This is a genomic window from Nocardia sp. NPDC056952, from assembly GCF_042674185.1.
In the GTDB taxonomy this organism is placed as follows: domain Bacteria; phylum Actinomycetota; class Actinomycetes; order Mycobacteriales; family Mycobacteriaceae; genus Nocardia.
This window is the reverse complement of sequence record NZ_JBHURA010000003.1, coordinates 458,738-513,689: the sequence shown is the minus strand read 5'-3', so window position 1 is coordinate 513,689 and position 54,952 is coordinate 458,738. Positions and strand designations below refer to the sequence as shown.

At 67.6% G+C, this 54,952-nt stretch carries 62 protein-coding genes (2 of these 62 cut by a window edge); 32 read left to right on the top strand and 30 right to left on the bottom strand.

What is annotated here, in order from left to right; all coding sequences use genetic code 11:
* Both ACFTS5_RS14055 and ACFTS5_RS14050 read left to right on the top strand, forming a co-directional pair.
* A protein-coding gene (locus ACFTS5_RS14055; RefSeq protein ID WP_378630851.1) for a GTP pyrophosphokinase family protein crosses the window boundary here: on the top strand, window positions 1–447 show its 3' portion. It extends 399 nt beyond the left edge of the window; 447 of the gene's 846 nt are visible here — the last part of the coding sequence; the start codon falls outside the window, past its left edge; its stop codon occupies window positions 445–447.
* 124 nt (window positions 448–571) lie between these two features.
* Complete coding sequence (locus ACFTS5_RS14050) at window positions 572–2,128, top strand: FAD-binding oxidoreductase (protein WP_378630850.1); 1,557 nt, start codon at window positions 572–574, stop codon at window positions 2,126–2,128.
* Window positions 2,129–2,134: 6 nt separating this feature from the next.
* On the opposite strand, the gene ACFTS5_RS14045 is transcribed toward ACFTS5_RS14050, so the two are convergent.
* The 3 genes from ACFTS5_RS14045 to ACFTS5_RS14035 all read right to left on the bottom strand — a co-directional run bounded on the left by ACFTS5_RS14045 (window position 2,135) and on the right by ACFTS5_RS14035 (window position 4,894).
* A complete protein-coding gene (locus tag ACFTS5_RS14045) occupies window positions 2,135–2,956 on the bottom strand; it encodes a cyclase family protein (protein ID WP_378630848.1) in 822 nt (273 codons plus the stop codon).
* A gap of 87 nt (window positions 2,957–3,043) precedes the next feature.
* On the bottom strand, window positions 3,044–4,321 hold the full coding sequence (locus ACFTS5_RS14040; RefSeq protein WP_378630847.1) for an MFS transporter: 1,278 nt from the start codon (window positions 4,319–4,321) through the stop codon (window positions 3,044–3,046).
* A gap of 60 nt (window positions 4,322–4,381) precedes the next feature.
* The gene (locus tag ACFTS5_RS14035; RefSeq protein ID WP_378630845.1) at window positions 4,382–4,894 is read right to left on the bottom strand and encodes an Lrp/AsnC family transcriptional regulator; all 513 of its coding nucleotides are present in this window, start codon (window positions 4,892–4,894) and stop codon (window positions 4,382–4,384) included.
* Window positions 4,895–5,014: 120 nt separating this feature from the next.
* On the opposite strand from ACFTS5_RS14035, the gene ald reads away from it, so the two are divergent.
* Together ald and ACFTS5_RS14025 are read left to right on the top strand one after the other, a co-directional pair.
* Window positions 5,015–6,118 (top strand): alanine dehydrogenase, encoded by a 1,104-nt coding sequence (gene ald, locus ACFTS5_RS14030; protein ID WP_378630844.1) that lies wholly within the window; start codon window positions 5,015–5,017, stop codon window positions 6,116–6,118.
* A gap of 52 nt (window positions 6,119–6,170) precedes the next feature.
* On the top strand, window positions 6,171–7,631 hold the full coding sequence (locus ACFTS5_RS14025) for a phospholipase D-like domain-containing protein (protein ID WP_378630842.1): 1,461 nt from the start codon (window positions 6,171–6,173) through the stop codon (window positions 7,629–7,631).
* A gap of 39 nt (window positions 7,632–7,670) precedes the next feature.
* On the opposite strand, the gene ACFTS5_RS14020 is transcribed toward ACFTS5_RS14025, so the two are convergent.
* Complete coding sequence (locus tag ACFTS5_RS14020) at window positions 7,671–8,387, bottom strand: HD domain-containing protein (RefSeq protein WP_378630840.1); 717 nt, start codon at window positions 8,385–8,387, stop codon at window positions 7,671–7,673.
* Window positions 8,377–8,994 carry a TetR/AcrR family transcriptional regulator gene (locus tag ACFTS5_RS14015; protein ID WP_378630839.1) on the bottom strand — a complete coding sequence of 206 codons (618 nt, stop codon included), beginning with the start codon at window positions 8,992–8,994 and terminating at the stop codon, window positions 8,377–8,379. The genes ACFTS5_RS14020 and ACFTS5_RS14015 overlap by 11 nt, the downstream gene beginning before the upstream one ends.
* Before the next feature lie 55 nt (window positions 8,995–9,049).
* On the opposite strand from ACFTS5_RS14015, the gene ACFTS5_RS14010 reads away from it, so the two are divergent.
* Both ACFTS5_RS14010 and ACFTS5_RS14005 read left to right on the top strand, forming a co-directional pair.
* Window positions 9,050–9,472, top strand: coding sequence for a PaaI family thioesterase (locus ACFTS5_RS14010; protein WP_378630837.1), 423 nt, complete (start codon window positions 9,050–9,052; stop codon window positions 9,470–9,472).
* Between the two features lie 39 nt (window positions 9,473–9,511).
* The gene (locus tag ACFTS5_RS14005) at window positions 9,512–10,576 is read left to right on the top strand and encodes a PQQ-dependent sugar dehydrogenase (RefSeq protein ID WP_378630835.1); all 1,065 of its coding nucleotides are present in this window, start codon (window positions 9,512–9,514) and stop codon (window positions 10,574–10,576) included.
* 30 nt (window positions 10,577–10,606) lie between these two features.
* Here the strand turns inward: ACFTS5_RS14005 and ACFTS5_RS14000 are convergent, their stop codons facing one another.
* Both ACFTS5_RS14000 and ACFTS5_RS13995 read right to left on the bottom strand, forming a co-directional pair.
* Entirely contained in the window at window positions 10,607–11,710 is a 1,104-nt protein-coding gene (locus tag ACFTS5_RS14000; RefSeq protein WP_378630834.1) for a metallophosphoesterase, read from the bottom strand.
* A gap of 98 nt (window positions 11,711–11,808) precedes the next feature.
* Complete coding sequence (locus ACFTS5_RS13995; protein WP_378630832.1) at window positions 11,809–12,645, bottom strand: alpha/beta fold hydrolase; 837 nt, start codon at window positions 12,643–12,645, stop codon at window positions 11,809–11,811.
* A gap of 119 nt (window positions 12,646–12,764) precedes the next feature.
* Between ACFTS5_RS13995 and ACFTS5_RS13990 the strand changes: the two genes are divergently transcribed.
* Complete coding sequence (locus tag ACFTS5_RS13990) at window positions 12,765–13,460, top strand: DUF2993 domain-containing protein (RefSeq protein ID WP_378630831.1); 696 nt, start codon at window positions 12,765–12,767, stop codon at window positions 13,458–13,460.
* 73 nt (window positions 13,461–13,533) lie between these two features.
* Window positions 13,534–14,877: a PE-PPE domain-containing protein gene (locus tag ACFTS5_RS13985; protein WP_378630829.1), complete on the top strand. Its 1,344-nt coding sequence runs from the start codon at window positions 13,534–13,536 to the stop codon at window positions 14,875–14,877.
* 48 nt (window positions 14,878–14,925) lie between these two features.
* Here the strand turns inward: ACFTS5_RS13985 and ACFTS5_RS13980 are convergent, their stop codons facing one another.
* Window positions 14,926–15,492 (bottom strand): TetR/AcrR family transcriptional regulator, encoded by a 567-nt coding sequence (locus ACFTS5_RS13980; RefSeq protein WP_378630828.1) that lies wholly within the window; start codon window positions 15,490–15,492, stop codon window positions 14,926–14,928.
* Window positions 15,493–15,581: 89 nt separating this feature from the next.
* Between ACFTS5_RS13980 and ACFTS5_RS13975 the strand changes: the two genes are divergently transcribed.
* Window positions 15,582–16,043, top strand: a complete 462-nt coding sequence (locus ACFTS5_RS13975; protein ID WP_378630826.1) for a PaaI family thioesterase — start codon at window positions 15,582–15,584, stop codon at window positions 16,041–16,043.
* Between the two features lie 46 nt (window positions 16,044–16,089).
* Here the strand turns inward: ACFTS5_RS13975 and ACFTS5_RS13970 are convergent, their stop codons facing one another.
* The gene (locus ACFTS5_RS13970; protein WP_378630825.1) at window positions 16,090–17,172 is read right to left on the bottom strand and encodes a fatty acid desaturase family protein; all 1,083 of its coding nucleotides are present in this window, start codon (window positions 17,170–17,172) and stop codon (window positions 16,090–16,092) included.
* Window positions 17,173–17,431: 259 nt separating this feature from the next.
* On the opposite strand from ACFTS5_RS13970, the gene ACFTS5_RS13965 reads away from it, so the two are divergent.
* A complete protein-coding gene (locus ACFTS5_RS13965; protein WP_378630823.1) occupies window positions 17,432–17,692 on the top strand; it encodes a hypothetical protein in 261 nt (86 codons plus the stop codon).
* Window positions 17,693–17,696: 4 nt separating this feature from the next.
* Here the strand turns inward: ACFTS5_RS13965 and ACFTS5_RS13960 are convergent, their stop codons facing one another.
* The 5 genes from ACFTS5_RS13960 to ACFTS5_RS13940 form a co-directional block, all read right to left on the bottom strand.
* The gene (locus ACFTS5_RS13960) at window positions 17,697–18,314 is read right to left on the bottom strand and encodes a hypothetical protein (protein WP_378630822.1); all 618 of its coding nucleotides are present in this window, start codon (window positions 18,312–18,314) and stop codon (window positions 17,697–17,699) included.
* A 75-nt stretch (window positions 18,315–18,389) separates the two neighbouring features.
* Window positions 18,390–18,803, bottom strand: a complete 414-nt coding sequence (locus ACFTS5_RS13955; protein ID WP_378630820.1) for an arsenate reductase ArsC — start codon at window positions 18,801–18,803, stop codon at window positions 18,390–18,392.
* Between the two features lie 12 nt (window positions 18,804–18,815).
* Window positions 18,816–19,904, bottom strand: coding sequence for an ACR3 family arsenite efflux transporter (arsB, locus tag ACFTS5_RS13950; RefSeq protein ID WP_378630818.1), 1,089 nt, complete (start codon window positions 19,902–19,904; stop codon window positions 18,816–18,818).
* A complete protein-coding gene (locus tag ACFTS5_RS13945) occupies window positions 19,901–20,272 on the bottom strand; it encodes an ArsR/SmtB family transcription factor (RefSeq protein WP_378630817.1) in 372 nt (123 codons plus the stop codon). Before ACFTS5_RS13945 ends, arsB begins: the two co-directional genes overlap by 4 nt.
* A gap of 68 nt (window positions 20,273–20,340) precedes the next feature.
* Entirely contained in the window at window positions 20,341–20,859 is a 519-nt protein-coding gene (locus ACFTS5_RS13940; RefSeq protein WP_378630815.1) for an ArsI/CadI family heavy metal resistance metalloenzyme, read from the bottom strand.
* Window positions 20,860–20,958: 99 nt separating this feature from the next.
* Here ACFTS5_RS13940 and ACFTS5_RS13935 point away from each other — a divergent pair, with 99 nt between their 5' ends.
* Complete coding sequence (locus ACFTS5_RS13935) at window positions 20,959–21,318, top strand: Rv2640c family ArsR-like transcriptional regulator (protein WP_378630814.1); 360 nt, start codon at window positions 20,959–20,961, stop codon at window positions 21,316–21,318.
* A gap of 28 nt (window positions 21,319–21,346) precedes the next feature.
* On the opposite strand, the gene ACFTS5_RS13930 is transcribed toward ACFTS5_RS13935, so the two are convergent.
* Window positions 21,347–21,739, bottom strand: a complete 393-nt coding sequence (locus ACFTS5_RS13930; protein ID WP_378630812.1) for a PPOX class F420-dependent oxidoreductase — start codon at window positions 21,737–21,739, stop codon at window positions 21,347–21,349.
* Window positions 21,740–21,822: 83 nt separating this feature from the next.
* Here ACFTS5_RS13930 and ACFTS5_RS13925 point away from each other — a divergent pair, with 83 nt between their 5' ends.
* The 7 genes from ACFTS5_RS13925 to ACFTS5_RS13895 all read left to right on the top strand — a co-directional run bounded on the left by ACFTS5_RS13925 (window position 21,823) and on the right by ACFTS5_RS13895 (window position 26,461).
* On the top strand, window positions 21,823–22,341 hold the full coding sequence (locus tag ACFTS5_RS13925) for a hypothetical protein (RefSeq protein WP_378630811.1): 519 nt from the start codon (window positions 21,823–21,825) through the stop codon (window positions 22,339–22,341).
* A gap of 4 nt (window positions 22,342–22,345) precedes the next feature.
* Window positions 22,346–22,906, top strand: coding sequence for a TetR family transcriptional regulator (locus tag ACFTS5_RS13920; RefSeq protein WP_378630809.1), 561 nt, complete (start codon window positions 22,346–22,348; stop codon window positions 22,904–22,906).
* Window positions 22,907–23,039: 133 nt separating this feature from the next.
* On the top strand, window positions 23,040–23,189 hold the full coding sequence (locus ACFTS5_RS13915) for a hypothetical protein (RefSeq protein WP_378630808.1): 150 nt from the start codon (window positions 23,040–23,042) through the stop codon (window positions 23,187–23,189).
* A complete protein-coding gene (locus tag ACFTS5_RS13910) occupies window positions 23,179–23,679 on the top strand; it encodes a CinA family protein (RefSeq protein ID WP_378630806.1) in 501 nt (166 codons plus the stop codon). The genes ACFTS5_RS13915 and ACFTS5_RS13910 overlap by 11 nt, the downstream gene beginning before the upstream one ends.
* A 132-nt stretch (window positions 23,680–23,811) precedes the next feature.
* Window positions 23,812–24,279 (top strand): SRPBCC family protein, encoded by a 468-nt coding sequence (locus ACFTS5_RS13905; protein ID WP_378630805.1) that lies wholly within the window; start codon window positions 23,812–23,814, stop codon window positions 24,277–24,279.
* A 46-nt stretch (window positions 24,280–24,325) separates the two neighbouring features.
* Window positions 24,326–24,880: a type 1 glutamine amidotransferase domain-containing protein gene (locus tag ACFTS5_RS13900; protein ID WP_378630804.1), complete on the top strand. Its 555-nt coding sequence runs from the start codon at window positions 24,326–24,328 to the stop codon at window positions 24,878–24,880.
* Window positions 24,881–24,982: 102 nt separating this feature from the next.
* Entirely contained in the window at window positions 24,983–26,461 is a 1,479-nt protein-coding gene (locus ACFTS5_RS13895; RefSeq protein WP_378630802.1) for an FAD-dependent oxidoreductase, read from the top strand.
* Between the two features lie 37 nt (window positions 26,462–26,498).
* Here ACFTS5_RS13895 and ACFTS5_RS13890 read toward each other — a convergent pair whose 3' ends face one another.
* The 3 genes from ACFTS5_RS13890 to ACFTS5_RS13880 form a co-directional block, all read right to left on the bottom strand.
* On the bottom strand, window positions 26,499–26,699 hold the full coding sequence (locus ACFTS5_RS13890; protein ID WP_378630801.1) for a hypothetical protein: 201 nt from the start codon (window positions 26,697–26,699) through the stop codon (window positions 26,499–26,501).
* A gap of 122 nt (window positions 26,700–26,821) precedes the next feature.
* On the bottom strand, window positions 26,822–27,205 hold the full coding sequence (locus tag ACFTS5_RS13885) for a DUF1304 domain-containing protein (RefSeq protein WP_378630799.1): 384 nt from the start codon (window positions 27,203–27,205) through the stop codon (window positions 26,822–26,824).
* Window positions 27,202–27,498, bottom strand: a complete 297-nt coding sequence (locus ACFTS5_RS13880) for a hypothetical protein (RefSeq protein ID WP_378630798.1) — start codon at window positions 27,496–27,498, stop codon at window positions 27,202–27,204. The genes ACFTS5_RS13885 and ACFTS5_RS13880 overlap by 4 nt, the downstream gene beginning before the upstream one ends.
* Window positions 27,499–27,629: 131 nt before the next feature.
* On the opposite strand from ACFTS5_RS13880, the gene ACFTS5_RS13875 reads away from it, so the two are divergent.
* Window positions 27,630–28,211 (top strand): hypothetical protein, encoded by a 582-nt coding sequence (locus ACFTS5_RS13875; RefSeq protein WP_378630796.1) that lies wholly within the window; start codon window positions 27,630–27,632, stop codon window positions 28,209–28,211.
* Window positions 28,212–28,305: 94 nt separating this feature from the next.
* Window positions 28,306–28,872, top strand: coding sequence for a hemerythrin domain-containing protein (locus ACFTS5_RS13870; RefSeq protein ID WP_378630795.1), 567 nt, complete (start codon window positions 28,306–28,308; stop codon window positions 28,870–28,872).
* Window positions 28,873–29,080: 208 nt separating this feature from the next.
* Here ACFTS5_RS13870 and ACFTS5_RS13865 read toward each other — a convergent pair whose 3' ends face one another.
* The 3 genes from ACFTS5_RS13865 to ACFTS5_RS13855 form a co-directional block, all read right to left on the bottom strand.
* On the bottom strand, window positions 29,081–29,620 hold the full coding sequence (locus tag ACFTS5_RS13865) for a DUF6328 family protein (RefSeq protein WP_378630793.1): 540 nt from the start codon (window positions 29,618–29,620) through the stop codon (window positions 29,081–29,083).
* A 581-nt stretch (window positions 29,621–30,201) separates the two neighbouring features.
* Window positions 30,202–30,558, bottom strand: a complete 357-nt coding sequence (locus tag ACFTS5_RS13860; protein WP_378630792.1) for a hypothetical protein — start codon at window positions 30,556–30,558, stop codon at window positions 30,202–30,204.
* A 224-nt stretch (window positions 30,559–30,782) separates the two neighbouring features.
* Entirely contained in the window at window positions 30,783–31,874 is a 1,092-nt protein-coding gene (locus tag ACFTS5_RS13855; RefSeq protein WP_378630790.1) for an alpha/beta fold hydrolase, read from the bottom strand.
* 168 nt (window positions 31,875–32,042) lie between these two features.
* Between ACFTS5_RS13855 and ACFTS5_RS13850 the strand changes: the two genes are divergently transcribed.
* Window positions 32,043–33,440: a sensor histidine kinase gene (locus tag ACFTS5_RS13850; RefSeq protein ID WP_378630789.1), complete on the top strand. Its 1,398-nt coding sequence runs from the start codon at window positions 32,043–32,045 to the stop codon at window positions 33,438–33,440.
* 23 nt (window positions 33,441–33,463) lie between these two features.
* The gene (locus tag ACFTS5_RS13845) at window positions 33,464–34,105 is read left to right on the top strand and encodes a LuxR C-terminal-related transcriptional regulator (protein ID WP_378631445.1); all 642 of its coding nucleotides are present in this window, start codon (window positions 33,464–33,466) and stop codon (window positions 34,103–34,105) included.
* Between the two features lie 18 nt (window positions 34,106–34,123).
* Here ACFTS5_RS13845 and ACFTS5_RS13840 read toward each other — a convergent pair whose 3' ends face one another.
* The 7 genes from ACFTS5_RS13840 to ACFTS5_RS13810 all read right to left on the bottom strand — a co-directional run bounded on the left by ACFTS5_RS13840 (window position 34,124) and on the right by ACFTS5_RS13810 (window position 40,734).
* The gene (locus ACFTS5_RS13840) at window positions 34,124–34,621 is read right to left on the bottom strand and encodes an SRPBCC family protein (protein WP_378630787.1); all 498 of its coding nucleotides are present in this window, start codon (window positions 34,619–34,621) and stop codon (window positions 34,124–34,126) included.
* Window positions 34,618–35,271 (bottom strand): TetR/AcrR family transcriptional regulator, encoded by a 654-nt coding sequence (locus ACFTS5_RS13835; protein ID WP_378630786.1) that lies wholly within the window; start codon window positions 35,269–35,271, stop codon window positions 34,618–34,620. The genes ACFTS5_RS13840 and ACFTS5_RS13835 overlap by 4 nt, the downstream gene beginning before the upstream one ends.
* Window positions 35,272–35,288: 17 nt before the next feature.
* Entirely contained in the window at window positions 35,289–36,185 is an 897-nt protein-coding gene (gene mmsB, locus ACFTS5_RS13830; RefSeq protein ID WP_378630784.1) for a 3-hydroxyisobutyrate dehydrogenase, read from the bottom strand.
* On the bottom strand, window positions 36,182–37,252 hold the full coding sequence (locus ACFTS5_RS13825; RefSeq protein WP_378630782.1) for an enoyl-CoA hydratase/isomerase family protein: 1,071 nt from the start codon (window positions 37,250–37,252) through the stop codon (window positions 36,182–36,184). Before ACFTS5_RS13825 ends, mmsB begins: the two co-directional genes overlap by 4 nt.
* Window positions 37,249–38,388: an acyl-CoA dehydrogenase family protein gene (locus ACFTS5_RS13820; RefSeq protein WP_378630781.1), complete on the bottom strand. Its 1,140-nt coding sequence runs from the start codon at window positions 38,386–38,388 to the stop codon at window positions 37,249–37,251. The genes ACFTS5_RS13825 and ACFTS5_RS13820 overlap by 4 nt, the downstream gene beginning before the upstream one ends.
* Window positions 38,389–38,395: 7 nt before the next feature.
* Window positions 38,396–39,895 carry a CoA-acylating methylmalonate-semialdehyde dehydrogenase gene (locus tag ACFTS5_RS13815; protein WP_378630779.1) on the bottom strand — a complete coding sequence of 500 codons (1,500 nt, stop codon included), beginning with the start codon at window positions 39,893–39,895 and terminating at the stop codon, window positions 38,396–38,398.
* 221 nt (window positions 39,896–40,116) lie between these two features.
* Entirely contained in the window at window positions 40,117–40,734 is a 618-nt protein-coding gene (locus ACFTS5_RS13810) for a TetR/AcrR family transcriptional regulator (protein ID WP_378630777.1), read from the bottom strand.
* Window positions 40,735–40,832: 98 nt separating this feature from the next.
* Here ACFTS5_RS13810 and ACFTS5_RS13805 point away from each other — a divergent pair, with 98 nt between their 5' ends.
* Genes ACFTS5_RS13805 through fadD11 form a run of 7 tightly spaced genes read left to right on the top strand, consistent with a single transcriptional unit; the run spans window position 40,833 to window position 49,308 of the window.
* Entirely contained in the window at window positions 40,833–41,714 is an 882-nt protein-coding gene (locus ACFTS5_RS13805) for a metal-dependent hydrolase (RefSeq protein WP_378630776.1), read from the top strand.
* Window positions 41,711–42,742, top strand: coding sequence for a PDR/VanB family oxidoreductase (locus ACFTS5_RS13800; RefSeq protein ID WP_378630774.1), 1,032 nt, complete (start codon window positions 41,711–41,713; stop codon window positions 42,740–42,742). Before ACFTS5_RS13805 ends, ACFTS5_RS13800 begins: the two co-directional genes overlap by 4 nt.
* A complete protein-coding gene (locus tag ACFTS5_RS13795) occupies window positions 42,739–44,232 on the top strand; it encodes an aldehyde dehydrogenase family protein (RefSeq protein ID WP_378631444.1) in 1,494 nt (497 codons plus the stop codon). The genes ACFTS5_RS13800 and ACFTS5_RS13795 overlap by 4 nt, the downstream gene beginning before the upstream one ends.
* Before the next feature lie 3 nt (window positions 44,233–44,235).
* Window positions 44,236–45,693 carry a flavin-containing monooxygenase gene (locus ACFTS5_RS13790; protein WP_378630772.1) on the top strand — a complete coding sequence of 486 codons (1,458 nt, stop codon included), beginning with the start codon at window positions 44,236–44,238 and terminating at the stop codon, window positions 45,691–45,693.
* Window positions 45,693–46,565: a short-chain dehydrogenase/reductase gene (locus ACFTS5_RS13785; RefSeq protein WP_378631443.1), complete on the top strand. Its 873-nt coding sequence runs from the start codon at window positions 45,693–45,695 to the stop codon at window positions 46,563–46,565. The genes ACFTS5_RS13790 and ACFTS5_RS13785 overlap by 1 nt, the downstream gene beginning before the upstream one ends.
* Complete coding sequence (locus tag ACFTS5_RS13780; RefSeq protein WP_378630771.1) at window positions 46,562–47,512, top strand: alpha/beta hydrolase; 951 nt, start codon at window positions 46,562–46,564, stop codon at window positions 47,510–47,512. The genes ACFTS5_RS13785 and ACFTS5_RS13780 overlap by 4 nt, the downstream gene beginning before the upstream one ends.
* On the top strand, window positions 47,509–49,308 hold the full coding sequence (fadD11, locus tag ACFTS5_RS13775; RefSeq protein WP_378630770.1) for a fatty acid--CoA ligase FadD11: 1,800 nt from the start codon (window positions 47,509–47,511) through the stop codon (window positions 49,306–49,308). Before ACFTS5_RS13780 ends, fadD11 begins: the two co-directional genes overlap by 4 nt.
* On the opposite strand, the gene ACFTS5_RS13770 is transcribed toward fadD11, so the two are convergent.
* Window positions 49,295–50,524 (bottom strand): PucR family transcriptional regulator, encoded by a 1,230-nt coding sequence (locus ACFTS5_RS13770; protein WP_378630769.1) that lies wholly within the window; start codon window positions 50,522–50,524, stop codon window positions 49,295–49,297. The genes fadD11 and ACFTS5_RS13770 overlap by 14 nt on opposite strands.
* 165 nt (window positions 50,525–50,689) lie before the next feature.
* Between ACFTS5_RS13770 and ACFTS5_RS13765 the strand changes: the two genes are divergently transcribed.
* Window positions 50,690–52,261 carry a GMC family oxidoreductase gene (locus ACFTS5_RS13765; RefSeq protein WP_378630768.1) on the top strand — a complete coding sequence of 524 codons (1,572 nt, stop codon included), beginning with the start codon at window positions 50,690–50,692 and terminating at the stop codon, window positions 52,259–52,261.
* Window positions 52,258–53,961, top strand: coding sequence for an aldehyde dehydrogenase family protein (locus tag ACFTS5_RS13760; protein WP_378630767.1), 1,704 nt, complete (start codon window positions 52,258–52,260; stop codon window positions 53,959–53,961). Before ACFTS5_RS13765 ends, ACFTS5_RS13760 begins: the two co-directional genes overlap by 4 nt.
* A gap of 78 nt (window positions 53,962–54,039) precedes the next feature.
* Here the strand turns inward: ACFTS5_RS13760 and ACFTS5_RS13755 are convergent, their stop codons facing one another.
* Window positions 54,040–54,513, bottom strand: a complete 474-nt coding sequence (locus tag ACFTS5_RS13755; RefSeq protein WP_378630766.1) for a MarR family winged helix-turn-helix transcriptional regulator — start codon at window positions 54,511–54,513, stop codon at window positions 54,040–54,042.
* 136 nt (window positions 54,514–54,649) lie between these two features.
* Here ACFTS5_RS13755 and ACFTS5_RS13750 point away from each other — a divergent pair, with 136 nt between their 5' ends.
* Window positions 54,650–54,952, top strand: the start of a protein-coding gene (locus tag ACFTS5_RS13750) for an SDR family oxidoreductase (RefSeq protein ID WP_378630765.1). 534 nt of this gene lie beyond the right edge of the window; 303 of the gene's 837 nt are visible here — the first part of the coding sequence; it begins with the start codon at window positions 54,650–54,652; the stop codon falls past the right edge of the window.

Below are 54,952 nucleotides of genomic sequence, written 5' to 3'. Positions count from 1 at the left end.
ATCGGCACGATCCGGGACATGCTGGCCGGTCAGGAGGACATCACGGTCCTCGAAGAGCGCGACTACATCACCCACCGTAAGCCGAACGGCTACCAGAGCATGCACCTGATCGTCTCGATCCCGGTGTTCCGCTCCGACCGCACCGAGCGGATCCCGGTCGAGATCCAGATCCGCACCATCGCGATGGACTTCTGGGCCAGCCTCGAACACAAGATCTACTACAAGTACCGCGGCGAGGTCCCGCCGAACCTGCGCACCGACCTGGCCCAGGCCGCCGAGGTCGCCACCCAGCTCGACGAGAAGATGGAAGCGCTCCACCGCCAGGTCGACCGCAGCGCACCCCCGAAGACCAAGCCGACCAAGGACTCGCTGGACCTGAGCGTGCTGTACCACAGCCTCACCGGTGGCCATCCCGTCTACCTGCGTCCCACCGATCCGCCGACCTGACCCCACCGGCTTCGATATCGACCTCACAACCACTGCGACCGCACCGCATTTCCGGCGTCCGCACCCCGGCGATTCCGCTACTGTCCGAGCAGATCCTCGAACAACACGGCGCGAAAGGAACCCGGTGGCGCTCTCCCGTCGACAGTTGATCGCCGCGGCCGCGGCCGGCGGCACGGCGGCCGCGCTGGGCATGCCTGCCAGCCGCGCCGAGGAGCGGGTGCTCGGCGCAAGCGAGTTCCAGGCGCTGGCCGCGCGCGGCTACAACCGGCGCTTCGTGGCTCGACCCGCGAAGATCTTCGTGCCTTCCAGCGCCGAGGAGGTTCGTCGCGCGGTGGCCGGGGCGGTGGCCGAGGGCTCGCCGATCGCGGCGCGCTCGGGCGGGCATTGCTTCGATGATTTCGTCGACAACGACCGGACCCGTTCGATCATCGACCTCGGCCGGATGAACGCGGTGTTCTGGGACGAGCGACACCGCGCGTTCTCCGTCGACGCCGGCGCCGACATCGGCACCGTCTACAACGCCCTGCACCGCTGGGGCGTCACCGTGCCGGGTGGGATCTGTCTCGGCGTCGGGATGGGCGGTCATGTCTGCGGTGGCGGCTATGGTCCGTTGTCCCGGCGCTTCGGGCTCGTGGCCGATCACCTGGCTGGGGTGGAAGTGGTCACCGTCGATGCCGACGGCACGGCGAACATCACGGTCGCGACCGGCGACGGTCCCGACCGCGATCTGTGGTGGGCGCACACCGGAGGTGGCGGCGGCAATTTCGGTGTGGTGACCCGGTATCTGCTCCGGTCGCCCGAATCCGACGGCGCGGACCCGGCACACGCGCTGCCGAAGCCGCCGGGCAGCATGCTGAACGCGCGACTGATCCTGCCGGTCACGACCGAGGATTCGTTCGTCCGGTTACTCACCAACTATCTCGGGTTCTTCGAACGCCACAGCGCCCCCGGTAACGACTTCGCCGGTCTCTACGCGCCGCTGATGATCCACACGACCGGCACCGGCGCGGCCGAGATGCTGATCCTGTTCGATGCCGGAACACCGCACGCGCGAACCCGTTTCGACGAATTCGTCGCCACGGTGAGCGACGGCGTGTTCCCGCCGCCCATTCTCACCCCGCTCACCCAGCTGTCCTACGCCGACACGGTGAACCAGGTGTATTACGCGAAGGGCGCGAACACCACGCGCGTCAAGGTCAAAGCCGCCTATCTGCGCACGGCGTACTCCCCCGACCAACTCCGAATCTTCTACCGCTACATCACCGATCTCCGTTTCCTCGGTGAGTCCCAGCTCGAATTCCTGCCGTTCGGCGGCGCGATCAATGCCGTCGCCGGCGACGCGACGGCGATGCCCGCCCGGGATTCGTTCATGAAGATGCTGATCCACGCATCGTGGCGGCTGCCGTCGGATGACGACCGGTATGTGCGCTGGGCGCGCGAGATGTATCGCGACGTCCACGCCGAGACCGGTGGTGTTCCGGTGCCGAACGAGTCCTACGGCGGCAGCTACATCAACTACCCGGACCCGGATCTGGCCGATGCCGCATGGAACACCTCCGGCCTGCCGTGGCACGCCTTCTACTACGGCGACAACTATCGCCGACTGCTCCGGGTCAAGGCGGCCGCGGATCCGGGAAACATCTTCCAGCACCGACTGTCGATCGGCCAGCCGGACTGGTGACGGCGGTCAGGTGAGGGCGAGCACCCGGCACGGTCCGCCGGTGCCGCCCGCGTGTTTCGGTGCGCCGACGACAATCGTCGCGCCCGCCGCCGGAACCGTGGCGAGATTGGCGAGCATCTCCACCCCGTAGCGCCCCGCGCCGAGAAAGGCTGTGTGCGCCCCGTATTCGGGATCGGCACCGCAATCCAGGCTGAGCGTATCGACTCCGGCACCGACGATTCCGCAGTGCGCGACGAGGTATCGCGCGGCCTCGGCGGAAAATCCCGGCGCGTGCGGTGTTCCGCGCTCGTCGAGATTGAGGAAGGTCGACGGTCGGTCGAGGCGACGTTCCCAGCCGGAATACATCGCGACAAAGGCCCGCTCGGGGATGTCACCGTGCCGTGATCGCCAGCTGTCGATATCGGCGACGGTCACCACCGCGTCGGCGTCGACGGCGGCTTTGGCGCTGATATCGAGGACGACGAGCGGCGCGACGAGGTCGTCGACAGCGAGGGCCTCGGTGGTCGTGGCGCCGGGGATGCGATGGGCGGGCGCGTCGAGATGGGTTCCGGTGTGCTCCCAGTACCCGAGCGCGAACTGCCCGAACCCACCCGACTCGTGCCAGGCCACCGGGACAATGACCATCGCCGGATTACCCGGCCACACCGGCAGTTGCGGCGTGAGGGTGTGGGTGAGGTCGACGACGCCGCGGCGCGGCGCGGCGACGGCAGGGGCGGGAGCAGGAGCCAGCGCGGCCAGCGCGGTGAGGCCCGCGAGACCGAACACCGCCCGCCGGCTCGGCGGCGGCGCACTCTCGTGGGCGAGACGAACGATCTCCGGCGAGCACATCGGACTCAAGATAGCCGAGCGAGCCCGGTATGGCCTCGGATCGGCGCCGATGGGGAGGCCGTTCCGATCGACCAGGTGGACCGCGTACTACCGGACGGCGCTGCGGTCGCCGTCGTGTCGCGGACTGTCCGTCGGCGCGAAGGCTCGGTGCAGACCGGTGGGACCGAGCCCCCGCGCCAGGCCGAGAACCATCGCGGCGCAACCGAGTCCGGAGAGGATGAGACCGGTGGCGAAGAGTGTGGGATATCCGGCCAGGTCGCCGATGAGACCCGCGGCCATCCCGGCCACGCCTTGGACGACGACGATCGCGCAGGCGAGCAGGGTGTAGTCACTGCCCGCGTGCTCGGGTTCGGACGCGTCCATCATGAGTGCGAAGACGGCGACGGTGGCGGCACCGCCGAAGATGTGTTCGGCGAGGCTTGCCGCGACCAGAAGTTCGAAGCCACCGAGGCCCAGGGAAGCGAACAGGTACAGCGCGATGCTCGCGGTCTGGGTGACACCGCCGATCAGCAGCGCCTGCCGACGGCCGTAGCGGTAGGCCAGCCAGCCGCCCATGGCCGCGCCCGCCAGCGCGCCGGCCGAGGACAGGACGCCTTTGATCAGCGCGATCTCACCGAGGTCGAGTCCGGCGTCGGACAGGAAGGGACCGGTGAGCGCCGCGGCCATCGAGTCACCGAATTTGAAGGCGCCGATCAACGCGATGAAGGCGAGGACGCCGGGGCGGCGCAATCGGGTCCACCAGGCGCCGAGCAACCGCGCGGGCTTCGGTGGCGGCAGCCGGTCCGCGACCCGCTCGCGCATCAGCCATACCGGGACGGTGGTGAGCACGATCAACGCCGCCATGGCCAGGAACAGTGCCCGCCACCCGGCCAGCGCGAACAACCACAGCAGGGCGCCGCCGCCGACGATCATCCCGATGCGATAGGCACCGACCTGGATCCCGTTGCCCAGCCCACGCTCACGCGGCCCGAGTAACCGCACAGCCACACCGTCGGTCGCCACGTCCTGGGTCGCCGACAGCAGGTTCACCACCACGATGCCCGCGAACAACCATCGCAGCGAGGACGACAGATCCAGGCAGGCCAGCACCAGCGCGACCGCGGCCGACAGCAGTTGCAACACCAGCAGCCAGGTGCGCCGGGTGCCGTAGCGGTCCACGTAGGGCGCCCAGAGGAACTTCAGCGCCCACGGCAGGAACAGCACCCCCGAGGCACTGATCGCCACCAGCGAATAGCCCGATTCGCGCAACACCACCGGCAGCGCCTGGGTGAAGAAGCCGAACGGCAGCCCTTGCGCGAAGTACAGCGACGACAACAGAACCAGCGTGCCTGCCGTGATCACACCCGGTCGGGTGGTGGTGCTCATCGGCACATCGTCGCAGAGAGTTCGCGCCTGCACAGCGCACGGGCTCGGCGTGATCCGATCTCAGCGGGTGGGCTGTGGGCTGCGAATGTGTTCGAAGACCAAGCTCGTCTCGGTCGAGGCGAATTCGCGGGTCGCGCTGAGTTCCTGGGTGACGAACTCGCGCAGAGCATCCGGTGAGGCCGCCGACACCTGGATCAGGAAGTCGACCGTCCCGGCGAGAAAGTACACGTTCACCACACCCGGCAGCGCGGCGAGCTTGGCACTGAGTTCACCGATGCGCGCCCGCGCCGCCGGCTGGACCTGGACCGAGATCATCGCCTGTAAGGGCAGCCCCAGCGCCTCCGGGGCGATGTCGGTATAGAAACCACGGATCGCACCGAGTTCGCGGAGCCTGCGCAGCCGCAGCGAACAGGTCGACGCGGCGATGCCCACCCGGGCCGCGAGGATGTTGTTGGGTACGCGCGCGTCCTCGGCGAGTTCGGCGAGCAGCTGACGGTCGATATCGTCCAGGCTCGACGGCGACCCCCGGAACGGCTGCACGGGGTGCGGTCGGTGTTGCTGTCGCGACGCCATCACCGCAGGATACTCAGCTCAGCCGCCATATTCCGCTGATTGTGCAGGGTTTATCGCTGATTGCTGTGCTTATCGCTGATGCTCATATCAGAACCCGAACATCCTCGAGGAGTAGCTTCCATGCGCATCGGTGTCCCCAAGGAAGTCAAGAACAACGAATTTCGTGTGGCGATCACACCGATCGGCGTCCACGAACTGGTGTCGAACGGTCACCACGTGACCATCGAAGCCGGGGCCGGGGTGGGATCGTCGATTCCCGACTCCGAATACCTCGCGGCCGGAGCACAGATCCTCGCCGCCGCCGACGACGTCTGGGCCGGGGCGGAACTGGTGCTGAAGGTCAAAGAGCCGGTCGCCCAGGAGTACCACCGCCTGCGCGAAGGACTCGCCCTGTTCACCTATCTGCATCTGGCCGCGGATCGGCCGTTGACCGAACAGCTACTGGCGCACCGGGTTACGGCCATCGCCTACGAGACCGTGCAACTGCCGTCCGGGGCGCTGCCGTTGCTGTATCCGATGTCGGAGGTCGCGGGCTGTCTGGCGCCGCAGGTCGGCGCGCACGCGTTGATGAAGCCCTACGGTGGTCGCGGGGTGCTGCTCGGCGGCGTCGGCGGCGTCGACCAGGCCAAGGTGGTGATCATCGGGGCGGGCGTCGCGGGCCAGAACGCGGCCAACATCGCCTTGGGTATGGGCGCGGACGTGACCCTGCTCGACACCGATCTCGACAAGTTGCGGATGTCGTTCTGGCGCTACAACAACCGTGTGCGCGGCCTGGCGTCGTCGAAGCTGGCGATCGCCGAGCAGGTCCGTGCGGCGGACATGGTGATCGGCGCTGTGCTGATCCCCGGCGCCGCCGCCCCGAAACTGGTGAGCAACGACCTCGTCGCGCAGATGAAACCGGGTTCGGTGCTGGTCGATATCGCGGTCGACCAGGGCGGCTGCTTCGAAGACACCCACCCCACCACCCACGCGGAGCCGACCTATCCGGTCCACGAAACGACGTTCTATTGCGTGGCGAACATGCCGGGTTCCGTGCCGCACACCTCGACCTACGCACTCACCAACGCCACCCTGCCCTACGTGGTGGCCTTGGCCGACAAGGGTTGGGAACGTGCCTGCGCCGAAGATCCCGGTCTCGCGCTGGGACTGAACGCCCATGCGGGCAACCTCACCAACGCCGCGGTCGCCGCGGCTCACGACTGGGCGGCCCACGCAGTAGTGTGAATCGTTCACCTGCGGGGACGGGTGGCCGGACGGACGAAAGAACTGACCACCCATGCGCGACGAGCAACCGATCCTTTCTCCCGGCGAAACCTGCTGGCAGATCGCCGAGGCGGACCGGCTGGCATGCATCGTCGACGCGGCGGACTACTTCCGCCATGCCAAGTCGGCGATGTTGCAAGCCCGCCGGCGCATCGTGCTGATCGGCTGGGACTTCGACACCCGGATCAAATTCGAACCACACGGTAAAACCCTCGAAGGGCCCGACCGGCTGGGCAAATTCCTGTCGTGGCTGCCACGGCATCGACCGGACCTCGAGATCTATCTGCTGAAGTGGAACATCGGCGCGTTCACGGCGATGAGCCGGGGGATGACACCGATCTTCGTCGTCAACTGGCTGACCGACCGTCGGCTGCACTTCGAAATGGACGCCGCGCACCCGATCGGGTCGGCACATCATCAAAAGATCGTGGTGATCGATGACCGGCTCGCGTTCTGCGGCGGCATCGACATGACGGTCGATCGCTGGGACACCAGCGACCACCGCGACGACAACGGTTTCCGGACCGAGCCGAACGGCAACAGCTACGGTCCCTGGCACGACGCGACCACCGCCGTCGACGGTGACGCGGCGAAAGCCATCGGCGAGCTGGCTCGTGCCAGATGGAAGGCGGCCACCGGCCGGGAGCTGGACCCGCTCGGCGAGATCGCCGGGGACACTCCGTGGCCGGAGGGCCTCGAGCCGACGATGCGGTCCGTCGATGTCGGTATCGCGCGGACCCTGCCCGAGCTCGCCGACCGCGCCGAAGTTCGCGAGATCGAGGCGCTGTATCTGGCGGCGATCGCGGGCGCCACCAGGTCGCTCTACATCGAAAGCCAGTACCTCGCCTCGCGCACTCTCGCGGAGGCGATCGCGGCCCGCCTGCGCGAGCCGAACGGCCCGGAGATCGTGCTGGTGCTGCCCCGCAACGCCGACGGCTGGCTCGAGCAACAGGCCATGGACGGCGCTCGCCGCCGCCTGCTGCACCTGCTGTGGAAGGCCGACACCGAGAATCGGTTCGGCGTGTACTACCCCGTCACCGCCGCCGGTGCGCCCATCTATGTCCATGCCAAGGTGTTGGTGATGGACGACCGCCTGCTGCGGGTGGGATCGTCGAATCTCAACAACCGTTCGATGGGATTCGACACCGAATGCGATCTGGCCGTCGAGGTCACCCCTGCCACCGCGGACGGTGAGCAACTGCGCGAGACCATCCTCGGCATCCGGCGCAAGCTGCTCTGCGAACATCTCGACACCGAACCCGCGAAGTTCGACGCCACGCTCGCCGAAACATCCTCGCTGGTGCGCACCGTCGAGGCACTGCGCGGCGACGGCCGGACCCTGAAAAGATTCGAGCCCGCGACCGTCGAGAACGAGGACAGTCCCCTGGCCGAGAACGACTTGATGGACCCCGAGCGAACCCCGACGCGACTGTGGGACAGCCTGTTTCCGGGCCGGGGTGTCCGCACCGACTGATCCGGTCTCTGACCACCGCCTGCCCCCTCGACCGCCCCGTCAGCGATCGAGGGGATTCAGCGCGATCGCGATCGGCATTCCCGACCACCACAGTGTCGCCGCTGTCGAGCGGGGGCGGATGCGCGCTTCGTTGCGCATCGCGGCGGCGAACTCGCTACTGAACCCGTCGCGGCCGTGGCGGGCATGGATTTCGGCGATCTGACCGGGATCGAGTTGGTGGGCGCGCAGTCCGACGACGTCCAGGTGGGCGGCGTCGTGCAGCAACCTCGCTTCGGCGCCGTCTTCGCGCGGAGTGCGCGGATCCAGGTGCCGGGCGATGGCGGTATGGACGCACGCCCCCAGCTCGGCGGCAGCGCCCCGGTCGGTGACGAACGTGCGGGCCCGGTTGGCACCGAGCAGGGCGAAACACCCCGTCGTCGCATCGTCGGGCGCACCCACTCCGACGTCGTGCAGGACGCACGCGAGGTAGAGCGCCTCAGGATCGGGCGCGAGATCGTCCACTTGTGCCAAGGCCGTCCCGAATTCCCAGCATCGCAGACTGTGCGCGAGCAGCGCCGGAGTGAGCACGTCCGTGGCCTCTTCGAGCGCGGAGCGACACAGCCGCGAATCCGGTGGTACCGGGGCAGGCCACCCCGAAACGTCGCCGCCGCGACGCAGCCCGCGAACGAGATGGGGCAGGGCCATGGTTTGCGCGCCCAATGCCGCACTCACAGTACGGATCTGCCGCAGTCGGCTGAGTTCGCCGTCACGCTTCATTGGGGCCACCTACATGGGAAAGAAGGTCGGCTCGGGCGATGCCGAGCATGGCATCCAGGGTCGGTCGGTCGACCATCCGTCGCTGGAACAACGAGTAGGCACCGTTCACCGCCGCCCACGAAACCATCACCAGTGCGAGGGCTTCGACATCACATCCGCCGCGCCGCACCGCGGCGGCGAAGGATTCGACCAACCCGCCCAGCACACCGTCGATCTGCGTCTTGGCTTTCGCCGCCAGTTCGGATTCGCTGACATCGACGTCGGTCAGCGCCAGAATGCGCAGCGCGAGCGGGTTCTCCCGATGGAACGCGACGTAGCGGTCGAAGACGGCGGCCACTTCGTCGCGTGGGATCGACTCGTCGCCGGTCGGCGCGGACATCGCCTCCGCATGGCGGGTCGCGATGCGCCACGCCAGCGCGGCGTACACATCGGCCTTGCCCTCGCGGAAGTTGGCGTAGATCGAACTGACCGCGACGTCCGCCTCACCGGCGAGCATGTCGATGGTGGTGCCGCGGTAGCCCTCTCGCTGGAACAGGATCTGCGCGGCATCGAGAACGGCGGTGTGTGTCCGACGTTTTCGTCGGTCGGCCGGGAGTTCCAACGTCATAGGAAATACCGTAGTCTCATTCCGATATCATAGTCAACTTCCGATAGGAGTCTCGATGATCACCTCCCCCCGTACCGGCAGCGAAGCAATGTCGCTGTTCCTGCCCCAATCCCCTTTCGTCCAGCACATGGGCATCGAGCTCATCGACATCGACGAAGGCCGGGCCCGCCTGCGCATGCCGTTCCGGGAAGAACTCGTCACAGTCGGCGACATGGTCCACGGCGGCGCCCTCGCGAGCTGCATCGACATCGGCATCATGGCCGCGTCCTGGGCAGGCGCCCGCCTCCCGGAGCAGTTGCGCGGCGTCACCGTCTCGATGTCGATCGACTTCATCCAGCCCGCCCGCGCCGAAAGCATCGACATCATCGGCACCCGCCTGCGCGCAGGCCGCCAGCTCAGCACCTGCCGGGTCGACATCGTCGCCACCGACGACGGGCGGCTTATCGCGGCGGGCGGCGGTACTTACAAAGTGGGCTGAATCGCTGTCCAGTCGCGGAGCGGGATTAGTCTCGAAGACATGGAGTTCCGCACCAGGGCGTGTCTCGTGGCGTCCGGCTTGGCCATCGCGCTGCTGTGCGGCTGCGCCCCCAGCGAGCGGGCCGAGCAGGCAAGCACCCGGACCGGCGTGCCCGGCGCCAACTCCGCCGTCACCGAGGAGCTCGACGCCCCGTGGTCGATCGCCTTCCACGGCTCCACAGCACTGGTGAGCGAACGTGACAGCGCCCGCATCCTCGAAATCGGTGCCGACGGAGCACAATACGAGGTGGGGGTCGTCGACGGTGTCGAGCCGTCCGGCGAGGGCGGCCTGCTCGGCATCGCGGTGCGCGAGGGACACCTGTTCGCCTACTACACCACCGCCGACGACAATCGCATCGAACGATTCGACCTCACCGGACAGCCCGGCAGCCTTGCATTGGGCAGCGGCACAACGATTCTCACCGGCCTGCCCGCAGCTGCCAACCACAACGGCGGCCGGATCGCCTTCGGACCCGACGGAATGCTGTATGCCACCGTCGGCGACGCGGGTGATCGCCGAACGGCCCAGGATCGCGCGTCCCTCGGCGGAAAGATCCTGCGCATGACACCGGACGGGCGGGCACCGGCCGACAATCCCCTCCCGGGATCACTCGTCTACAGCTACGGCCACCGAAACCCGCAGGGCATCACCTGGGCGCCGGACGGGCGGATGCTCGCCAGCGAATTCGGCCAGAACACCTGGGACGAACTCAATGTCATCGAGCCCGGCGGAAATTACGGATGGCCCGAGGTCGAAGGCATCGCCGGGCGGGCGGGTTTCCTCGACCCTGTTCAGCAGTGGAAACCGTCCGAGGCCAGCCCGAGCGGGATGACGACTGTCGACGGGTTCGTCTACCTCGCGAATCTGCGCGGTGAGCGACTGCGCCGCATCCCGCTCGACGACCTCGCCCGCTCGACCGAGCTCCTCGTCGGCGAGTACGGACGTCTTCGCGATGTCGTTGTGGCGCCGGACGGGTCACTGTGGCTGCTGACGAACAACACCGACGGCCGCGGCGATCCTGCCGCCGGGGACGACCGCATCGTCCGGCTCGGCCTCGACAACTGAACGCGGCGAAACATCCTGTGCCGCAGGCAATCACCGCCGTGGATGCAGCACCAGCACGGTGATCTCACTCGGTGCGAACACCCGCATCGGCGGACCCCAGTAGCCGGTGCCGCGGCTGGTGTAGAGCTGGGTGTTCGCGTGCCTGCTCAGTCCTGAGACGACCGGCTGATCCAGCCGGACCAGATAGTGGAACGGCCAGATCTGACCGCCGTGGGTGTGCCCGGAGATCTGCAGTTCCACCCCGGCCGCGGCACTGTCGGTGACCTGTTTGGGCTGGTGGGCCAGCAGGACGACCGGCAGAGCGGGGTCGGTGCCCGCGAGCGCGGCGGGCAGGTCGGGACCGTGACCGGGCACATCAGCGGTGGGGTCGTCGATACCGGCGACAACCAACCGGTCACCGTCGCGGTCGATGGTCCGGTGCGCGTTGTGCAGCGGCTGCCAGCCGATGCCGGCCATGTAGTCGATCCAGCTCTGGGCGTCGTCGAGGTACTCGTGGTTGCCGGTGATGTAGAACCGGCCGAGCGGCGCTTCGACGTCGGCGAGCGGGGCGACCTGATCGCGGCGCTGCTCCACCGAACCGTCGACGAGATCCCCGGCCAAACCCACGATGTCGGGCCGCTGCGCATTCACCACGTCGACGACTTCTCGCGACCATCCCTCCCGGTCGATCGCGGCGAAATGAGTATCGGTGAGCACCACGACCCGCAGCCCGTCGAGCCCCTCGGCCAAGCCCGGGATGGCGACGTCGACGGTCCGGACCTGCGGCACCCGCCGCGCCTCGTACACCCCGTACCCCGTGAGCACCGCCGACACCACCACCACACCCAGAGCCACCCCTTGGGTCACGCGCATCCCGGTGACCCCGGCGACGCGCAGCGCACCCCGGACAACCGCCCCGATCACCGACCAGACGAACACCACCCACAACACCCCGAGCAGCACGTCACCGGCAATCGCCGCCGGGTCGACCTGCGGCGGCCCGTGCCCGAAGAACATGGCGACCGGCAGACCGACGAAGCCGGCAACGCAGACCCCGGTCCCGACCCGATACCCCAACCCACTGCGCCCGGTCGGCGCGGCAACCAGCACCCACCACGGCACCGCGAACATCACCGCCGCAACCAACACGATCACAATCAGCACTACAGCGGAGCTCACGAGGTCCCGTTCCACCCAAGGCCACCCCGTCCGGGCAGCACGCCACCCAGATCATTTCAGTTCAGGTCGTCGCATCAGCCGGCACGGTCATCCGAACCCGTGAGGCGGTCGAGGATTTCCGCTATCTCGGTGGGGCGCAGGCGAATCCCCATGTGGCTGGTGTCGACCGTGTGGACGTCGAAAGGATTGCCGGGTGTGAGGGCGTCGGCTTCGGCGATCATCTTGTCCTGCATTTCGGGTGGGATCGCTCGGTCTCGGGACAGCCGGATATAGGTGCGGGGGATCTTTCCCCAGGTGGTGGCGTGCACGCGCGAATCGGCGGTCAGCACAGAGAGGGAATCTGCCGGTTCGAGCAGGTTCAGGCAGGCGCGGAATTGCTCGTCGGTGGCGTCGGCCATCAGACCGTCTTTGAGCGCCATCAGTGTGTCCGGGTCAGCCGTACGCCAGTTGACCGGGACGGTGGCAACGTCGTGGTGGCCGAGGGTTGCCAGATAGGCGGCCACACTGGGGAGTTCGACGCAGCACCAGGCGGAGATGTAGACGACGCGGGCGAGCGCGTCGGGAATCGCATTGCCGACAGCGCTGATCGTGGCGCCTCCACCGCTGGTCCCCACGAGCACGACCGGCCCGAACACCGCGACTCTGCGAACAATGACCTCGACGTGAGAAACGTTGTCCTGCAGTGTTACCGCGGCCGTTGGCGCCGGCAGTTCCGTGAATGCGGCGAGGTCCTGCGGGGCCTGGTAGGACATCGGGAAGTAGGCGTCAGCGCCGTGGCCCGGTAGGTCGACGGCGATCGCTCTGTGTCCACGCAGTCCGAGCTCACGCAGGAGAGGTGTCCAGTATCCAGCGTTGCCGTGCGCGCCGTGCACGAACACGAATGTCGGTCGACCATCCCACGGGCTCGGCAACTCGGCTCTCCTTCGGTGAACGCGGCAACCACCCACGGTAGAGGAATGTCTGGCGGGTCGAGGGCAGCATTCGGCCGCGATCCACAGCATGATGGGGGGATGGCCGAGATGGTGAATGTATGCGTGCCCTGCTGATTCTGATCGTTGTGCTGGCGATCGGGCTGGTTGTGGGCGATCGGGTCGCAGTTGTGGTGGCGCAGAACGAGATCGGACGCCAGGTTGCCGCCGAGTACAACCTTCCGGAGCGACCGGGTGTCGAGATCGCCGGGTTTCCGTTCCTGACCCAGGCCGTCGCCGGTACCTATTCCGACATCGACATCCGGATCGGCGACTGGAGTGGGCAGAACATTTCCGTCCACGATCTCGACGTCGCGCTGACCGATGTCTCCGCACCGCTGGGCGACCTGATCGACAACCGCACGTCCAATCTGGTCGCGGCTACGGCGACCGCGACCGCGGTGGTCCCCTACGACGTCGTGCTGGGTTTCGCGCCGGAGGGCGTGGAGTCGATCTCCGACAGCCCGCAAGGGCTGCGCGCCACCGGGTCGTTCTCGGTGGCGGGGATCTCGGTGCCCGCGACGGTTTTCGTCACCGTCGCACCGACCGAGGCGGGCATCGAGGTCACCCCGGTCTCGGTCCAGGCGGCGGCAGGCGGACCGACGATCTCCCTGGCATTGGTGCGCCAATCGCTGACCTTCGTCGTGCCGCTGCAAGCGCTGCCGCTCGGTGCGCGCCTGACCGCCATCCAACCGGGCGCCGATGGCCTACACGCGACCGCCGTAGCCCACGACGTGCGTTTCGACGATCTTCCGTAACACTCTTTGTCCTGTAGCACGGTCCGCCAGAATTGCCTCGACCTCGCACTTCCTCCCATCGAAGGGGTAGTCAATGATGCAGGCGTCGAACAAGCGAGTTGCCGAAACACCGCCCGTCGCGACCGGATTCGATGGACACCGTCGGCGGCGTTCGATGATCGGCGACGGCGCGTCCGTAGCAGTACTGACGGCGCTGGGCGTGAGTTGGATCAAGGCACAGGCTTTCGGCACGGTGGCCTTGGCGACCACGGCGCTGATCGTTCCGGGCACCGGTACCAGCGACCCCGCGGTGGCGCACAACTTCGAAAGCAACGCGTATCAGAACTTCATCGATCCCGGCGCGCGTGGCTGCGCCGACAACGACTGTCCCGGTGTCGCCTTCGTTCCCGTCCCGTATGACGCGGCGCTGTGGCCGGTCATCTCGTCGAAAGGCCCGGACGCGTCGTCCGCGAAGTGGGACGCCTCGGTGGCCGACGGTGTGACGAACCTAGACACGATCGCGACGCGAGTCATGGATTCGAATCCGACCGGCGCCATCGTCGTCTTCGGATACTCGCAGGGCGCGACAGTGGCCGGTGCGGAGAAGGCCGCCTCGGCCGATCTCGCGCAGCCGGACAAGGACCGCCTGTCGTTCGTACTCATCGCGAATCCGAACCGGCCCAACGGGGGGATCATCGAACGGCCGGTGCGTTTCGGTCGTCTCCCGATCGCCGACATCAGCTTCGGCCCGCCCACCCCCACCGATACCGGCATCCGGACAACGGATATCGCGATGCAGTACGACGGCATCTCGGACTTTCCGGCGTATCCACTCAATGTGCTCGCCGCCGCGAATGCCGTGCTGGGCACGCTCCTGATCCATCCGTCGTATCTGCAACCCAAGGGCAACGGCGCGGGCAGCCAACCCAAGGCGGGCGCGGCGATCTACGGATATCCGGATCGCTCCGACTACATCGCGCAACAGAACTGCGCCGTGCATCCCGGAAACTGCCAGAACCACGGCGATACGACCTACATTTCGCTGCCCAACCCGCAGGGAACGCTGCCGCTGCTGTATCCGCTGCGTGCGCTCGGGAAACACACCGGCCACACGGCGGTGACAGAACCCGCGGCCGCCCTGATGGAGCCGACACTGCGGGTACTGATCGAAACGGGATACGACCGCGCGGACTACTCGGCGCCTACGCCGCTGCGGTTCGACCAGCCATCGAATCCGGAGAAGGCCGCTCAGCTGCCGGCCGATCTTCCCCTCGCCCTCGAGCAGGGCATCGCTGACGCCGCCGCGGTGATGGAGAATCCGGCACACCATGCGGACCGAACGCTGCCGCTGGAATCGGTACTGGCCAACGCCGAGGATCTGCTACCTCCGAACCCAGCGACGCCTCTCGTCCGCGCGCTCCTCGCACCGGCGCGCTAGCGCCACCGGTCTCAGGTCGACGCCGATCGGGTGCGTGCGGAGAACTTTTCAGAGTTCGAGAAGTCTGACGAGGTTGATACCCGCGTCATCGAGCGGCTGAAGAGATTTCTCGCTGCGACATCGAATGATCGCGCCTTCGATCGTGCTGATGACGACGCTACCGACCGACGCCGCCGAGGCGGAGTCCATGCCCGTCGAGATCAGGAAATCGGCCAGTCGGCGGGTCCAGTCGGCGAAAACAGTGGCCGACGCCGCTTGCACGGCCGGCGAGTCGGCGCCGCTCTGCGCGGCAGCCACGATCGGGCAGCCCGCGGTGAACGACGACGTGCCGAGTATCCGCTTCCAGAGTTCCACCAGTCCGAGCACGACCTCCGCCGGTGACGACGATTCGGCGACCAGCGCGTCGATCGTCGCACTGATCTGCTCCCCGGCCTGCAGGGTCGCCTGCTCCATGAGTTCGTTCTTGCCGCCGGGGAAGTGCAGATATATCGAGCCTCGGGCGGTCTTGCTGTGGGCGAGGAGCTCGGTCAGCCCGGTCGCCGCGACTCCGTGTTCCCGCATCATGAGTATCGCGCTGCGGATGAGGCGTTCTCGCGGCCCCGCCACTGTGTTCATCGGCAACCCTTCCGCAATAGACCGATCAGTTCATCCTACGGTATCGTCATCGACGATAGAACGATCGGTCTATCAACAGAGAGGGAACGATGACTACCGCAACGCACAACCCTGAAACGCCGGATTTCGCCACCATGAGCGGGCTAGAACTGCTGCGCGCGGCGACCGCGATGCCCGATCGAGCCGGAATCGGGACGCTGCTCGGCATGACGGTCGAGGAACTCGAGTTCGGGCGGGTGTCGTTCAGCCTCGTCACGCGTCCCGATTTCGCAAACCCACTCGGCACCACCCACGGCGGCATCTGCGCGACGTTGCTGGACTCGGTGATGGGTTGCGCGGTTCATTCCGCGCTGGACGCGGGGGTCGGATACGGCACGTTGGAGCTGAAGGTCAACTACATCCGGTCGGTCCCGACCGACGGGCGCCGCCTCATCGGCACCGGCACGACGCTGCACGTCGGCCGCACCACGGCCACCGCCGAAGGCAAGGTGTTCGACGAGGCGGGCAAACTCGTCGCCCACGCCACCACCACCTGCATCATTCATCGCTGACCTCAGCCAGGGCGAGCCCCGATCACGAGCGTGACCGGGGCCGGAATCAGCGATCGCGTCGGAGCACGTCGGCATCCGAGGGCTCACCGGCTCGAAGGGGCGCGCCGACGCGGTGCAGGTGGGTCAGCGCCTCGCGATACGAGGCGATCAGGCCGGTCTCGTAGTACGGCACGCCGATTTCGGCGCAGTAGTCGCGGACGATCACCTGGGCATGACGCAGGTTCGGCGTCGGCATGCTCGGGAACAGATGATGTTCGATCTGATAGTTGAGCCCGCCGAGGGCGAGGTCGGTCACCACCCCGCCGCGCACATTGCGGGAGGTCAGCACCTGGCGGCGGAGATAGTCGGGGCGGTCGTCACCGGTCAAGGTCGGCATGCCCTTGTGGTTGGGCGCGAAGATGCAGCCCATGTACAGGCCGAACAGGCCCTGGTGGACGGCGAGGAACACGAGAGCTTTGTCGGCGGGCAGGACCACGAACAGTGCGGTCAGGTAGAGGGCGAAGTGACCGAACAGCAGCGCGCCCTCCCATCCGCGGTGTTTGACCGAACGATTCTTCAGCGCACGCACACCGGCCAGGTGCAGGTTGAGGCCCTCCAGCAACAGCAGGGGGAAGAACAGGAACGCCTGCGCCCGTCCGATCAGACGCGGCAGACCGCGGCTGGAGCGTGCCTGCTGTTGTGACCAGACCAGGATGTCGGGTGCGACATCGGGGTCGAGTTCCTCGTGGTTCGGGTTGGCGTGATGACGGGTGTGCTTGTCCTGCCACCAGCCGTAGCCCAGGCCGATGCCGGCGTTGCCCGCGATTCTTCCCACGAGCTCCGTGGGCTGACGCAGCCGGAAGACTTGACGGTGGGCGACATCGTGCATCACCAGCGCGACCTGCGCGAACGTCACGGCCATGAACGCCGCGACCAGCAGGGTCCACCACGAGTCCCCGACCAGGACGAACGCCGCCCACCCGCCCACGAACGCCGTCCCGACGAGGCTCAGCCGCATCGCGTAGTAGACGGGCCGGCGGCGCATCAGCCCCGCGTCGGAGATTCTGCGCAACAGGCGGGCGTAATCGCCGTCGGCGCCGCGCCGCGGCGACCGTGGAGGTGACTCGGGAACCAGAGCAGGTGTCGTCATCTCCCGAAGCTATCGACCGAATTCTCGTCGGCCGTAATCCCTTGGTATGACATCGAATCGGACTGCGGGGTGATATTCCGAAGGCGCCCGCGGGCCGAGCCGACCGAACGGTGACCCACGGACACATCCGCGCCGCCGAAACGGACGGCGCGGATTCGAGGGTTCAACCGTGACGCTCGCGGGTAAAGAAAGCTCGACACCCGTTCGCGAAACCGGCGAACGGGGCGTCCTGACGGACGTTCACAGGGTGGAGAACAGCTTGCTGAAATTGATCGAGCTCATACGGAGACCGGCACAGGCGACAGTCCCGACCGCGCCCCCGACCGCGGCCGGGTCGCTACGGGCGGGCGACATCGTGCTCACCGCCAAGCGCAGCTACCGGGTGGTCAGCACGAGCTTCGCCGACGACGCGCGCCGCGCGGGCCGAGTGGTCGCCGACACCGTCGACCTGGTCACCGGACGGCTGCGCGTGCTCGACTTCCCGAGCGCCGACACGATGGTCACCGTCGAAACGGCCTAGCCCGTCAGACCGGCCGATGCCGCACATCGGCGGGATACGGCTGTCGAGGAGTGGAGTAACCGCCGGTGGCGGGTCCCTTTTCCTCGATCACACGACGCTGCTCGACACCACGCGCGCGTTCAGCGAACGCGATGTCTCTGGTGCTGAGCACCGACAGGCGGCCCAGCGAGCTCGCGGCGAAGAACAGGATCAGCGCGCCGAGTCCGTAGAAGAACGTCAGCTGCAGCAGCGCGCGCTTCAGATCCGAGGTGGCGACCGGCTCGCCGATGTCTCCGAGGCGCAGCAGATCGGCCAGGAACGGCCCGATCACGAACCACGCACCTGCCGCGACCGACAACCAGCCACCGAAACTCGCGACCACCCGGTTTCTGCTCATCAGCATGAGCAGTCCACCGACGATCGCGACAACGCCCGGCAGGACCTGTAGCCAGCCGCGTGCCGAGGTCCACACCCACGGCTCGTCGGGGGTGTACGCGAAATCGAAGTACGGCCCGACGAACGGTATGAGTGCGCCCCAGATGCCGAGGAGCAGCACCGCCAGCCCGCCCAGCGCGCCCCGGCTACGCGGAATACGCAATCGCCCGCCGGTCCCGGTCGACACTTTCTCGTCGTGATCCACCATGACGCCTCCGATCATCGAGAACAGAAGTAGGAAGCGCTTACCCCGACCGGGACCGAATACGCACCGGTGCCGAAATCACCGCATGGTCTGTGGCAACAACTCCCCGATCAGGGCTTGCACGCGGGACTTGATCTCGTCGCGAATCGGGCGGACCGAATCGACGCCCTTGCCCGCGGGGTCGTCCAGGACCCAATCGCGGTAGCTCACGCCGGGGTACCACGGGCAGGCGTCGCCGCAGCCCATGGTGATCACGACGTCGGAGGTTTCCACCGCGTCGGCGGTCAGGATCTTCGGGGTCTGGTCGGCGATATCGATGCCGAGTTCGGCCATGGCGGCGACCGCGGACGGATTGATCGTTTCGGCGGGCGCGCTACCCGCGGACCGGACCTCGATCGCGTCACCGGCGAGGTGGGCCAGGAATCCGGCGGCCATCTGGGAGCGACCCGCGTTGTGCACACAGACGAACAACACGCTGGGCTTGGTAGTCATGGGTGGTGCCTTTCAGCCGGCCGAGGCCGGCGAAGTGTGAGTGGTGGGCTCGAATCGTTTGCGCAAGGCCAGGGAGACATAGACCAAGCCGACCAGGACAGGGACCTCGATCAGCGGACCGACGACCCCGGCGAGCGCCTGGCCGGAGGTGACGCCGTAGGTGGCGATCGCTACGGCGATGGCCAGTTCGAAGTTGTTGCCCGCGGCGGTGAACGCGAGCGTGGTGGTGCGTTCATAGCCGAGGCCGAGTGCTGCGCCCATGGCATAGCCGCCGCCCCACATGATCGCGAAGTAGGCCAGCAGGGGGATCGCGATGCGGACGACGTCGAGTGGATGGGAGGTGATCTGGTCGCCCTGCAGAGCGAACAGGATCACGATGGTGAACAGCAGCCCGTAGAGCGCCCAGGGCCCGATCCTGGGCAGGAATGTCGACTCGTACCAGTCGCGGCCCTTGGCGCGTTCACCGAGGCGGCGGGTCAGGAACCCGGCCAGTAGCGGGATTCCCAGGAAGATCAGCACCGATTTCGCGATCTGCCACGGGGAGACGTCGATGGTGGTTTGTTCCAGGCCCAGCCAGCCGGGCAGGACCGCGAGGTAGAACCAGCCGAGCACGGCGAACATGAAGACCTGGAAGATCGAGTTCAGCGCGACGAGGACGGCGGCGGCTTCGCGATCGCCGCAGGCGAGGTCGTTCCAGATCACGACCATGGCGATGCAGCGGGCCAGGCCGACGATGATCAAGCCGGTGCGGTATTCGGGCAGGTCCGGCAGGAACAGCCAGGCCAGGGCGAACATCAGCGCTGGGCCCAGGATCCAATTCAGCACCAGGGAGCTGAGCAGGAGTTTGCGGTCGCCGGTGACGGAGTCGAGGCGGTCGTAGCGGACCTTCGCCAGCACCGGATACATCATGATCAACAGCCCGATCGCGATCGGCAACGAGATGCCGTCGATCTCCACGGCGCTCAGCGTGTCGCCCAGACCGGGAATCATGTGTCCGAGTAGCAGTCCGGCAGCCATCGCGACGCCGATCCAGACCGGCAGGAACCGGTCCAGCGTCGAGAGTTTTCCCACGACGGCCGGGTGGTCGGTGGTGGTGCTCACGCGGTCACCGCTCCGGCCTCGGTCGCGAGCACGTCCGACAGCCGCGCCAGCGCGTGCGGGACGACCCGGTAGTACACCCAGGACGCGCGGCGTTCGCTGGTGAGTAATCCGGCCTCGCGCAGCACCTTCAGGTGGTGGGAGATGGTCGGCTGGGTGACGTCGATACCGGTCGACAGGTCGCACACACAGGCCTCACCGCCTGCTCGGGACGCGATCGCCGAGAGCAGCCGCAGCCGCACCGGGTCGGCGAGGGCCTTGAACAGCACGGCCAGCTCGACGGCGGTCTCGCCGCTCATCGGTGGGCGGGTGCGGGGTGTGGCCTCACACGAGGGTGAGGCCACACTCAGCGGCAGGTCTTGATTCGACATATGTCGATATTGATCGATATCGAATCAGGAAAGCAAGCGAACATCGTGTGAACTCGCTCGCTCTCTACTCAGCCGCAGCAGCTCGCGCCGGAGGCGAGGGCCTTCGTCTTGGCGTCGGAACCGCAGCAGGCACCCTCGGCGTCAGCTTCGGCGGCGGTTCCGCAGCAGACGTCGGCCGCTTCGGCGTCGGTGAGGCCGAGTTCGGGCGCGGTGCCGAAGGTTTCACTGTCGGCCAGCACCGTGTAGACCTCCCACCGCTCAGCACCCGGCCCGGTCACCCACACCTTGTCCTGGGTGGCGAAGCAACATGTGGTCGCGATCTGCTCCTCGGTGAACAGGCCGGCGTCGGAGAGTCGGGCGATCTCGCCGTGCACCTGCTCGGAGGTGTCGACCTCGACACCGAGGTGGTTGATGGACCCGCCCTGACCCGCGTTCTCGATCAGTACGAGCTTGAGCGGGGGCTCGGCGATCGCGAAGTTGGCGTAGCCGGGCTTGCGCTTGGCGGGTTCGGTGTCGAACAGGGTCGAATAGAACCGCACGGCGGTGTCGAGGTCGTCGACGTTGAGGGCCAGCTGGATACGAGACATGATCGAACCTCCACTTGTGTGACATATATCGAAGAACTTGTGATGCCGAGTCTGCTCACCTTTTCGACATATGTCAATACCGCGGGTAGGGTCGATTTCATGCCCAAGGCGCTCCCCATGATCGACATGTCCACCCCCGTCTGCTGCGCCCCCGTCGCGGCGGGGCCCGTCGATGACGCCGCCGCCCTGGAGGTGGCGTTGCGGCTCAAGGCGATCGCCGACCCGGCCAGGGTCAAATTGCTGTCGCTACTGCTGACCAGCCCACTCGGCGAGGAGAACGGCGGCGACCTCGCCGCCGCGGTCGGCCTGAGCGAGTCCACGGTCTCGCATCATCTCGGCCAGTTACGCAAAGCGGGCCTGGTGGAGTCCGAGCGGCGCGGGATGAACACGATTCACCGCGCCCGCCGCGACGCACTGTCCGCACTGTGCACAGTCCTGGATCCGAACTGCTGCACCTAGCTCGTCGCGCAGCGCACGCCCGCCACCGTCAACCGTCCAGCCGGATCCGAATTCCCACCATCCGTTCGGCGCCTCCACGCAGCCCGCTGCCCCACAGCCCGACCCGCGCGACCAGCCCGTACTTGCGTTTCATCAACGTGGTGAAATGCGCACTCGCTTCCGGCGCCAGCACCTCGGCACAGCCGGAAACCGAGGAGCCGAGAGGCTTACCGCGCCAGTCGCAAGGAGCGACGCTCACTCGACCGCCGTTGCGGATCCGCTTCACCTTTCCGGCGTCCGCCACGCTCCACACCGCCAGCGCTCGGCCGTCGCGCATCACCCAGACCGGCGTGGGCACCGCCGTGCCGTCTCGGCGAAACGTGGTGAGAAGCAGATATTTGCCGGCCGCCAGCTCGCCGAGCACCGCATCGGTGGATTCCATGGCACGATACTAACTAGTTAGTTAATTGGTGGTCGCCGGAACCGCCCAACCACGCGCGCATGTCGCCGGTGAAAGGAATCCGCATGGGGCGATTCGTCGGCACGCTGCTCGCGGGCTTCGCGGTGGGCACCCCCGCGATCCCTGTCGGCCTCTCGCTTTCCCTTCCCGGGCCGGTCGCGCTGTTGGCGGTGTTACTCGGTGCGGCGTGCTGTGTGACCTTCGCGGTCTTCGCCATGGAACGCGCCCGGCTGCTGTGGCGGTCCTGGCGGGTCCGTCGGAATTCGGTGGCCGCACAGGTGGATTCGGCGGCTCCGACCGACGGCCTTTCCCCTGTCGACGCGACCACCCCGACAACGCCCGCACAGAGCGCCCGGCTCTCCGGCGCCGCCGGTCGCCGGGCGAGGCGAGTCCTCGACCGATACGGCGTGGCAGGATTCGGCATCGTCGGGCCTGCCCTGTTCGGCACGTGGGGCTCGGCCCTGCTCGGTGCGGCGCTGGGTATCCCCCGCTGGCCGCTGATCGGCTGGCTGATGACCGGGATCACCCTGTGGTGCACGGTGCTGCTCGTCGCATCGGACGCGGCCTTCGCCGTCTTACGATGACCCCATGTCCCGAGCCGACGCCACCAAGGCCCGCATTCTTCAGGCCGCCACCGACGAGTTCGCCACGTACGGCATCGCCGGAGCCAGGGTGGACCGGATCGCCAAGACCGCGGAAGCCAACAAGAACCTCATCTACGTCTATTTCGGCAACAAGGACCAACTCTTCGACGCGGTCTTCGACGCCCACGTCACCCACGGCCTGAATTCGGTCCCCTTCACCGCCGGCGACCTGCCCGAGTACGCGGGACGGGTCTTCGACTATTGCCTGCGGCACCCCGAAGTCATCCGGCTGGCCACCTGGCACCGCCTGGAGCGTGGCGACCGGGACGACCCGGCCGTCGCAGCGCCCGCGCGCGACGCCAAGCTGGACGCGCTTGCCGCGGCGCAGGACATGGATGGCATCGGCGCCGCATTCTCACCCCCGACGCTGCTGACGCTGGTGCTGAGCATGGCTCTCGCGTGGAATCCGAGCAGCATCACCAGCCTGCCCGCCTGCTCGTCCGGCGCCGAGAGCGCCGGCGACCGCCGCAGCGCGCTCGTCGAGGCCGTGCGCCGCCTCCTGTGAACAGCGCCGACGGTGATCGGCCACCCACCTGGTACGGCCGCGCTGTTTAGGAACTGAATTCCGCGGTACGACCACTTTGGGCGGCCTGGACGAGGGCCACCGCATCGACTATCCCGGCGCCGAAGGAGGACCCGTGGGTACTCGCGACATCATCGCGCAACTACGACAGGACATCACCACCGCCAGCGACGCTGGGGACGAACGCACCGCCCAACGGCTTCGCAACGAATTGTCGAAGGCCATGGAAGAGTCCGGCGATCGATCCGACAGCAATGCCGAATGACACGGCGAACCAGCTCGCCGCTCTCGCCGAACAGCATGGGTTGACGGTAGCCGTCGCCGAATCGTTGACAGCGGGCCAGGTGGCCGCTGTCCTCGGCGCCGCACCGGATTCGGCGGTGTGGTTTCGAGGTGCGGTCGTCGCCTACGCCACCGACGTCAAACGGCACGTGCTCGGGGTTCCCGATGTGCCGGTCGTATCCGAGACCGCGGCGAAGGCGATGGCAGAGGGCGTGCGTTCGCTGATGGACGCCGACATCGCCGTCGCCACCACCGGAGTCGGCGGCCCCGAACCACAAGACGGGGAGGACGCCGGTTCCGTGTGGTTCTGCGTGGCTACGCGCGGCGACGCACAGGCCGGTCACCGCCAGTACGACGGAGATCCCGCCGAGGTTGTCGGCCGGTCGGTGCAGTACGCACTCGAGCTGCTGCTGTCGACGGCGACAACGCTGACGCGATCAGCTCCTGTGTCGGTGGCCGATAACCGGGTATAGCCCGGTATCGCGCACCTTGGCTGCTGGGGAGCTGTCCACCAGTCGATGCTTCTCTCCGAGCGTTCCGGCAGGAGCGGGTACGCGCCGATGTGACCGAACGAGGACAACGCGGCCGAGGAGGCGATCCACGACATGGTCCAGGTAACGCGCACGATCCATGCCCCGGTGGAAGAGGTGTTCGCGGTGCTCGCCGATGGATGGTCCTATGCGAGTTGGGTCGTCGGCGCCTCCCACATCCGCGGAGTGGACGACACATGGCCGGAGGTGGGAGCTCGCATTCATCACAGTGTCGGACCGTGGCCGTGCACTATCCAGGACACGACGGCGATCCGCGCCATCGATCCGCCACACAGCATCGAACTCGACGCCCGGCTCTGGCCGATCGGCGCCGCGGTAGTCCGGGTGGAGCTACGCGCTATCGACCCCACATCGTGTGAGGCCGTGATGACCGAACGCGCCGTTCGCGGACCGAGTCGGTTGGTGCCGCACGCGGTCCAGTCGCTGCCGCTCGTGCCGCGTAATCGCGAATCGTTGTCGCGGCTCGCCGACCTCGCCGAGGGCGGCTACCGGGGTGCGAGAGCCGAGGGCCGCGACGCGTGACGGCAATACCCATGAACGCAACCCCATTCATCCGAAGGAGTGCACGGTGCCTCAGCAGCCACTGACCGGAAAGCGCGTCGCCATCCTGGCCACCGACGGAGTCGAACAGGTCGAACTCGTCCAGCCACGCGCCGCCGTCGAGGACGCGGGCGCCACGACCGCGTTGCTCTCCTTGGCGAACGGCGCCATCCAGGCCATGAACCACGACGTCGAGAAAGGCGACACCTTCCCGGTGGACCGACGCGTCGCCGAAGCCGCCGTCGACGACTTCGACGCGCTCCTGCTCCCCGGCGGCACCACCAACCCCGACAAGCTCCGCCAGGATCCCGCGGCGGTCGCCTTCGTCAAGGAGTTCGCCGCCACCGGCAAACCGATCGGCGTCATCTGCCACGGTCCGTGGATTCTCGTCGAAGCCGACGCCGTCCGCGGCCGTACCCTCACCTCCTACCCCAGCGTGCGCACCGACATCCGTAACGCGGGTGGCACCGTGGTCGACCAGGAAGTCGTCGTCGACAACGGTCTGGTGTCGAGCCGAAATCCCGCCGACCTGCCCGCCTTCTGCGCCAAGATCGTCGAGGAGTTCGCCGAGGGCAGACACTGAACTGGGCGCACCGCGGCTTGGCGGCAGCCCGCCTGGTGCCGGGTATCGCGATCGCTGTCGAATTGCATCGTTTCGTTCGGCGTATCGGGGTATGCGGCCCGCATGACATCGTTTTGGTTAGCAGGTACGCCGACGCCGACCCGGCTTCCGCTCGCCGGCGACATCGAGGTCGACACCGTGGTGATCGGTGCCGGGATCGTCGGACTGACCACCGCCTTGCGCCTGGCCGAGCAGGGCCGCGAGGTCGCCGTCCTCGAGGCACGCCAGATCGGCGCCGTGACAACCGGCGCGTCCACCGCGAAGATCTCACTGCTGCAGGGAACCCGCGCGCAGTCGATCGCCCGCCGGCACGGCATCGCCGTTCTGTCGACGTATCTGGCCGCGAATCAGGCGGGCTTCGACTGGCTGCTCGACTTCTGTATCGACCACGAGATCGCGACTCAGCGCGTTCCCGCGGCCACCTACGCACAGAATGCCGGCGAGTTCGCGGCGGTCCGCGCCGAGTACGAGGCCACCCGCGCGGTAGGACTGCCCACCGAGCTGATCGACGAGTTCGACGTCCCTTTCCCCACGCGCGGCGGTGTCCGGCTCAGGGAGCAAGCGCAGGTCGATCCGGTCGCGGTTCTCACCGCGCTCGCGGCCGACATCGAGGCGAGCGGCGGCCGGATCTTCGAATCGACGCGCGCACGGCGACTTCGCCGACGCGAAGGTCGCGTGGTGATCGGCACCGATCAGGGCGAGGTCTCGGCGGCGAACGCGGTCGTGGCGACCGGATCACCGGTGTTCGACCGTCTCGGCCTCGCGGCACAACTCACGGCCCAGCGGTCCTACCTGGCCGCGTTCCAGGTTCCGGGTCCGATTCCGCAAGAGATGTTCATCAGCGCCGGTCGGCCGATCCGTTCGCTGCGCTGGTGCCCCACCGAGGCCGACGATGTCCTGCTGGTCGGTGGTAGCGGCCACGACGTCGGCCGCGTCGATTCCGAGGCCGATCACGCCCGGGAATTGCTGGACTGGACGAATCGCTGGTTCCCCGGCGCGCAACTCCTCGATCGTTGGTCCGCGCAGGACTACCACCCGATCTCCGAACTGCCCTATGTCGGCGCGGTACAGCTCGGTGCCGACGAGGTGCAGTGCGCGACCGGTTTCGCCAAGTGGGGCATGACCAACGGCGTCGCCGCGGCACTGGTGTTGGCCGGCCGCCTGACCGAGCGGCAGCCCACGTGGTCGCGAGCCTACGACGGCTGGCGTTCCGGTGCGGTGAAGTCACTGGTCGCGGGCGTGCAGGCCAATACCGCAGTGGCACGGCACATGTCGACCGGATGGCTGCACCTGCTCGGCACCGACGCGGGAACGACGCCGCCCGAGGGAGAGGGCAGGGTGGAACGTCGCGGCCTGCACCCGACCGCGCTGTGCACCGTCGCCGGTGCGACCCACACCGTGTCGGCGGTCTGCACACACCTGCGAGGAATCCTCAACTGGAACGACGCCGAGAAGACCTGGGACTGTCCGCTGCACGGGTCGCGCTTCGCACCGGACGGCGCGGTGCTGGAGGGCCCAGCGACCGCACCGCTCCCGCACTGATCGTCCAGCGCGTTGCCGAACTGCTGCGCCGGGCCGATCAGGTCCGATCGTCGTCGGTAATTTTGGTACGCCGACTGGACTCGTCGCTCTCGGGAGTCAGGGTCAGCGCGTCCTGCGGGTCGAGGCCTGCCGACGCGGACCACTCGCCTCGCAACCGCTGGATCGCGGCCTCCTCGCCGCCACTATCGGCGAGCTCGATGTCGCGACGCCACTGAGCGATGATGTCCAGGGGATCCATGAACTTCTCCTCCTCCGACGATGTGATGACCCGCACGCGCGGCCGGCGGCCGCATCGTCGTGTTACCTCGAAATCCGCGTCCCAAACAGCCGCGCGCCGAGATCGGGTCGTGGATGACGCGCTCAGAGCCGGGCGATCACCAAGGCGGCGCAACCGATCAGTGGTGGTACCAGCTGGATCAGGGCCGGACGCGCCTTGTCCGGTGAGGATGCGAGCAGCACCACGCCGGCAGCCACCATCGAACCGGCCCCCGCCAGCACGAGCGCGAGCCCGATTCCCTTGTCGCCGAACGCGGTGAACCCCATGCCGATCGCCGCCACGACGGCCAGGAAGAGGTTGTAGAAGCCCTGGTTGAAAGCCATTTCCTTGGTGGCCTCGGCCTCCACGGCGGATATTCCGAAGGTCGCTCGCGTCCGCGCCGACGTCCACTGCAGCGACTCCATCACGAAGATATAGCCGTGCAGCAGCACAGCGACTCCGGTGAAGATCAACCCGATCGCGGTCATCGATCCGCCTCGCCCGGGCTTCCGGCTTTGCCTTTGCCTTTGCCTTTGCCCTGGCCCTTGCCTTTCCCTTTGCCCTTCCCCTTACCGTCGGCGTCGCCCTCCGGCTTACCGCCTTCGTCGCTGTCGCCGATGGCTTCGGCTGCGCGTTGGCCCATCTGGGTGATCGCGGCGCCCTCACCGAGTTGCAGCTGTGTCAGGGCAAGTGATCGGGGCGCAGCGGCCGCTGTTCCGGCCGCCAGGAAAGCGATGGTGACGCCGATCGCCACGGCGGACGCGATTCTGTGAGTCGACAACGTGTATCCCCTTCTCATCATGGAAGTGGTACGTCGGAGATGAACCGATCCAGCCTATAGGCGGCAACACCCATCCGCGGGTCTGCGCGCAGCGAAGTCCGTCGCGATTGCGCACAACCTTTGGAGGATCTGTGAACACCGAACTCGACGAGATAGCCATCGTGAGCACCGTGAAGGCCGGACACCGTGCACTGCGTGTACAGGTCGCCGATCCTCGCCAAGACCACGCAACACAGGGTTGGCGGTGTACTTATCGCGTTGTCGGCAGCCCCGTTCGCGAAGCGCGCGGACCGGATAGGCTGGCCGCCATCTATGCCGCGTTGATCGACATTTCGCACGCCGCGACGCTCGTCGGCTCGTCGGGCCGCCCCGACGACTCGGACCGCTCGCGAGAACCCGTGGACCCTCCCCTCCCGGTAGGCGGCCTATCCGCCGCGAAGGCCCGCGAGTTCGGTCCTCCGCTGGCGGCCAAGGCCGTGCACACCACCGGGGGTCCCGTGGTGATCACGCTCGGACGACCCCGCCAAGACCCCGATCGAACGCACACGTTTCTGTGCCCCTTCCGGATCGACGATCGCACCGAAGCCTTCGGACAGGGGATCGATGAGGTGCGCGCGGTGATCTCGGCGGTCCGCGGTGTGGGCTCCATCCTGGGTATCCCGCTGGACTGGCCAGCGCCGCACACCGCCTCGCGAGGACAACAACGGCGCTGACCAGGAAGATAGCGGCAGTGCGTTATCGTCGGCTACCGACGACGTAGCCGGCTGCCCGGACCATCCATGCTGACCTGACGATCAGGGAGGAATCGTGGACATTACCCAGCTGATCCTTGATGACCACCACGAGCAGCGGCGGCTGTTCGCGATCTTGGAACAGATCGATCGCACCGACACCGGTGCGCTGTCATCGATCTGGGACAGACTCGCGGCCTTCCTCGAGCTACACGCGCAGGCCGAAGAGGAGATCTTCTACCCCGCGTTGCTCGAGACGGGTATCGCGGCCAGACGCACGAGCGCGGTGGAGGACGAGACGCTCGATGCCATCCACGATCACAACGAGATCAGAGACGCGGTGGCCGACGTCGCGCATCATCCCGTGGGCACCGATGACTGGTATGCCGCCGTCGCGGCGGCCAACCTCGCCAACAGCGACCACATGGCAGAGGAAGAACGCGAAGGCCTCACCGAATTCCGCCGGTTGGCCCCGGTATCGCAACGCCACCGGCTGGCTGTCACTTTCGCCGCCTACGAGGCGCGCCACTACGCCGGTGTCCGCCCGGTCGACAAGGACCCCGACAGTTATGTCCGCGCCGTGGAGAAGCGGGAGCCCTTGGCGAACGGATCGCTCGCCGTGGGCAGTCTGAAGCAGAACTGAATCGAGACGTCGAGAATCAGCGGTCCTGTTTCGACCTGATTCGCCCGGGTATCGCGCGGTTGTAGATCGAACCACAGACCGCCGCCGGGAACAGGATGGCCGACCTCCTGACCGGCGGGCGGGCGGTTGCCGGGGCCAGCGCGTCCCGTTCGGGCGCTGTCCCACACGACGGCCCCGGCAACCGCCAACCACTGCGTCGGCCGAGAAGTCAGTGTTCGGGCGGGTCGGGTCGTTCGGCACCGGGCTGCTGGTCGTCGAAGGCGTCCTGGGCTGGTCGGCGACGTGCGAACCAGGGTCGAACCAGCCAGGTCCCGATGAACAGCGCACCGAACACCACCCCCGCTACCGCCGCCGCGACAGGGCCCGCCACGACATCGAAGAGCAGCACCGCCACTCCGACGAGTGCAACGCCGAGCAGTATCACCCCGGTGAGCGCGAGTTGATTCGACGCCGAGACCAGCCACGCGAGCTGATGCCGGCGAAACAGCAGCCGATGCGCGGCCACGGGCGCCACCAGCAGCGCGGTCGCGCAGATCGAGGCGGTGAGAACGACCAGGTACAGCACCCGCATCGACGTGTTCAACGATTCGAATCGAGGCTGGAACGGCAGCACCATCAGAAACCCGGTGAGCAGCTGAACGCCGGTCTGCACCACGCGCAATTCCTGCAGCAGTGATGCCCAGTTGCGGTCGAGCCGCTGGATCTCGGTCTCGCCACGAACGCGCTGATTCCAGGAAGAGTCGTCCATCACCAGACCCTCCTTGTCTCAGCGCTCCGAATACGGTCCATCGCCGAGCCGAGAACGCAGCTTGCGGTGGTGACTCGAGAACGCGCCGCCTCCTCCACCGAAGTGGTCACCCCAGTATTCACCCAGTTCTGAGTTCCATGGGCATTTACAACAGGACGGTCACAACGCCTGACAGCCGACTACTCGCGTGCTCAAATGGGTATTATCAGCCGCTCTTGATAACGCAGGAACAGCCGGGACACCGTGAATCCTGCCGGTGCCGAGGGAATCCCGCTCGGGTGTAGTAGTCCAACCGGATCACCGGCCACAATCCCGCAGCGTCGGCGAAAGCACAGTTCCAGAAAGACCGAGGAAGTTGTTATGCGCTATTCCGACCATCTCGCACTCGACTTCGTTGATCCCCTGCCCGAATCGGAACCTGAAGCAGCATGCGTCCTCTGGCCCGAACCCAGTCCGTTGCAGTCATGGTGGACCGAAATCATGGGCGGAATACCACGACCTCGTCAGTCTCCGACGGCAAGAAGCCGGATCGGCGGCCGAACATCGTCGCGACTGCCGCAGCCCTGAATGCACCGACAGAGCTACGCCGCGATCGTGCCGGCCCCGATAGCCAGGTAGGCCGTCATCAGAATGAACAGAAACCAGCCCGCGCCCTGCCATGTCCGCCACGAGTTGCCCGCGCGCCACCGCTGGTAGGTCCGGATGAACGCGCCGATACCGCCGAGCAGCACAACTGCCGAGGGGCCGATCACGATGGCCGATTCGGACGGGGTGTCACACAGGTGTGTCTGCGCGTCCGCGCACGCACCCCGATTGGCCGCCCACACGTTCACGGCGGCGAAGACAAGAGCCGCGACACCGACCACACAGACGACGTAGAGCGCGGCCCGCCGGTATTCCTCGTCGTCGGACCCCCGCCTTTCGACATCGTCGGCCATCAGCAACGCCGCGAGACAGTCGACAACTCCGAGCTCCTAGCCCACCCGGATTCGGCGATCTTCGGCATCACAACAGCCTTTCTGATCGTGGTCTCCCTTCGCGCTACCCGCGCAGAAACATCCGAAACAGAGATCGACACCGACCAAGCACACACCGACGTCGAGGTCGACGTGCTCGAAATCCAGGCGATGCGAGACCGACGACGGAGTCGGCGTCGTCCGGCTCAGGTGTGGTCGAGGAATCTCGAGATCTGTTCGATGACGGCGATGGGTTGCTCCTGCTGGACCCAGTGCCCGGCGTCGGGTACCAAATAGGTACCGGTGAACTGCGCGCAGACGTCTTCCGCCATGGTGCGTAATGCGCCGGGCGATTGCCAGATACCCCAATCGCATCGGCCGGCAATGAATTGAGCGGGCACTTCGATTCGCGGGACGGTTGGGGTTTCTGTGATCGGCAGGGTGAGAGCTCGGTACCAGTTGAGTGGGCCCTGGAATTCGGTGCGACCGAATTCGCGAGCATAGAAATTCAGTTCTTCGTCGGTGAGCCAGGCACAGTCGGCCCGCTCCTGTGGTGAAGGTAAATGCGGCGCTACTGTTTCCGGCATGCCGACGCCCGCGTCCATGACGTAGTACCGCGGCAGCAGTGCCAAATCGGCCGCGGTCGGTCCCGGGAGTTCTCCGGCGTCCGCGTTGCCCGGCCAGTCGGCGCTCTTCATGTGGAAGTACGCGCGGAGGAAGTCGGCGATTCCTTGCGGGGCATACAAGATGTCTGCAGCGCTCGAGGTTCCCGCGAAATAGTGCTGATAGTGCCTGCGCGGTGGCGACAGCGCGCGCAGGGCGTCGTCGAGTTCGGTCGAGGACTTGGGTATTCCCGCACCGGCGAACGGCGCGCTCATCATCGTCAACGAGCTGATGACTTGTTCGCCGCCGAGCGTGGCCCATCCGGCGACAACAGAGCCGAAGTCGTGCCCGACCAGATGCGCCCGGTCATAGCCGAGTGCGCCGACGAGACTCAGCGCGTCGCGGGCCAGGTTGCCGGTTCGGAAGGACGCCAGGTCGGCGACATCGCTGCCCGTAGTTCGGCCGTAGCCGCGTTGATCAGGGGCGACCACGTGAAATCCGGCGTCGGCCAGCGGCGCCAAGACCTTGCGCCACGAGTACGCCAGTTCGGGGAAACCGTGCAGCAGCACCACCAGCGGACGACCGGAACGGCTGTGGCCGGCTTCGAGAAGGTGCACGCGCAACCCGTTGACGTCGTCGACGAAACGAGACCTCACCCCATCCGCCAGCCCCGGAAAGTCGACATCCTGGCCCATAACGCCCTCCTCCGGCTGCGAATGTGGTTGCGCCGCATTCAAACACGGACGCGAACAATCCGGCCAGCGGTCGTTCACCCTCGAACGCGCGATGGTGTAGCTCGCTACACCATCGACTCGGTGGACAGCTCGATCGTATTTCCGGCCCGCGACGACAACCATGGAGTCATGACCGAGACACCAGCCGAGCAGACACTCGTGGTCGACATCGCCGGCGAACCCACCGTGGCGCTCGATGCCAGGCAGGAGACACCGCAGCGCCGGAGGGGCCCGCTGGGTGCGATCCTGCGCGCACCGTTCGAGGCCAGGACGTGGAAGGAGCTCACTTATCTGGTCCTGTCGTTCGTGCTGGGCTGTGCGGCCGTGTGCTACCTGTTCTTCGGGTTCGGCGGCGGGCTGTACGCGTCGATCGTGCTGATCGGTATTCCGGTGCTGGCGGGGGTGCTGCTCGGCGGGCGGGTCTGGGGCCGGATCTACCGGTTCCTCGGGCGCGGGCTGCTCGGCGCCCATGTCGAATCACCACCGGATTTCACCAGGTCGAGCGGCTTTTTCGGCTTCCTGAAGAGTGCGTTCACCGATCGGCCGAGCTGGCGGGCGGTGTTGTTCCTGCTCGCGCAGTCGGTGCTCGGTGTCGCGGTGGGCTGGGTCGTCCTCGTGATGATCGCGATGGTCGGGTTCACGGCTGTCTCGCCCATTCCGTGGGCGCTGCTCGATCCGGTGCAGGTAGACGACAACGGCGTGGAACACCACAGTCTCGCGCAGTTCGGAACGTTCTACATCGACACTTGGCCCCGGGCGCTCGCAATGTCCGGGATCGGCATCCTGCTGTGCTTCGCGCTGCCGTGGCTGATCCGGGCACTCTGCTGGGTGCATCGGATGCTGATCGTGCACCTGTTGGCGGCGACACCGCGCGACCGGCAACTGGCGCAATTGCGGGCCAGCAGACGCGCCGCGGTGGACGACGCGACCGCCACCTTGAGCCGGGTCGAGCGCGACCTGCACGACGGCACGCAGGCGCGGCTGGTCACCATCGCCATGGCGTTGGGCAGGGCCGAAGAACGCCTGGCCGCGGGCGGCGACGCCCGTGATCTCATCGCCGAGGCGCGCGCCAACTCCAAGGAGGCGCTCACCGAACTGCGCGAACTGGTGCGTGGCATCCATCCACCCGCGCTCGAACTCGGCCTCGGCCCGGCCCTGGAGACGCTCACCGCCCGCTGCGCGGTGCCGGTCGACCTGCGTGTGCAGATCCTGCGGCGACCGAGCCCGGCCATCGAGGCGATCGCCTACTTCTCCGTCGCCGAACTACTCACCAATGTGGTCAAACACGCGCACGCGAACCGGGTGGCGGTGTCGGTGCTGCCCGACAGTCTGCGATCCATCGCGGTCACCGTGCGGGACAACGGAATCGGTGGTGCGCCCCGCCCCGGCACGCAGACCGTCACCGGCAGTGGGCTGGCCGGGCTCGCCGCTCGTGCTCTCGCTGTCGACGGCACGCTCACCGTCGACAGTCCCGCCGGTGGGCCTACCGTGGTGACCATGATCCTGCCGAACGAGGGCCCGCAGTGACCGCGGGCGGTGCGCACGGACCGTTGCGGGTGGTGATCGCCGAGGACAGCGCGATCCTGCGCGACGGGCTGGCCGGGCTGCTCACCGAACGCGGACACGAGGTGGTGGCGATGGTCGGCGACGCGACGTCGCTGAGCGAGGTCGTCGACGCCCACCGGCCCGATGTCGCGGTGGTGGATGTGCGGATGCCGCCCAGCTTCACCGACGAGGGTCTGCTGGCCGCCATCGAACTGCGCAGGAAGTATCCGGATACCGGCGTGCTCGTGTTCTCGCAGTGGATCGAAACCCGATACGCCACAGAGCTTCTCGCCGCCGGCGCCAGCGGCGTCGGCTACCTGCTCAAGGATCGCGTCGCCGACGTCGGTGACTTCGTCGACGCGCTGCACCGGGTCGCCACCGGCGGCACCGCACTCGATCCCGAGGTGGTGAGTCAGCTGATGGGTGCTTCCCGGCAACAGGATTCGCTCGCCCGGCTCACCCCGCGCGAGCGGGAGGTGCTCGAACTGATGGCGCAGGGCCTCACCAACAACGCCATCGCCACCTCGCTCACCGTCACCGAGCGGGCCGTCGAGAAGCACATCGGCAATATCTTCACCAAACTCGATCTGCCACCGTCGGATACCCGCCATCGCAGGGTGCTGGCGGTGCTGCGGCTCAAGGGATGAGCCGCAGACGACCTACCGTCAGACCGCAGGGCCGCTGTTCGGTGCTGTCGCGGCGACACTGCCCGCGATGCCCTTGGCGATGGAGCCGGTGATCCGCTCGGTCACCGCGCTCGTCGAGCGCAGCAGCAGTTGCAGCGCGGGCTTGCCCTCCACGGCGAAGGTCCACGTCAGCCGGGTTCCCGTGGCCGTCGGCGTCAGCTCGATGTCCTCGGCGAAGCGGCGCAGGCCGGGGATCGAGGCGAAGTCGACGGTAAAGGTCATGCGCCGCTGGTCGTCCCAGCGGTAGAAGCGTTCGGTCAGCGCGGCGATGCGCCCGAGGGCGACGACACGGCAGGTGCCGACGCCGAACGGGCGCGGTGTGGTCCACCGCATGCCGGTGACCAGCCCGGACCACGACACCAGGGCGTCGTCGGCGGTCAGGGCCGCCCACACCGCCGACGGCGGCGCGGGAATGTCGATGACGTGGACGTAGCGGTTCGCCGCGCTCGCGAGGAACGCGTCGTCGGATTCGGTCAATGCGAAAGCCTGAGCCATGACTGTTCTTGTTCTTCCTGTTGTCGATCGACTGTCGATAATCCGTTCCAGCACAGGGCGGCCGCGGTGTCGACCGCGTCGCTTTTCGAGATCGGCCGCCCGGCCTCCAGCCAGTGACCGGCCGTGAGGCGGCTGATACCGACCAGCGCCCAGGCGTGCATCTCGGCTCTGGCCTCGTCCACACCACCCGCGCGCAATTCGACGCTCACCAGGGCGGCGCAGTCGCGCATCGCGGTGTTTACCCGCCATTCGACGGACGGTTCGCTGGGCACCGGCGATTCGAACACCAGCACATACCCGCCGACGTCGTGTTCGACGAAGTCGAAGTAGGACATCACCGCCCGGCGCACCCGCCGCCGCGGATCGGTGTCGCGGGCGACCGCGGCCCGGACGCCGTCGACCATCCGGTCCAGATTGTGCTGCAGCACAGCGAGATACAGATCGAGTTTGCCCGCGAAGTGGTCGTAGAGCACCGGTTTGCTGATCCCGGACCGCGCGCTGATCTCGTCCATCCGGGCGCCGTGATAGCCGTGCGTGACGAACACGTCTTGCGCGGCGGCCAACACCGCCTGTCTGCGGCGGGCCCGCGCGGCGGGCCCCCGCAGACCGAGCGGCGCAGTGTCGGTTCGCACCTAGCTGTCAGCCTCGGTCATCGGTCGGCCTCCGCGGAACGGTCCCGGATGTCGGTGACGATGGCAGAGAAGTCGCGCCCGGCGTCGGTCTGGTTGAACCGCGCGTAGATCGCGGCCGCGAGTTCGCCGAGCTGACCGTCGATCCCGTTGGCCTGCAACGCGTTCGCGGCCAGGGTGAGGTCCTTCGACATCAGCGCGGTGGCGAAGCCGGGCTGGTAGTCGTTGTTGGCCGGGCTGGTCGGGACCGGGCCGGGCACCGGGCAGTAACTGGTCAGCGCCCAGCTCTGACCGGATGCGGTGGAGACCACGTCGAAGAACGACTGGTGGCTCAGGCCGAGCCGCTCACCGAGCACCAGCGCCTCCGACAGGCCGATCATGGAGATCCCGAGCAGCATGTTGTTGCAGATCTTGGCGGCCTGACCGACGCCGGAGTCACCGCAGTGCACCACCTTGCCGCCCATCACCGCGAGCACATCGCTCGCGTCGGCGAAGTCGGCGGCCGCGCCGCCGACCATGAAGGTGAGGGTGCCCGCGGTGGCACCGGCCACCCCACCGGAGACCGGCGCGTCCAGCGGTCGATGACCGGCCGTCACAGCTTGCGCCGCAGCGGCTTTCGCATCGGCGACATCGATGGTGGAACAGTCCAGGAACAGGGTTCCCGGCGCGGCGGCGGGCAGCAGCTCGGCATACACGTCGAGGACGAGTTTGCCGTTGGGCAGCATGGTGATCACCACGTCACGGTCGGCGGCGGCCTCGGCGGCGGTGGCCACCACCGTCGCGCCGTCGGCACGCGCTTGGTCCTGCGCGGCGGGGACCGGGTCGTAGGCGAGCACGTCGTAGCCCGCGCGCACCAGATTCGCCGCCATCGGGCCGCCCATGTGGCCGAGCCCGAGGAAACCGATCGTCTTCGTCATCGCTGTGCCTCCGCTGTCGTCGAACCCAGTTCCGCCGCACCCAGACCGGCGAAGTACGCCGCCACCTGATCGTCGGTCACCTCGGCGAGGGTCGCGGGCCGCCACTGGGGATTGCGGTCCTTGTCGATCACCTGGGCGCGGATGCCCTCGACCAGATCGTGCGAGCCGAGCGAGGCGACCGAGACCCGGTATTCCTGGTCCAGCACCGCCTCGAGGCTCGGCAGGTCCTGCGCGGCACGCAAGGCCCGCAGCGTGACCTTCAGTGCGACAGGGGATTTCGCGAGCAGAGCAGCGGCTGCCTCGGCGGCCTCGGGCGCTTCGTCGGCCTGCAGCCGGGCCGCGATCTCCTCGACGGTGTCCGCGCTGTAGCAAGCGTCGATCCAGCGCTGCTGTGCGAGCAGATCCGAGGCCGGGGCGGACTCGGCGAACTTCGCGATCGCCGCGTCGACGCCCACGGTGCCCAGCGCGTCGAGCAGCTCGGGTAGCGCGTCGGAGGGCACGTAATAGTCGGCGAATCCGGCCGCGATCGCGTCGCCCGCGGTCATCCGCGCGGTGGTCAGCGCCACGTGGGTACCGAGCTCGCCGGGCGCCCGCGAGAGCAGGTAGGTGCCGCCGACATCGGGGACGAAACCGATGCCGACCTCGGGCATCGAGATCTTGGACCGTTCGGTGACGATGCGGTGGCTGCCGTGCCCGGCCAGGCCGACCCCACCGCCCATCACGATGCCGTCCATGACCACCACATACGGCTTGGGATAGCTGCCGATCAGTGCGTTGAGGTGGTACTCGTCGCGCCAGAACCGCCCGGTGGGCGAATCGGCGCCCGCCGTCCCGCCTTTCGCGTCGGCATGGATGGCGACGATGTCACCGCCCGCGCACAGCCCACGCTCCCCCGCGCCGGTGACCACGACGGCGCGCACCGCGTCGTCGCCGGCCCAGGAGCGCAGCGCGTCGGTGATGGCCAGTGTCATCGCGTGATTGAGCGCGTTGATGGCCTTGGGCCGGTTCAGGGTGATCACGCCGAGACCGTCACGGACGGCGATCAGCACCTCGGGTTCGTCGGTCATGCTGCTCCGATCAGCGAGCGGGCGACAACCACCCGCATGATTTCGTTGGTGCCCTCGAGGATCTGGTGCACCCGCAGGTCACGCACGATCTTCTCCAGGCCGTATTCGTGCAGGTAGCCGTAACCACCGTGCAATTGCAGCGCCTTGTTGGCCACGTCGAAACCGGTGTCGGTGGCGAATCGCTTCGCCATCGCGCACAGCGACACCTTGTCCGGCGCGTCCGCGTCGAGCGCGGCGGCGGCTCGCCACAGCAGGGTCCGCGCCGCCTCCAGTTCGGTGGCCATATCGGCCAGCTCGAACTGTAATGCCTCGTTGCGCACCAAGGGTTTTCCGAAGGCGTGACGTTCGGTGAGGTAGCGGACCGTCTTGTCGAGCGCGGCCTGCGCGCCGCCGATCGAGCAGGCGGCGATATTGAGCCGGCCGCCGTTGAGGCCGTTCATCGCGATCGAGAAGCCCTCGCCCTCCTCGCCGAGGCGGTTGGCGACCGGCACCCTGGCACCGTCGAGGATCACCTGCCTGGTCGGCTGCGCGTTCCAGCCCATCTTCCGTTCGTTCGGTCCCACCGTCAGACCCGGTGTGTCGGCCGGGACGATCAGCGCCGAAATGCCGCGCGGGCCGTCGCCGCCGGTTCGCACCATCATCACGTACACGTCGTTGGCGCCGGCGCCGGAGATGAATTGCTTGGCGCCGGACAGGATGTAGTCCTCGCCGTCGCGAACGGCCTTGGTGCTCAAGGCCGCCGCGTCGGATCCGACGCCCGGTTCGGTGAGCGCGTAACTGCCGAGCAGCTCCAGCGCGGCCATTCCCGGCACCCACCGGTGGCGCTGCTGCTCGGTGCCGTAGGCGTCGATCATCCAGGTCGCCATGTTGTGGATCGAGATGTACGCCGCGACCGAGGGGCACCCGGTCGAGAGCTGTTCGAAGATCCGCACCGCGTCGAGCCTGCGCAGTTCGGAGCCGCCGACATCGGCGCGCACCGAGATGCCGCCGAGCCCGAGCGGGCCCGCCTTGTGCAGCACGTCGACCGGGAAGTGTTTGCGCTCATCCCAATCCAGCGCGTTGGGCGCCAGGAACTCGTCGGCGAACTGGCGCGCGGTCTCGCCGATCGCGCGCTCGTCCTCATCGAGGGTGAACATCGCCGCCTCAGTCCATCGTCGGGATGACGAACGCGTTGGACTCCTTGAGCCCGGCAGGCCAACGCTGGGTCACCGTCTTGGTCTTGGTGTAGAACCGGATCGAATCCGGGCCGTGCTGGTTGAGATCGCCGAAGCCCGAGCCCTTCCAGCCACCGAAGGTGAAGTAGGCGATCGGCACCGGAATCGGCACATTCACACCGACCATGCCGACCTGCACCCGAGACGAGAAATCCCGAGCTGTGTCACCGTCGCGGGTGAAGATCGCGACACCGTTGCCGTATTCGTGCTCGTCGACCAGCTTCAGCGCTTCTTCGTAGTCGCCCGCGCGCACCACGGTGAGCACCGGTCCGAAGATCTCTTCTTTGTAGATCCGCATGTCGGCAGTGACATTGTCGAACAGGCTCGCGCCGACGAAGAAGCCGTTCTCAGCGCCCTCGACGCTCAGGCCGCGGCCGTCGACCACCAGGTCGGCACCCTCGTCGACACCGATCTGGACGTAGTCGTTGACCCGGTTCACACCGTCGAGCCCGACCAGCGGCCCGAAGTCCGCGCCCGCGTCGTCGGATCGGCCGACATTGAGCTTGTGCACCCGCTCGGTGAGCTTGGCGACCAGCCGATCAGCGGTCTCCTGCCCCACCGGCACCGCCACCGACAGCGCCATACAACGCTCACCCGCGGACCCGTACGCCGCACCGATCAGCTGATCGGCGACATCGTCGAGGTCGGCATCGGGCATCACGACGGCATGGTTCTTGGCCCCACCGAAACACTGCGCCCGCTTGCCGTTGGCGGTCGCGGTCTCGTAGATGTACTGGGCGATCGGGGTCGAACCGACGAAACCGACCGCCTTGATCCGCTTGTCGCCCAAGATCGTGTCGACGGCTTCCTTGCCACCGTTGACCACGTTGAACACCCCCGGCGGCAGACCGGCCTCGAGGAACAGCTCGGCCAGTCGCAGCGGCACCGACGGATCACGCTCCGACGGCTTGAGCACGAAGGCGTTGCCGCAAGCCAGCGCCGGACCTGCCTTCCACAGCGGGATCATCGCCGGGAAGTTGAACGGCGTGATGCCGGCGACGACGCCCAGCGGCTGACGCATCGAGTACACGTCGATGCCGGTGCCCGCGCTGTCGCTGTACTCGCCCTTGAGCAGGTGCGGGATGCCGATGGCGAACTCGATGACCTCGAGGCCGCGCTGGATGTCGCCCTTGGCGTCGGCGATGGTCTTGCCGTGCTCAGACGAGAGCAGGGCGGCCAGGCTGTCGATCTCGTCGTTGACCAGGTTCACGAACTTCATCAGCACCCTGGCGCGCTTCTGCGGGTTGAACGCCGCCCACACCGGCTGAGCCGCGGCCGCGTTGTCGATCACCGCGCTCACCTCGGCGGCGCTGGCCAGCGGAACCCTGGCCTGCACCTGCCCGGAGTTCGGATCGAAGACGTCGCCGAAGGCGCCGGAAGTGCCGGTGACGTGCTTGCCGCCGATGAAGTGCGTGAGTTCGCGAACCATGCCAGTCCTACTCCGTTGATGTCGGTCGCGCGGTGTGCGCAGTTGGAGGGTTTCCAATAGTTGGATGTCCAAGTAATTGGTACCTTCGCAGCCCGGCCTGGTGTTTGTCAATGCCGGACCGGCTCTATTGACAGACTGCCAACAAAGTAGCGCAGACCAGGAACCCAGCTACATGGGCGCCTACCGGGTCAACGAGAGCCCGATCGCACGCTTCCCCGCGCCTAGGACCCGGCCACCAGAATCGGGACCACATATGTGCGGGCGAATGCCGCCAATGCCTGCTCCGAGCCGGTGTCGATGGTGCCCACCGGCTGCAGGATCAGCGAGTGCACCACCCGGCAGGCCACTTCGACCCGAGCGCTCAGGTCGGGAATGTCGGGGAATCGGCTGTCCTCGAGCACCTTTCGGAGGATCTCGGTGGACGCCGCGACCGAGAGCAGGAAGAACGACGCCCCGTCGACGGTGAGCTGGGGCAGCAGGCGGTCGGCCTCCAGCGTGAGAAGCCGCTCGACCAGCGGGTGCGCTCGCCAACGCGTGATCACGGTGGTGAACACGTCGACGACGATGTCGTCGAAGGTGTCGTGGCGTGCCGGGATCTCACCCAGGTCGACGAGCAGCCGGCGCACCTCCCGTTCGAAGGCCGCGCGCACCACGTCGTCGCGCGAACCGATCCGCCGGTAGACGGTGGCTCGGTCGACATCGGCGGCTTTGGCGATGTCCTCGATCGTCGTCTTGCGCACGCCCACCCGCTCGAACTGCACGAGGGCGGCATCGAGAATTCGTTCTTCGACAGAGTCGGCGGTGGGCGAATTTCCCGAGGTCGCGGCGGTGGAGAGCACGCTTCGACGGTATCAGGCGCGGCGGGTCCCGATCACAACCGCAGATCGGATCCGTCTGCAACATTGCGATACTATTTGTTGCACTGTACGGTTCCGATATGGCTGATAACGGTGCAACGGCGCGCTCCTATCAGGAACAAGCGCACGCAATTCACGCGCGGGATGTGCACTTCGACTTCTCGTCGGTGCCCCTGCACTACATCCCGGGCGAAGTACTCGCGACACATGTCACCAATGTGATGCATCTCGTCCTCCCCGAAGGCGAACGGGCGATGGCCACCTGCCTGGCCGAGGCCCTGCCCTATATCCAGGACGAGCGGCTGCGGGAGGAGGTCACCGGGTTCATCGGCCAGGAATCGATGCACGCCAGCAGCCACGAAGGCGCCCGACGGCATCTGCAGTCGATCGGACTCGATGTCGAGTCCTATGTCGCCAAGATCGCCTGGCTGGTCGACCGGATCCTGGGCGACCAGGGACTCACCGGGCGCGCCAAGGAGCAATGGCTCAAAGAACGCCTCGGTCTGTTCGCCGGGATGGAACATTTCACCGCGGTCATCGGTGAATGGCTGCTGGAATCGGATGTGCTGGCCGAGCTCGGGATGGACCCGACCATGCTCGACCTGGTGCGCTGGCACGGCGCCGAGGAGGTCGAGCATCGCAGCGTGGTGTTCGACGCCTACATGCACGTCGACGGCGGCTACGCCCGGCGGCTGCGTACCGGATTGCTCGCCAGCGGCACCCTGCTGCCGCTGTTCGTCATCTCGACCGCGTACCTGTATCGCCAGGACCCGAGCGAGGACAAGGGCCGCTCGTGGGCCAGGCAGTTCGTCAGCGCCACCGTGCGCGGGGTGATTCCGAGTTTCACCACCTTCGTCACCGAGATGCCGCGCTACCTGCGGCCGAGTTTCCATCCCTCCCAGCTGGGTTCGATGGACAACGCCCTGCGGTATCTGGCGCATTCGCCGGCGGCTCGGGCGTGAACCCTCCCGCGAGTGTCGCGACACCGAGTCTGCGGGCCATCGGTGCCGCCGTCGACATCTACAAGAAGGTTTTCACCCAGCCCGCGTTGTCGCCACCGCATCCAGTGCGGCACAACGGCTTCGATCTCGACGTCCGGGTGGAAGCGGTGCACGCCGAGGCCGCCGACGTGGTGAGTCTGACCCTGGCGGGCGCCGAAGGCGGGTACCTGCCGTCGTGGCGGCCGGGGTGCCACGTCGATGTCTTCCTCGCCTCGGGTCGCCAGCGCCAGTATTCCCTGTGCGGTGATCCGCGCGACCGGCATCGCTACCGGATCGCGGTGCGCCGCATAGACAACGGCGGCGGCGGATCTCAGGAGATGCACACCCTGCGCGCCGGTGACATGTTGCGCATCCGCGGTCCGCGCAACGCCTTCACCTTCGTCGAGACCGCGCCGTCGTATCTGTTCGTCGCCGCGGGCATCGGGATCACCCCGATCCTGCCCATGGCTCGGGCGGCCGGTTCCCGAGGGCGACTGGTCTATCTGGGCCGTTCGCGCGAGACCATGCCGTTCCTGGCCGAGCTCCCGGCAGGCGCCCAGGTGCGCCCCGACGACGAGTTCGGCACACCCGATCTGCCCGCGCTGCTGGCCACCGCCGCCCCCGGCGCGGCGGTCTACGTGTGCGGTCCTCCCCCGGTGCTCGACGCCGCCCAGCGCAGCCTGTTCGCGCTGAATCCCTCCGCCTCGCTACACACCGAACTGTTCTCGGCGCGACCGGTGACCGACGGCGAAGAATTCGACATCACCCTCGCGCGCAGCGGGCGGACCGTGCGCGTCGAGAGCACCGAAACCGCGCTCGACGCGATCCGCCGGGTGCGCCCCGACGTCGTCTACTCCTGCCGACAGGGGTTCTGCGGCAGCTGCAAGACCAAGGTCCTCGCGGGCTCGATCGATCATCGCGACCGACTGCTCCCCCCGGGCGAGCGCGCCGACCACCTCCTCACCTGCGTGTCCCGTTCCGCCGGTGGCGCACTCACGCTGGACCTCTGACCGCGAAAGGCACGCCTCCCGTGACCACCTCACTCAGCTTCGACGTCCACAGCCCCGCGACCGGCGCCCTGGTCGGTTCCTATCCCAGCCACGACGAGAGCGCCGTCGAGGCCGCCGTCGAACGGGCCCACGGTGCCGCGACCTGGTGGCGCACCGCGGGTTTCGACGAACGCGCGCGTCGCCTCGATCGCTGGCGCGCCGAGATCACCCGCGGCCGTGACGAACTCGCTCGCGTCATGAGCCAGGAGATGGGCAAGCCCCACTCCGATGCCGCGCTCGAGATCGTGATGGCGCTCGAACACCTGAAATGGGCCGCGCACAACGCGAAAGACGTGCTCGGCCCGCGATCGGTCGCACCCAGCCTGTTGACTGTCAACCAGGCCTGCCGGGTCGAGTACCGCCCCTTCGGTGTGGTCGGGGTGATCGGCCCGTGGAACTACCCGGTGTTCACCCCGCTCGGCTCGATCTCGTTCGCCCTTGCGGCGGGCAACGCGGTGGTGTTCAAACCCAGCGAGTACACCCCGGGAGTCGGCGTCTGGCTCGCCGAGGCGTTCGCCCGCGTCGTGCCCGAACAGCCGGTGCTGCAAGTGATCACCGGCGGCGGCGAGACCGGGGCGGCGCTGTGCCGCAGCCGGGTCGGCAAGATCGGATTCACCGGTTCCACCGAGACGGGCAAACGCGTGATGGCCGCCTGCGCGCAGCGGCTCACGCCGGTGCTCATGGAATGCGGTGGCAAGGACGCACTCGTCGTCGACGCCGACGCCGACCTCGAAGCCGCCGCCGACGCCGCCCTGTGGGGTGGCATGGCCAATGCCGGGCAGACCTGCCTCGGGGTGGAGCGGGTGTACGTCCACACCGATGTCTACGACACGTTCCTCACCGAACTGCTCGATCGGGCCCGCGGCCTGCGGGCCGGGCCGGCAGCGAAGATCGGTCCGATCACCATGCCCAAGCAGCTGGCCGTGATCCACCGGCACATCGAGGACGCCCTCGCGCGCGGCGGGCGGGCGCTGCTGGGTGGGCTCGACGCCATCGAGGGCCAGTTCGTGCAGCCGACCATCCTGGTCGATGTGCCGCACGACGCCGCGGCGGTCACCGAGGAGACCTTCGGCCCGACGCTGGTCGTCACCCGGGTCGCGTCGATGGACGAGGCGATCGAGCGGGTCAACGACTCGGAGTACGGCCTCGGCGCCACCGTCTTCGCCCGCCGCGACGGCGACGCCATCGCCGACCGGATCGACGCGGGCGCCACCTCGATCAACGCGTTCGTCGCGCACGCCACCATCCCGGCGCTGCCGCTGGGCGGGGTCGGCGCCTCCGGCTTCGGCCGGGTGCACGGACCCGACGGTCTGCGCGAGTTCACCTACGCCAAAGCGACTACGCGGCAACGGTTCCCCTCGCCGCTGGCGCTCACGACATTCACCCGCAGCGCCCGGATCGACACCGTCGTCGATCGCCTGGTGTCGGTGCTGCACGGAAGGATCGGCTGACCCATGCCCGCAGAACACACGCACATCGTCGTGCTCGGCGCCGGATTCGGCGGGATCGGGCTGACGATCAAACTCCGCGAAGCCGGCTTCGACGACATCGTCGTGCTCGAACGCGCCGACGACCTCGGCGGCACCTGGCAGGCCAACACCTACCCCGGCTGCGCCTGCGACGTCCCCTCCCAGCTCTACAGCTACTCCTTCGCGCCCAACCCGGAATGGTCGCGCACCTACGGCAAGCAGCCCGAGATCCTCGATTACCTGCGCACTGTCGCCGAGTCCAACGACGTGATCCGGCACGTGCGGCTCGGCACCGAACTCCTGGACGCGCGCTGGGACGACGCGCAGTCGCTGTGGCGCATCGAGACCTCGCGCGGCGAGCTCACCGCGGACTATTTTCTCTCCGCCGCAGGCATTTTCGCCGAGGCGAAGTACCCGTCGCTGCCAGGTCTCGAGACCTTCGAAGGCACGGCCTTCCATTCCCTGCACTGGGACCACGACCACGATCTGACCGGCAAGCGCGTCGCGGTGATCGGCACCGGCGCCTCCGCGGTCCAGTTCGTACCGGAGATCCAGCCGAAGGTCGCCGCGCTGACGGTGTTCCAGCGGTCGGCGCCGTGGATCGTGCCACGGATGGACCGCCCGACAATCGGACTCGAGCGTCGGTTGCTACGCCAGATCCCACTGGCGCAGAAGGCTGTTCGTGGCACCTGGTATTCGCTGATCGAGGGTTTCGGGCTGGTCGGCTTCGTCGACAACCGTTTCCGTCATCCCTTCGAACTGCTGGGCCGGATCCAGCTGCGCCGCCAGATCCGCGACCCGAAGCTGCGTGCGAAGGTGACGCCGGACTACATGATCGGCTGCAAGCGAGCCATCTTCTCCGACGCCTATCTCCCCGCCCTCGACAAGGACAACGTCGACGTCGTCACCGACGGCATCGCCGAGGTACGCGCACGCTCCATCGTGACCCGCGCCGGGGTCGAGATCCCCGTGGACACCATCATCTACGGCACCGGATTCACCTCGACGCCGAGCGTGTTCGATCGCATCGTCGGCCACGACGGCCGCTCGATCGCCGAGCTCTTCCGGCAGCGGCCCCAGACCTATCTCGGTGCCGCGGTGTCCGGGTTCCCGAACTTCTTCTGCACCCTCGGCCCGTTCGGTGCGGCGGGCAACCAGTCGGCGGTGTTCATGATCGAGTCGCAGATCGCCTACATCGTCGACGCGCTGAGCACGCTGCGCGCCCGCGGCGAATCCCGCATCGAGGTGCGGCCACAGGTCCAGCGCGACTTCGTCGAGGAGATGGGCAGGCGCAGCGCCGAGACCGTGTGGCTCACCGGCGGCTGCGAGAGCTACTACACCACCGCCGAGGGCGGCAACGCCGGGCTGTACCCGAACTGGAGCTTCGAATACCGCCGCCGCACCCGACGGTTCGACATCGAGTCCTATGAGGTGTCGGCATGATGAACCTGCCCGATCTCGCGCCGGCCTCCTGGTTTACGCGCTCCTACGACATTGCGGGCAAGGTCGTCCTGATCACCGGGGCGGCCCAGGGCATCGGCCGTGAGCTGGCGGCGATCCTGTCCCACCGTGGCGCGCGAGTCGTGGTGGTCGATATCGACGCGGACGCGGCCCGCCGGGCCGCCGACGAGTTGGGGTTGGACGCCCACGGCATCGGCGCCGATGTCGCCGACCGGGCGCAGATGACAGCGGCGGTCGACGAGGTGGTGCGCCGATTCGGCACCCTCGACGTGGTGGTCGCCAACGCGGGCGTGACGCCCGTGCCCGCCACCGTGCGCACGATGGACCCGGCGGACTTCGACCGGGTGATCGGGATCAACCTCACCGGCGTGTTCAACACCGTGCACCCGGCCCTGGACCACATCGTGTCCGCGCGCGGGCACGTCGTGGTGGTGTCGTCGTGCGCGGCGTTCGCACCGGGGATGGGTGGCTCGCCGTACATGGTGAGCAAGGCCGCGGTCGAACAGCTGGGGCGGGCGCTGCGCGTGGAACTGGCCGCGAGCGGGGCCAGCGCCGGCGTCGCGTACTTCGGCATCGTCGACACCGCGATGACCCACGACATGCTCGACACCGACGACCTGGGCAAAGAGCTCGACGGGATGCTGCCGTGGCCGCTCAATGTGCGGATCACCGCGCAGCATGCGGCCCGGACGATCGCCGACGGCATCGCCCGCCGCGCACCGCGCACCATCGCGCCGAGCGGGTGGGAGCCCTACGCGCTGTTGCGGGGCGCGATCAACGTCGTCCTCGACCACCGGCTCGCCGCCGACACCACGGTGCACGAGCTGATCCGGGCGATCGAGCGCCGTCGATGAGCACCGAACGCGGGTCGCTGCGGGCTCGCACGCTGCGGCAGATGTCGGCGTTCACCGTGGGACAGTTGGCCGCGCTCGCGCCGGTGAACGCCTACACGCTGCCGCCGTCGCGACTGCTCATCGAGCAGGCCATGCGGGCGGGCGCGCCGCCGCTGCGCGCGACGACCACCGAGCCCGTCGACGAGGACGGGATCCGCGGCGAGTGGGTGCGAGGGCCGCGCGCCGACCGCACCGACGCGGTCGTCCTCTACGTCCACGGCGGCGGGTTCATCGCGGGCTCGGTCCTCGGGTATCGCGGCGTCGCGTCCCGGTTGTCCACCGCGACAAAGCTTCCGGTGTTCACCCTGGACTACCGGCTGGCCCCCGAGCACCCCTGTCCCGCCGCGCCGTCCGATGTGGCCGCGGCGTTCGCGTGGCTGACTCGGCGCTACAGCGCCGACCGGATCGTCGTCGCCGGGGATTCGGCCGGTGGCTTCCTCGCGGCTCATCTGACCGTCGAGAATGCCCGCGCGGGGCAGCCCGAACCGGGTGCGCTGGTGCTGTTCTCCCCGATGGCCGACCTGAGTCTGGCCATCGCGGTCGGCCACCAGAGGCACGAGCACCGCGACGGTCTGCTGTCCACCCAGATCGCCAGGCAGGCGATCGCCGCCTTCACCGCCGAACCGTTCGAGCTCCAGCCCGTCCACGGAATGCGGCTGCCGCCCACGCTGATCCACGCCAGCGACACCGAGTACTTCGGCGCCGACGCGACCGAGCTGGCGCGCCGCTGGCAAGCCACCGGGGCGCACTGCGAGCTGCAGGTGTGGCCGGATCAGATGCACGCCTTCCAGACACTCCCCGTCGTCGTCCCCGAGTCCAGAACCGCCTATCGTGCGGCGGCTCGCTTCGTCGCCGCCCATCTCGACACCGCCCCTGCGGCCATGACCCAGAAAGTGCCTGCCTCGTGAGCATTTCCCGTTTCGACACCCTGCCCGCAGCGTTCCAGCACACCGCCTCGATCGCCCCCACCGCGATCGCCTTGCGCACCCCCGGCGACACCAAGACCCTCACCTGGGCCGAGTACGCGACCCAGGTCCGCGCCGTCGCCGCCGGACTGGCCGGTCTCGGTGTGCGTCGCGGCGACACCGTCGCACTGATGATGAGCAACCGGGTGGAGTTCTATCCCCTGGAAGTCGGTGCGCAGCATCTGGGCGCCACCTCGTTCTCGGTGTACAACACCCTCTCTCCCGAACAGCTCGCCTACGTGCTCGGCAACGCGGAAGCGCGCGTGGTGATCTGCGAGCCGCAGTACGCCAAGCTGATCGCCTCCTGCGGGGTCGACGTCGACCACATCGTGTGCGTCGACGAGGCGCCCGAGGGAACCCTGTCGGTGAAGGATCTGCTCGCGGCGGGCCGTGACGATTTCGACTTCGACGCCGCCTGGCGTGCCGTCCGAGGCGAGGACGTCGCGACGCTCATCTACACCTCGGGCACCACCGGCGCGCCCAAGGGTGTCGAGACCACCCATGCCGCCCTGCTGTTCCAGGTGTACGGCATCGCCGACATCCTCGGCATCGAATTCGGCGACACCATCACCTCGTTCATGCCGACCGCGCACATCGCCGATCGGCTGACCGCGCTCTATGTCCAAGAGGTGCTCGGCACCCAGGTGACCAGTGTCGGCGATCCCAAGCTGATCGCCGCCGCCCTCGCCGACCTGCATCCGACGATCTGGGGCGCGGTGCCGCGGGTGTGGGAAAAGCTCAAGGCCGCCATCGAATTCAAGGTCGCGGCCGAACCCGACGAGACCCGCCGCCAGGGCATGGCGTGGGCGATGTCGGTCGCCGCGGCCCGCGCCGCGCATCAGCTCGCCGATGAACCGGTACCCGCCGAGCTCGCCGCCGAATGGGCGCGGGCCGACGAACTGGTGCTGAGCAAGCTGCGCGCGGCCCTCGGTCTGGACCGGGTGCGGTGGGCCATGTCCGGCGCGGCCCCGATCCCGCCGCCGACGCTGGCCTTCTTCGCCGGTCTCGGCATCCCGATCGCCGAGATCTGGGGCATGTCGGAACTGTCGTGCATCTGTAGTGTCAGCCATCCCCGCGACGCCAAGCTCGGGGCGGTCGGAAAGCTGTTGCCCGGCATGGAATCACGGCTCTCCGACGACGGTGAACTGCACGTGCGCGGACCGCTGGTGATGAAGGGCTACCGGGGGCTGCCCGAACAGACCGCCGAGGCGATCGATGCCCACGGCTGGCTGCGCACCGGTGACATCGTCAGCATCGACGACCAGGGCTATCTTCGCGTCGTCGACCGCAAGAAGGAGATGATCATCAACGCGGCGGGCAAGAACATGTCCCCCACCAACATCGAGAACGCAATCAAGGCGGCCACGCCACTCATCGGCGCGATGGCCGTGCTCGGCGACGGCCGGTCATACAACACCGCGCTGATCGTGCTCGACGCCGAATCCGTCGAGCCCTACGCGCGCGAGCACGCGCTACCCGACGCCTCCGCCGCCGCGCTGGCGGTCGATCCCACGGTGCGGGCCGCCATCGAAGCCGGTGTGGCACAGGGCAACAGCAAGCTCTCGCGGGTGGAGCAGATCAAGCGCTTCCGCATCCTGCCCACGTTCTGGGAGGCGGGCGGTGACGAGGTGACGCTCACCTTGAAGCTCAAGCGCAAGGTCATCGCCGAGAAGTACACCGCGCAGATCGACGAGCTCTACGCCGAGAACCCGCCCGCCGAAGTCGTCAACGCCGGATAGCGGTACCCGACTTGTCCGACCCCGCCTGGCGCGGTCGGACGAGTCGGGTTGTCTGCAAGGCGAAGTAGAACTCGGCGGCCGCGGTGGGATCGGTACAGCTGCGGCCGGTGAGGGCTTCGATTCGCCGCAGCCGTTGGTGCACGGTGTTGCGGTGGAAGTGCAGCCGTTTCGCCGCGTCGGCCACCACCCCGCCCGCGGCGAACCACGCCTCGAGCGTCTCCAGCAGCGTGTCCCGCTCCATCGCGGGCAGCTCGAGGACCGAGCCCAGAATTCCGGCGGCGAGCTGGCGGCTCACCTCCGGCAGATGCGCAATCAGCAACGGGATCGGCTGGTCACCGAAGCTGTTGACCTCGATATCGCCGGGCCGGGCGCACCGGCATGCCAGTTTCGCTTCGTGGAGCGCGTCGTGGGCTCGGCGCGGATCGTCGAACGGGCGGCTCACCCCGACCCGGCCGGTGGCCAGGCCCGCGAGCGCCGCGTCGGCTTCGGCCCGCGTCGCGCCCGCTTTCAGGCTGATCAAGCCGATGTGGGTGTCGAACTCGACCGTCCAGATCGAGTGGACGCCGATCGAGCGCAGACGTTCCTCGATGCCACGCAGCGGGGCCGCGACGGGCTCGACGATTTCGGCGCTGGCCACCAGGAACGTCCCGGTCTCCGGCAGGTTCAGCATGCGCAGGGTTTCCCACAGCGGCGCGCCGTCGTCGACGGCGGCCGACAGCAGCGAACGCAACGCGAGGCTGCGGGCCTGCGCGTCGCGATGCGCGCGTTCGAACGCCACCTCACCGTAGGCTTCCGCGGCCGCGCTCGAATAGTCGTCGATGATGCTCCACAGCTCGGAGCCCTTGTGCGCCAACGATTCCGTGAGCTCACCGCCCATCTCGCCGAGTAGCCGGTCCCAGATCAACCGGCCAGCCAGCCGATACGCGTGCAGCAGCGCCGCCAGCGGAACCTGTTGCTCGGCTTTGAGCCGTCCGGCAGCGCGCGCGGCGTCCAGCCGCGGCCGGGAGCGACCCCCGAGTTGGCCGAGCAGGGTCACCAGGTTGTCGTAGGTGGCCTGGCGCAGGTCCTGGTGGGTCAACCGGGTCGCCTCGGCATAGGCATGGTCACCGGACAGGATCTGCGCCACCAGCACGTCGGTCAGCTCGTCCGCTCGCAGCAACAGCCTGTCGACAAGCTCCACCGATACGTCGGACGACACCTCGGGAACTGTCGTCATCCTGCCATTGTAGGCGCCACGGAAAGCGGCCCTACCAGCAGTGTTGTGCACTTGCACACTGAGGTCACGGTTATCCGCAGCGCCGGTCCATAGGCTGCCCGCCCGCCGTCGGCCACGATCGGGGTACGTGATCCACCTCACTACATCGCAGCGAGAGGCATTGCAATGTATGACTACGTCATCGTCGGCGCGGGTTCGGCAGGCGCCGTGTTGGCCGCCAGACTTTCCGAGGATCCGGCGGTATCGGTCGCCGTCATCGAAGCCGGGCCGGCCGACAGCGCCGACGAGATCCATATCCCGGCCGCGTTCGGCGCCTTGTTCAAGAGCGAGTGGGACTGGGATCTCGATACCGAACCCGAACCGCAGCTGGGCGGCCGACGCGCGTACCTGCCCCGCGGCCGGATGCTGGGCGGATCGAGCTCGATGAACGCGATGATCTACATCCGGGGCAACCGTGCCGACTACGACGCCTGGGCCGCGGCCGGTGCCGAGGGGTGGTCCTACGACGATGTCCTGCCGTATTTCCAGCGAGCCGAGGACAACGAACGGAGCAAGGACGCCTATCACGGCGCCGGTGGGCCACTGCGGGTCTCGGAGAGTCGCTCACAGCACGCCATTGCCGGCGCCTTCGTCGAGGCGGCCGAGCAGGCCGGGTACGCGCGCAACGAAGACTTCAACGGCGCAACACAATTGGGCGTGGGCCGCTACCAGGTGACCCAGCGCGACGGCATGCGGTGCAGCACAGCCGTCGCCTATCTGCATCCGGCGATGACACGGCCGAACCTGACCGTCATCACCGGCGCGCTCGCCCACAAGGTGCTGTTCGAGGGCGATCGCGCGGTCGGCGTCGAGATCAGCCGTGGCGGCGAGGTCGACACGGTCCGTGCCGAACGCGAAGTCATCCTCTCCGGCGGCACCTACGGATCGGCGCATCTGTTGCTGCTGTCGGGCGTCGGTCCCGCGGATGAGCTCGCGCTGTTCCAGATCGAGGTGGTGCGCGACCTTCCGGTCGGCGAGAACCTGCAAGACCACTACATGACGCTGATCAACTACCGCACCGACACCGAGTCGCTGATGACCGCGTTGTCGCCGGAGAACCTCGCGCTGTTGCAGGAGCAAGGCCGTGGTCCGCTCACCTCGAACATCGGTGAGGCGGGCGGATTCTTCGAGACGAGGTCCGGCCTGGAAGGTCCGGACGTGCAGTTCCACCTGGCACCGGTGTTGTTTCACGAAGAGGGACTCGGCGCACCCGTCGCGCACGGATTCGCCTTGGGACCCTGCGTGCTCCATCCGACGAGCGTCGGCAAACTGATGCTCCGTTCGGCCGCGCCGACCACCGCGCCGAGAATCGTGCACAACTACCTCGCCACCGACGAGGACCGGCGCAGCATTGTCGCGGGTCTGCGCATCGCCCTCGACATCGCGGGCCGGGCCGCTCTCGCCGAACACATCACCGCGGACTTCGTTGCCCCCGAGTCGGATTCGGAGGAAGACCTGCTCGCCTTCGCCCGCCGATACGGCCAGACGCTGTATCACCCGACATCGACGTGTGCCATCGGGTCGGTCGTCGACAGCCGGCTGCGGGTGCTCGGCCTCCAGGGCTTGCGCGTCGTCGACGCGTCGGTGATGCCCACGGTCGTGCGCGGCAACACGAACGCGCCGACCATCATGATCGCGGAGAAGGCCGCCGATCTCATTCGCGAAGATGCCGTCGCCACCACCGAAGGATCGAAATGACCAGCACAGCAACGACAATCGACGCCGCGATCGAGGCATTGGCCGAGGGCGCGGTGCGGTGGGCGGCGACTCCGCTCACCGACCGTCGCCTGCTGCTGCAGCAGGTGCACGACCTGACCGAGCAACACGCGCAGGACTGGGTAGACATCGCCCTCGGCATCAAGGGCCTGCCGAAGGATTCGCCCCTGGTCGGCGAGGAATGGGTCAGCGGCCCCTATCCGGTGATCACCGGGACCGGTGCGTTGATCGAGAGCCTCGCCGCGCTCGACGCCGGTCGTAGCCCGGTCGACGACTTCGAGATCACCTCGGCGCCGGGCAACCGGTCGGCCGTGCACGTACTTCCGCACGGGATCTTCGATCGGCTGCTGCTCAACGGCTTCACCGCTGAGGTGTGGACCAAGCCCGATGTCGACGCCGAAACCGTCCGGGGGCGAGCCGGTTTGGGCGCGCGCGCACCACACAGGGCAGGCGGCGTCGGCGTCGTGCTCGGCGCCGGGAACATCTTCTCCATTCCGCCACTGGACCTGCTGTACCAGTTGATCGCGGACAACCGGGTCGTGGCACTGAAGCTCAACCCCATCACCGACCCGCTGCTTCCGGTGTTCGAGCGCATCTTCGCCCCGCTGATCGATCGGGGGTTCTTGCGAATCCTCACCGGTGGCGCCGATGTCGGCACCGCGCTGGTCAACCATCCCGACGTGGCCTCGGTGCACATGACCGGCAGCAGCAACACCCACGACGCCATCGTGTTCGGCCGGGGAGCCGAAGGCGCGCAACGCAAAGCAGCGAACACACCGCTGCTGACGAAGCCGATCACCAGCGAACTCGGCGGCGTCTCACCCACCATCGTGATCCCCGGGCACTGGTCGGAGGCGGATCTGAAGTTCCAGGCCGAACACCTCGCTACGCAGCGACTGCACAACAACGGGTACAACTGTGTCGCGTCCCAGGTCGCCATCGTGAGCGCGGACTGGCCGCAGAAGCAGAAGTTCCTCGCCGAACTGCGTGCGGCGTTCGAGCGGGCACCCGGGCGACCGGCGTATTACCCGGGCAGCGAGAGTCGAGTAGCCAACGCGCGCAAGGAATATCCGCAGGCACAGCGCGTCGGCCCGAACAACGACCGCACGCTGGTGCTCGGAATCTCGCCGTCGAAGGACGAACCAGCGCTGCGCGAGGAGTACTTCTCCCCCGTTTTCGGTGTCACCGAACTGCCCGGCACCGGGTCGGAGTTCCTGCGCGCCGCGGTCGAGGTCTCGAACGAGCAGTTCATCGGCACGCTAGGCGTGAACATCATCGCCCACCCGAAGACGCTGCGTCAGCTCGGCGCCGCGCTCGATGAGGCGATCGCCGACCTTCGCTACGGCACCGTCGCGATCAACGCCTGGACCGGAGTCGGCTACCTGACCGCCCGCGCGAGCTGGGGTGCGTTCCCCGGCCACACCCTCGACGATGTGCAGAGCGGTATCGGCGTGGTGCACAACGCGCTGCTGATCGAAGACCCCGAACGCACTGTCGTCCGTGGGCCGTTCCGACCCGCGCCGAGGTCGATCACGCGCGGTGAATTCACGTTGGCCCCCAAGCCGCCCTGGTTCGTGACGAACAAGACCGCCGCCACCACCGGCCGTCTGCTGGCCTATTTCTCGGCCGCGCCGGGGTGGTCCAAGCTACCGGCGATCTTCGCCTCCGCCCTGCGCGGCTAGCTGTTCGCCGCAGCGATGAAAACCCGTTCCACCGGATCGACCGGCACCGAGATCCGGTGGAACGCTATCGCGCGGGGGTCAGCGTTGCCGCACGGCGTCGTAGGCCCGCGGCAACGCTTCGCCGGAATTCATCGCCAGCAACGCTTGGTGCAAGTTCGCGCGCTGATCCTGATCCAGACCGTCGAAGAGGTCGTCGTTCAGCGTGCGGACGAGCTCGTCGGCCTGCTCGACGGCACGCATTCCCTGCTCGGTGATCTCGACGAGAAACCGGCGACGGTCGCGGTGATCGCGAATCCTGGCGGCCAGGCCCGCCGATTCCAGATGGTCGATCGCGGCGACCATGGTGGTCGAGTCGATGCGCAGCCGGGTTCCCAGTTCGAGCTGAGAGCTGGCCTGGTCGCCTGCCAGCACTTTCAAGATCATGAAGTGTCTGGTCCGCAGGCCCAGGGTGGCGAGCCGATCCTCGCTCACGCGGAACATCACCTGCCCGAGCTTGATCAGCAGGCAGCTGGTGTGGTCGGCGACCATGTCCGGGATCAACGGTTCGGTCACTGGTGGGAAACCTCGATTTCTGGGCTGGACAGCAGAGCCGATCGTAGTCGGCGCCGCACCCACATCGGTCATCGGCAGCCATCCACACCGATAATCGCTACAGATAATAGTTCGTACTACTGATAGTCTGCCCGGCATGGCGTCAGAATTCATCCAGAAGATCGACCTTGCCGACAAGGTCGTCGTCGTCGCGGGCGGCACCAGCGGCATCAATCTCGGTGTGGCCGAGGACTTCGCGCGGGCCGGTGCCCGGGTGGCCGTGTTGAGCCGCTCCGCGGACAAGGTCGACGCGGCCGTCGAACGGCTGCGCGAGCTCGGGGCCGAAGCATTCGGCGGGAGCGCCGATGTCCGCGACTACAACGCGACCGAGGCCGTGCTGCAATCGGTGCACGAGCAGTTCGGCGACTTCGACGTGATGATCTCCGGTGCGGCGGGCAAC

Coding starts and splice junctions, on each gene's coding strand:
- ACFTS5_RS13885 (WP_378630799.1), bottom strand. CDS start 27,205: ATGACCGCGATCGGGTTGATCTTCACCGGAGTCGCTGTGCTGCTGCAC.
- ACFTS5_RS13970 (WP_378630825.1), bottom strand. CDS start 17,172: ATGACGACACCTGCTCTGGTTCCCGAGTCACCTCCACGGTCGCCGCGG.
- ACFTS5_RS14040 (WP_378630847.1), bottom strand. CDS start 4,321: ATGAGCACCACCACCCGACCGGGTGTGATCACGGCAGGCACGCTGGTT.
- ACFTS5_RS13935 (WP_378630814.1), top strand. CDS start 20,959: ATGCCCAAGGCGCTCCCCATGATCGACATGTCCACCCCCGTCTGCTGC.
- ACFTS5_RS13790 (WP_378630772.1), top strand. CDS start 44,236: ATGCCCGCAGAACACACGCACATCGTCGTGCTCGGCGCCGGATTCGGC.
- ACFTS5_RS13895 (WP_378630802.1), top strand. CDS start 24,983: ATGACATCGTTTTGGTTAGCAGGTACGCCGACGCCGACCCGGCTTCCG.
- ACFTS5_RS14005 (WP_378630835.1), top strand. CDS start 9,512: ATGGAGTTCCGCACCAGGGCGTGTCTCGTGGCGTCCGGCTTGGCCATC.
- ACFTS5_RS13825 (WP_378630782.1), bottom strand. CDS start 37,252: ATGACCGACGAACCCGAGGTGCTGATCGCCGTCCGTGACGGTCTCGGC.
- ACFTS5_RS13975 (WP_378630826.1), top strand. CDS start 15,582: ATGACTACCGCAACGCACAACCCTGAAACGCCGGATTTCGCCACCATG.
- ACFTS5_RS13860 (WP_378630792.1), bottom strand. CDS start 30,558: ATGGCCGACGATGTCGAAAGGCGGGGGTCCGACGACGAGGAATACCGG.
- ACFTS5_RS14045 (WP_378630848.1), bottom strand. CDS start 2,956: ATGTGCTCGCCGGAGATCGTTCGTCTCGCCCACGAGAGTGCGCCGCCG.
- ACFTS5_RS14025 (WP_378630842.1), top strand. CDS start 6,171: ATGCGCGACGAGCAACCGATCCTTTCTCCCGGCGAAACCTGCTGGCAG.
- ACFTS5_RS14015 (WP_378630839.1), bottom strand. CDS start 8,994: ATGACGTTGGAACTCCCGGCCGACCGACGAAAACGTCGGACACACACC.
- ACFTS5_RS13960 (WP_378630822.1), bottom strand. CDS start 18,314: ATGGTGGATCACGACGAGAAAGTGTCGACCGGGACCGGCGGGCGATTG.
- mmsB (WP_378630784.1), bottom strand. CDS start 36,185: ATGACGAAGACGATCGGTTTCCTCGGGCTCGGCCACATGGGCGGCCCG.
- ACFTS5_RS13920 (WP_378630809.1), top strand. CDS start 22,346: ATGTCCCGAGCCGACGCCACCAAGGCCCGCATTCTTCAGGCCGCCACC.
- ACFTS5_RS13865 (WP_378630793.1), bottom strand. CDS start 29,620: ATGGACGACTCTTCCTGGAATCAGCGCGTTCGTGGCGAGACCGAGATC.
- ACFTS5_RS14020 (WP_378630840.1), bottom strand. CDS start 8,387: ATGAAGCGTGACGGCGAACTCAGCCGACTGCGGCAGATCCGTACTGTG.
- ACFTS5_RS13955 (WP_378630820.1), bottom strand. CDS start 18,803: ATGACTACCAAGCCCAGCGTGTTGTTCGTCTGTGTGCACAACGCGGGT.
- ACFTS5_RS13850 (WP_378630789.1), top strand. CDS start 32,043: ATGACCGAGACACCAGCCGAGCAGACACTCGTGGTCGACATCGCCGGC.
- ACFTS5_RS13940 (WP_378630815.1), bottom strand. CDS start 20,859: ATGTCTCGTATCCAGCTGGCCCTCAACGTCGACGACCTCGACACCGCC.
- ACFTS5_RS13990 (WP_378630831.1), top strand. CDS start 12,765: ATGCGTGCCCTGCTGATTCTGATCGTTGTGCTGGCGATCGGGCTGGTT.
- ACFTS5_RS13945 (WP_378630817.1), bottom strand. CDS start 20,272: ATGTCGAATCAAGACCTGCCGCTGAGTGTGGCCTCACCCTCGTGTGAG.
- ACFTS5_RS13925 (WP_378630811.1), top strand. CDS start 21,823: ATGGGGCGATTCGTCGGCACGCTGCTCGCGGGCTTCGCGGTGGGCACC.
- ACFTS5_RS13930 (WP_378630812.1), bottom strand. CDS start 21,739: ATGGAATCCACCGATGCGGTGCTCGGCGAGCTGGCGGCCGGCAAATAT.
- ACFTS5_RS13760 (WP_378630767.1), top strand. CDS start 52,258: ATGACCAGCACAGCAACGACAATCGACGCCGCGATCGAGGCATTGGCC.
- ACFTS5_RS14010 (WP_378630837.1), top strand. CDS start 9,050: ATGATCACCTCCCCCCGTACCGGCAGCGAAGCAATGTCGCTGTTCCTG.
- ACFTS5_RS13780 (WP_378630771.1), top strand. CDS start 46,562: ATGAGCACCGAACGCGGGTCGCTGCGGGCTCGCACGCTGCGGCAGATG.
- ACFTS5_RS13980 (WP_378630828.1), bottom strand. CDS start 15,492: ATGAACACAGTGGCGGGGCCGCGAGAACGCCTCATCCGCAGCGCGATA.
- ACFTS5_RS13910 (WP_378630806.1), top strand. CDS start 23,179: ATGCCGAATGACACGGCGAACCAGCTCGCCGCTCTCGCCGAACAGCAT.
- ACFTS5_RS13820 (WP_378630781.1), bottom strand. CDS start 38,388: ATGTTCACCCTCGATGAGGACGAGCGCGCGATCGGCGAGACCGCGCGC.
- ACFTS5_RS13985 (WP_378630829.1), top strand. CDS start 13,534: ATGATGCAGGCGTCGAACAAGCGAGTTGCCGAAACACCGCCCGTCGCG.
- ACFTS5_RS13765 (WP_378630768.1), top strand. CDS start 50,690: ATGTATGACTACGTCATCGTCGGCGCGGGTTCGGCAGGCGCCGTGTTG.
- ACFTS5_RS14035 (WP_378630845.1), bottom strand. CDS start 4,894: ATGGCGTCGCGACAGCAACACCGACCGCACCCCGTGCAGCCGTTCCGG.
- ACFTS5_RS13785 (WP_378631443.1), top strand. CDS start 45,693: ATGAACCTGCCCGATCTCGCGCCGGCCTCCTGGTTTACGCGCTCCTAC.
- ACFTS5_RS13855 (WP_378630790.1), bottom strand. CDS start 31,874: ATGGGCCAGGATGTCGACTTTCCGGGGCTGGCGGATGGGGTGAGGTCT.
- ACFTS5_RS13815 (WP_378630779.1), bottom strand. CDS start 39,895: ATGGTTCGCGAACTCACGCACTTCATCGGCGGCAAGCACGTCACCGGC.
- ACFTS5_RS13890 (WP_378630801.1), bottom strand. CDS start 26,699: ATGGATCCCCTGGACATCATCGCTCAGTGGCGTCGCGACATCGAGCTC.
- ald (WP_378630844.1), top strand. CDS start 5,015: ATGCGCATCGGTGTCCCCAAGGAAGTCAAGAACAACGAATTTCGTGTG.
- ACFTS5_RS13805 (WP_378630776.1), top strand. CDS start 40,833: ATGGCTGATAACGGTGCAACGGCGCGCTCCTATCAGGAACAAGCGCAC.
- ACFTS5_RS13905 (WP_378630805.1), top strand. CDS start 23,812: ATGGTCCAGGTAACGCGCACGATCCATGCCCCGGTGGAAGAGGTGTTC.
- ACFTS5_RS13770 (WP_378630769.1), bottom strand. CDS start 50,524: ATGACGACAGTTCCCGAGGTGTCGTCCGACGTATCGGTGGAGCTTGTC.